Genomic DNA, 57,671 nt, shown 5'->3' with positions numbered 1-57,671 from the left:
CTGGTCTTCTCGCTCATGCCCTGCGCGACCGCCCTTCTGCTCGTCGTTCCCACGAGCGCGCCGGGCGCGCCGAGCGAACCCGCCCGCCGTTTGGACGAGACGAGCGCGCTCGAGCCGGAAGAGGCTCGCGTGCGGTTCGTCGAGATGGCCATCGGGCTCGCCGCGTTCTTCTTCACCATCGGGTTCGTCAGATCGACGGGGCTCGGCCAGTCAACGGGGCCCGCGAACTTCCACCTGGGGGCCGAACCCGCCGTCGCGCTCATGGCGGCCTACGCCGTCGTCGGCATCGCCTTCTCCCTGCGCGGAAGCCTGTCGCTGAAGTTCATCCGGGCATGCTACGCCTTCGCGGGGCTGGGCCTGTCCTTCGCCACCATGACGATGGCCCTGACCGGCGTCGGCGGCGAAGGCGTGCGCACGGTCACCGATATCGCCTACCTCGCCCTGCTCCCGGTTATTTGGTGCGCCATGGTGGCTGGCGTGCGCATCCACGGACGCACTGCGGGCTTCTCCTTCGGCGTGGTGCTGGGGACGATCTCGGCCAGCAGCGCGCTGGGATGGGCTGCCCAGAACCTCATCGCGTTCGTCTACGCGAACCAAAGCGCCTCCACCACGATCTTGCTGGGACTCGGGTTCCTCTGCTTCGCGTACTTCATGTTCGGGTTCCCGGTGACGGCGTACTCCTCGTACCTCATGCGCAAAGAAGATTTGCCCGCCGACATCGAGACGTTCGATCGGCCGAACGTCAAAGCGGGACTGTCCTTCCGCGAGGCCTCGGCACTCGTCGCCGGCGAAACGAAGCTCTCGAAACGCGAGCAGGAGGTGTTCTTCCTGCTCGTCAAAGGGTGGAGCAACGAGCGCATCGCCGAGGATCTGGTGGTGTCGTACCACACGGTGCGCGCTCACGTTCGCAACATCTACGCGAAGCTGGAAGTGCATAACCGCCAGGAAATACTCGAGAAGATCGAAGCGGCGCGCACCGCTTCCCAAGAGGGCGAGCCGTCCCTGCCAAGCTAGCGACACCGCCCCGAAAATACCGGCGCATCCCGCGGCGCCCCGAAAATAGTTCGCTCTGAACTATGCTTCAACCTGGGATAATCCAAAAAGATAGGCAGTTCGGGGCCATGCGTCCCCCTCCCGTCGAGCGTATCGTTCAACCCCGTTGAAACGTTGATCGAACGCGAGAAGGGACGAGTGATGAACGCCTTGCAAACGACGGGGGGCCTCGACGAGGCCGATCCGCACATCGAAGAAGAGTTCGAACGATTCTGGGACGACCTCGCGCAGGACGTCGAAACCGAGAGGGCCGTCTCGGTGGACGATTCTCTCCCGTCCACCGAGACGGGGGACGGGCTCAAGCCCGTCGCGTTCGAAGAGCAGGTTGCCGAAGTCCGCGCCGTCGTGAACGGCAAAGCATCGCACCGCGAGATACTGCGCAAGATCCTCGCGTACTGCATCAAGCTGCGCGAGCTCGGCGACATCGAACGAACGGTGCAGGCCTATCCCGAGTTCGCCTACGCGGCTCAAAACCCCTATCGCCTGATCGCGTACCTCGTGGACGGCGGAGGACTCGAGCAGGTCGACCTCGACGAGTACGGCGACATCGTCACGGACGAGCGAAAGCAAGGGCTCTCGGAAGACGAAGTCGACGATCTCGTGCTCACCTACGGGTTCGCGACGACCGCCGCGGGACGCGTCGTCGCAGACGAGATGGCACCCCGAAAACGCATCGACAAGCTCCTCTCTCATATGCCCGAGCGCTTCGACGCCTACGTCGACCTGCTCGATTTCTGCCGGGAGCCGAAAAGCATGACGGCGATCGACAACCTGTTCGGCGGTCGGGACCTCTCTCACCTGAAGAGCCTGAACACCGGATCGACCGTAGCCATCAAGCCAAGCGCGTTCGTCGACAAGCTGGAACGAGCCGGGGGAATCGTTTGGAAGGATGGGTGGGTTTTGACCGACGAGGGAAAAACCTTCCTTGAAGCGGTACTGGAGGGACGCGGCTAACGCGTCCCGGACGAGAACAGAAGGAGAGGAAAGCACATGGCGTTCAGCACCATATCGCGGCGCAGCTTCGTGAAGGCGGCGACCATCGCGAGCGCAGCCGCCGCCCTGGGAGTCTCGACGGCGAGCAACCTCGTCGAGACCGACGAAGCGTATGCGGAATCGGCGCCCGTTCGAACGAAGGTCCACACGGCGTGCCACGGCTGCATCCAAATCTGCCCGTGCATCGCCCATCTCGAGGACGGCGTGGTCGTGAAGCTGGAGGGCGACCCCGACGCGCCGGTGAACAAGGGAGGGATGTGCCTCAAGGGCATGGGACAGCTCCAAACCATGTACAGCCCGCGCAGGATCCTGCACCCGATGAAGCTGGTGGGCCCGCGCGGAAGCAACCAATGGGAAGCCATTTCCTGGGACGAGGCCATCCAGCTGGCAGCCGAGCAGCTGGCTGCCGCCCACGAAAAGTACGGCCCGTATTCCCTATGGGGCGCAGGCGGCGGGGGAGGCAACTACGCGTCGGCCATCCCGGCGGCCTTCCCGTTCATCTTCGGAGCCACCACCCAGATATCCCCCGGCGCCATCCAATGCTACCTGCCGCGCTCCTGCATGGGCGCCATCATGTGGGGCGGCGACAACCAGTCCATGGCCGACTCGTCGGTCCTCGAGCCCTTCAACGAGTACAGCCCCACCATGGAGCTGCTGGTCATCTGGGGAGCGCAACCGGCGGCTTCGCAGACGGCGCAGTCCGGCCGCGGCATGGCCGACGCGCGGGCCCGCGGCGTGAAAACCATCGTCATCGACCCCAACATGACGGCCGATGCCTCGAAAGCAGACATCTGGCTGCCCATCCGCCCTGGATCGGACACCGCCCTCATCTGCGCATGGATTCGCTACATCATCGAAAACGAGCTGTACGACGAGAACTTCTGCTCGTACTGGACGAACCTGCCGTTTCTCATCAACCCCGAGACGAAGCTTCCCATCAAGGCTGAGGAGGTCTGGCCCGACTACGCGAACCCCGCCATCGACCCGAACGACGTGTTCGAAACCCCGGCGTACGTGTGCTTCGACAAGCTGACGGGAACCGTGCAACCGTTCGCGTACAGCGCCCCCGAAGACGCCGAGGTGCAGCCCGAGCTGTTCGCGGAGGTCGAGGTTCCGCAGCTGGGCGTGACCGCAAAGACGGCATTCCAGCTGTACAAGGAGCAGGTGGAACCCTGGACCATCGAGGCGGCTGCGGAAACGTGCTGGCTCGAAGCCGACAAGATCGAAGCGGCCGTCAAGCTGTACGGCACCACCGAGCACACCGGCATCGTCAACGGCGTGTTCTCCGACATGATGGAGATAGCGGCCCAGGTGCCGCTGGGCCTGATCGGCCTCGACATGATGTGCGGCCACATCAACCAGCCAGGTTGCACGCTCACCGGCAAAGGGGCACGCAGCCTGTCCACCACCCGCAAGACCGGCCCCACCCGCCTGGGCGCCGTATCCTATCAAGCCTCCCACAACCGGTTCGGGCTGGGCTGGACCATCGGCTGGACGAAAACGCAGAACGACAAGTTCCTGAACGGGCAGAAACAGCAGTTCGCCGCGCAGGGCAAAGACCCCGACTACATGCAGTCGCACATGGCCAAATGCCTGATGGATCGCCTGGGAACCGCCGAGCACAAGGGATCGTACTACTGGAACCAGTCCACCATCAGCCTCGTGCGCAAGGCGGTGGAAACAGGAGAGCCGTACCGCCCACGCGTGCTGTACGAGATCTCCGGCAACAAGCTGTGCAACGTGGGCGACCCTATCGCGTGGTACAACGTTCGAAACGAGCTGGACTTCGTGGTGCAGCAATACTCGAACATGACGTCGGAGACCATCGAGATGGTCGACCTGTTCCTGCCCACCACCGAGTGGCTGGAATACAACTCCGGCGACAACTTCGTGGCGCAGTGCAACAAAACCTACCTGCGCCGCGCCGCCACCCACATCGGCGAGACGCTGCACCCCGAAGTGCCGGTCGGCCAGGTGATCAATCGCATGTGCGACATCCTGGGTGGTCGCGACAAGATATTCGATCACGATTTCATGTACGTGGCCGGCGTGTACGACGATTACGACAAGAAGCACCAGCAATGGGCCGAGGCCTTCGGCGCACCCTCGTGGGACGAGCTGCTGGAGAACCAGGATCAGTACTCGCCCGTGACCGTGCCTCCCGAGAAGTACTGGATCTACCACCAGCACGAGATGACGGCCGACGATGGCCTGCCGGTGGGCTTCGGCACCGAATCGCGTAAATGCGAGCCGTACTGCACAACACTGCTCAAGATGGCGCGCACGGGATTCCCGTTCCTCTACCCCTACGAGCACGAGGCCTGCGAAGACTACCCCGCCATGTGCGAATACAAGGAGCAGACGGAGAACCCCCTCACGGACAAGGAGTACCCCTTGGCGTTCACCTCGGGCCGCGTGCATCACTGGCACCATGGGACCATGCGCCACTGCGCCTTCAACCGCGAGCTCCTCCCCTCACCGCACTGCCGCATGAACCCGAAGACCGCCGCCGAGCACGGCATCGAGCACGGCGACTGGGTCAAGCTGTCCTCCCGCCGCGGCTCGACCCACGGCAAGGCCTACGTGACGGAAGGGGTCGCGCCCGGCGTCATCGTGCAGGAGCGCTTCTGGAACCCTGAATGCTTCGATTCGTCGCAGAAGACCATCACCGGCGGCTGGCAGGAATGCAACATCGCCTGCCTCACGCTGGAAACCACGGCTTCGGAGACGTTCGGGTCGGAATCGTACCGTGCCTTCCAGGTGAAGATCGAGAAGTCGGAGAAACCCGAGCGGATCTGGACGGAGCCGGAGGAGTTCCAACCGTTCATGCCCACGCCCGAGATGTACGCGGAACCCCAAACCGTCGAGGAAGAGGTGTTGAAGTAATGGCCCGGACCCTTGTCATCAACCTGGATCGCTGCTCAGGTTGCGAGAGCTGCGTAACCACCTGCAAATACGAGAACGGGCTTCCCCTCGGCGAGTACTACGGCCGCGTGGTGCCGGTGGAATCCGGCACGTTCCCGAACACCGAGCAGTACTGGCTGCCCGTCCAATGCCAGCAGTGCGAGAACCCGCAATGCATCGCCGTCTGCCCGACCGGCGCGGCGTATCGGGACAAGACCACCGGAGTGGTGCTCGTGGACGGCGGGAAATGCATCGGCTGCCAATACTGCGTCTATGCCTGCCCCTGGGGCGTGCGCTCGTTCAGCAAGGAGCACGGCGTCGCACAAAAATGCACGCTCTGCAGCCAGCTGACCGGCGACGGGAGCGACGATCCGGTGTGCGTTCACAACTGCCCCTGCGGCGCGCGCTTCTTCGGCGATACGAACGATCCAGAAAGCCCCGCCTCCCAGGAACTCGCCCGCTACGGCGAGGACTGCATCCACACGCTTTCCGATCCGAAGGACTCCAAACCCACCTGCACCTACATTCTGTCGCCCGGCATCGCGTCGTGGAAGGAAGTGAACTGATGGATCTCTCGATTCAATGGCCCTTGGTCGCCTTCTCGCTCCTGGCGGGCAGCGCAGGGGCGCTGGCGGCCTTCGCCTCGTTCGCCGAGCTGACCGGAAAAGCGCTGCAAGCCCGGTTCGCAGCGCTCTTGTGCGCGCTCGCGCTCATCGTGGTGGGCGGGTGCGCCTCCATCGTGCACCTCGCCTCGCCTCAGAACGTGATGGCCGCAGCAACCAACCTGTTCTCGTTCAGCGGCATCTCGATCGAGCTCATCATGCTCGGCCTGGCCTTCGTCGTCGCGGCGGTCTATGCAGCGCTCGTCAAGCGCGACGCGAGCCCCGTCGCGCGCAAGGTGCTTGCCGGGGCGACGCTCGTCTGCGGCCTGGGCCTGGCGTTCGTCTGCGGGCACGGCTACGTCATCGAAGCGCGCCCGTTCTGGAACACCGAGCTTCTGCCCATCGCGTACCTGGGCTCGGTCTTGCCGGTAGGCGCTTTCGGGTACCTGCTCGTCGGCTCCATCCTGAAGATCGACGTCGACGAGCTTCTCGCGCTCAGGTCCGCAGTCGCCGTTTGCGCCGCGGCCTCCATCGCGAGCATGCTGGCCTACGTCGCCTTCGTCGGGTTCGACGTTGCCGGACGCAATCCGATGGCCCTGTACGGCGGAATCGCGGCATGCGGCGTGGCAGTCGTCGCGGTTTGCACCGTCCTGCTGCGCCGCAGAAACACACCCGGGAGCCTTTTGGCCCTCGCTGCAGTCGGCACGGCGACCGCCCTCGTGGCAGCATGCGCGCTACGCGTGCTCATGTGGGTCGCCAGCGACGCGTTCGCGAACCTGTTCGGGCTCGCCGCCTCCATGGGAGTTCTCGGCTAGCCTCCCCACCATCGCCTATCGAAACGAACAGAAGGGGGCGCGCCGCCTCGCGCGCCCCCGAAAAGGAGCAACCATGGCAACCGCATCCGAAGCCAGCGCGACCCTCGCCCACCGGCGCGACCTGTACCGCGTCCTGGCGAGCATGTACTTCAACGTCCTCACCGAAGCGCAGATCGAGGACCTGGCCGGCCGCGACTACGCGCCGCTTACAGCCGACGAAAACGAGCTGATAGCGAGCGGCTTCAACGACATCCGCCGATACCTGCGCAAACGGCACACCGGCACGCACCAAGAGCTTGCGATGGACTTCACGTCCTGCTTCCTCGGCGCTCGCACGTACGAAGGCCTGACGGCCGCCCCGTACGAATCGCTCTACCTCGATGCAAGCGGGCTGCTGATGGGCCGCGTGCGCCACGACGTGTTCGAAGCCTACAAGCGCGAGCGCGTCGCCCTGCAGAAGGGCATCGACTACGCCGACGACCACGTGTCGTTCGAGTTCGAGTTCATGGCCATCCTCTGCGAACGCACCCTGGCCGCGCTCGAACGAGGCGACGGAACGGAAGCGCGGCGCGTGCTCGCCGTGCAACGATCGTTCGTGACCGAGCACATCAATCGCTGGTTCACGCGCTTCCATCACCTCACGACGAGGTTCATCGAGACGAGGTTCTATCGCGGCGTGCTCAACATAACGCAGGGATTCCTCGACGAAGAACCCGGCCTCATCGACGAGATCGCCGACGCCATCGCGCGAGCCCCGGAACGCGATGCGGCAGCGGCCGCGGAATCGCAGGGAGCGGCATGATCTCCCGCAGAGCGTTGCTGCAAGGCGTCGCGGGCGCCGCGGCGGTGGCGGCGGTCGGAAGCGCGACGGCGTTCGCCCTGCCAGCTGGCGCCTTGAGGCCCCCGGGGGCTCAAGATGACGATCGTTTTTGGGGCGCCTGCATCAGGTGCGACCGTTGTCGCAGCGTCTGTCCCACGAGCGCCATTGGTGTCGCCAAGCTGGAGGAGGGCCTGCTCGCAGCGCGGACGCCCCGCATGGAGTTCCGGCTGGGGTACTGCAATGCCTGCGGCGGGACGTACCGATGCATCGGAGCGTGCCCCACCGGCGCGCTCCAGCCGTTCGACCCCGACTCGGACAAGATCGGCATGGCGGTCATCGACCGGGAGAAATGCGAGACGTTCGGCGTGTCGGCGGCATGCAACGCGGAGTGCGTCTCCGCCTGCCCGACCGAGGCGCTGGCGCTCGACGACGAAGGGAGGCTCGGTATCGACGAGGAAACGTGCTGGGGCTGCGGAGCCTGCGAGTTCGCCTGTCCCTCGAACGCGTACCGAACCTACGACGGGTCGACCAGAAGAGGCATCAGCATCGAGCTTTGGAAGGGACGCGACTCATGAGCGACGGAGGAAAACGCTGGCGGATCAAACCGCGCATCCTGCGCGCGTGCACCGTGGGGGCCGTGCTGGCGCTGGCCCTCGTCGGGCTCGCGCTGCATACCGGTTGGGGAACGCCATCGGCCATGGGCGTCGGGTACGTTGCGGCGGTCTGCCCGCTCGGGGCGCTCGAATCGTTGCTCGGCGCGGGGGCGTTCGCTCCACGCCTTCTGTTGGGCTTGGCTGCGGCGCTCATCGTCGCCCTGCTCGTCGGCCGCGCGTTCTGCTCATGGGTCTGCCCCGTGCCGCCGCTCTCCCGCCTGCTCTCTTCGAAGAAAGCGAAGGGGCGCGAAGCGGCCGCATGCCGCGAAGCCGGACAGCTCGCCCTCGAGCGCCACGAGAACGGCGACGAACCCGCCCGCGCGAAGATCGACTCTCGGCACCTCGTGCTGTGCGGGGCGTTGGGCAGTGCCGCCGTGTTCGGCTTCCCCGTGTTCTGCCTCATATGTCCCGTCGGGTTGACGTTCGCGACGATCGTCGCCCTCGCGCGCCTCGTCGGATTCAACGAGCCCTCATGGAGCCTGCTCGTCTTCCCGGCCATCGTCGCCCTCGAGCTGACCGTGCTGCGCACCTGGTGCGGAAGGTTCTGCCCCATCGGCGCGCTGCTGTCGCTCGTCGCACGCTTCAACCGCACCTTCAAGCCCCGCGTCGACCCCGCGAGATGCCTGCGCACGACATCCGGAGAACGATGCGCCGCATGCTCCACGGCCTGCCCCGAACACATCGATCCGAACGCGAACCGGGGTATCGCCGCCGCGAACGAATGCACGCGGTGCAAACGCTGCGCCGAAGCCTGCCCGCAAGGCGCGATCAGCTTCCCGTTGATCGCGCGGGAAGAGGAGCCCGATTCGAGCACGCCGTAGCCGCCCCGCGCCCTCCGAAGGTCGCGGGGCCCGATGCGCGTGAAAACGCGGAACGCCCCGCGGTGCGGGGCGTTCCGGTCGATGCGCTGCGAGGGCGGCGCGCTAGAAGCTCACGAGGCCGAACGTCTGGGCGACGAACGCCACGAGGATGACCACCACGAGCACCGGCGCGATGTACTTGATGATGACGGTCCAGACCTTCTCCACCTTGAACTCGCTCGAGATCTTCACCTCGTCCACGATGGCCTTCGGCTTGATGATCCAGCCGACGAAGACGCAGGTGAGCAGCGCCACGATGGGCATGATCACCGAGTTCGAGATGAAGTCGAAGAAGTCGAGCAGCGTCGTGCCCGCGCCGAGCGGCTCGATGAACGACAGGCCGTTGTAGCCCAGGTTCACGATGATGCCGGCCACCACGACCACGCCGATGACCGTGCACAGCGCCTTCTTGCGCGACCAGCCCGCACCGTCCTGGATGATGGACGTGCACGTCTCGGTGAGCGAGATGGCGCTGGTCAGCGCGGCGAACAGCACGAGCAGGAAGAACAGGAAGCCCACGACGGTAGCCGCCCCGCCCATGTCGGCGAACACGCCGGGCAGGATGACGAACATGAGCGACGGGCCGGAGTTCGCCGCCACGGCCTCACCCGAGCCCATGGCCACGAACGCGGCCGGCACGATCATGAGGCCGGCGAGGAACGACACGCCGATGTCGAAGCCGCCGATGCGCGCCACGCTCTGCGTGAGGCTCGACTTCTTGTCGAGGTAGGAGCCGTACGTGATCATGATGCCCATGGCCAGCGACAAACTGTAGAACATCTGCCCGAGCGCGCCGATGACCAGCTCCGGCGAGAACTTGCTGAAGTCGGGCATGAGGTAGTACAGCGCGCCGTCGATGGCTCCCGGCATGGTGAGCGTGTACACCGCGATGCCCACGGCCATGACGATGAGCGCCGGCATCATGACGAGGTTCGCCTTCTCGATGCCGCCTTTCACGCCCAGCGACACCACGATGAACACGATGGCCATGAACAGGAGCATCCACAGGAAGCTCTCGGTGTTGCTGGTGATGAAGCCCGTGAAGAAGTCGCCGCCGTCGGCCAGCGCCTCGGGGCCGTTGATCAGGTAGGCCGCCGCGTACTTCGTCACCCAGCCGCCGATGATGCAGTAATACGGCGTGATGATGAAGGGCACGGTGGACGCCAGGATGCCGATGAAGGCGTACTTCTTGCCGAACTGCTTGAACGCGCCGATGGCCGATTGCCCCGTCTTGCGGCCGAGCGCCGTCTCCAGCAACAGCAAGGACACGCCGAAGGTGAACACGAGCACCAGGTAGGTGATCAAGAACGTGCCGCCACCGTACTTGGCGGCGAGGTAGGGAAAGCGCCACATGTTCCCCAGGCCCACGGCCGACGCCGCCGCGGCAAGGATGAACGCCCACTTGCCCGACCACGCCGAGCGCGTGTGCGCGTGTGTTGAAGCCATTCGATTCCTCCGTTGTCGTACTGCTGGTATTCCCCGAACGCCCCGCCCGCGGAACGCGTCCGCGCAGGGCCGGATGCGGGCGCCTCGTCCACGTTGTGCACCTGCGCCGCGATCCAAGGGCACATTATACCGGGAAATGGCAGATCGCCAACAATGTTTTGCCGAAGGGGCTGTTTTGAGAACCGCGGCGCGACCGGCGGGGCCGATTCCGCGGCGGGACCGATGCCTCATCGGCCCCGCCCCATAGCCTCGCACGCAGGTGCGACGGTTCGGCGCGGAGAATCCGGCATTCCATCGAAGTGGAGCCGATATGCGTAAGGTTTTCGGAATGCGAAGCGTTCCATCGAGGAGGCGCCAGGGCGCCGTGCCACTCGCCCGGCGTAACGGGGGCGGGCCCGCCGGAAGACGGCAGGCCCACCGCCCCCGCATCGCCGTCCATGCAGCCCTCGGCCGCGCAGGGGCGCGCGGTGGGGAAAGCGGGCGCGGGCCGTCGGCCATCGGCCGGGCCACCGGCACCGCTCCGAGAGCGATCAGCGGCAGCGCGAACCCCACCGCTGCGCAGACGCAGTAGGCGACGGCGGGGAACGCGTCCGAATTGGAGGGCCGCATCAACGCAGCCGCCTCCGAGGCCACGTCCCCTTGTCTCACTGCCCGCGCGCGCGGCCTACGACCCCTGGCGCTCGATGCGCTTGCGGTAGACGGCCTTGCCGCCCGACACGTACAGCACGTCGTCGGCGCAACGTCCCACGAGGTCCACGTCGTGCGTGATGAGCAGCACGCACGCGCCCGCGTCGGCCAAGCCGCGTAGCAAATCGGCCGTGAGGCGCATGTTGCGCCCGTCCAGGCCGCTGGTGGGCTCGTCGAACACGAGCACCTCGCGCCCGCTCACGGAGGCGACGGCCAGCAGCAGCCGCTGCTTCTGCCCGCCCGACAGCGACAGCGGATGGCGCGCTTCGAGGCCCTCCAAGCCCACCCGCGACAGCGCGGCCTGCGCCTCCTCGCGCCGCGCGGCGGCGCTGCGGCCCACCGAGAACTCGTCGGCCACGGTGGCGGCGTACAGCTGGTAGTCGGCGTCCTGCTGCACGAAGAACGACCGGCGCACGCGCTTGCGCCGCGACAGCGGCTCGCCCGAGAACGCCACCGACCCCGACGCGCCCCGCAGGATGCCCGCGACCGCGCGGCACAGGGTGGACTTCCCCGCGCCGTTCTCGCCCACGATGGCGCAGACGCGTCCCGCCTGCGCGCTGAACGACAGCTCGTCCAAGATGAGCGAGCGCTCGCCGGCCAGGGTCAGGGCCTTCGCGCCGCACGCCGCCCGCGCATCCTCGGCCATGGCGCCGCCGACGACGAGGCGCCGCTCGTCGAACCCGCGCAGCCCGCGCCGGGACAGCTCGCCCTCCGTGAGCGCGAGCGCCTCTTCGCGCGCATAGACGCTGGCAACGCGCCCCTCCTCGAGCACCACGAGCCGATCGAAGAAGTCGCGCACGTAGTGGAAGCGGTGCTCGGACAGCACGATGGTGGTGCCGCGCGCCTTGAGACGGCCCAGCAGCGTGGCCAGGTGAGCGATGCCCTCGGCGTCGAGGTTGGCGGACGGCTCGTCCAGCACCAGCACCTGCGGGCGCATGACGGCGGCCGACGCGATGGCGATGCGCTGCTTCTCGCCGCTGGACAACGGGAAGATGCGCCGGTCGAGCAAGCGCTCGATGCCCAGAAGCGAGCGCATCTCGGCCAAACGCAGCTCCATCTCGTCGCGGGGCATGGGCATGTTCTCCATGCCCAGCACCACCTCGTCGGTGGTGTTCGTGGCGAAGAACTGGCTGCGCGGGTCTTGGAACACGTTGGCCACGTGCGCGCCCAGCTCGTGGACGGGCATGGCAAGCGCGTCGCGGCCGCCGAGGCGATACGACCCGGTCACGTCGCCGCCGAACAGCTGGGGGCACAGGCCGTTCAGCACGCGCGTGAGCGTGGTCTTGCCGCAGCCGCTGGCTCCGGTGAGGACGACGCACTCCCCCGCGCCCACCGACAGGTCGATCCCGTCCAGCTGGCGCGCTCCCTCGGCGGCGTAGGGGTACGAGTACGACAGGCCCGAAAGCTCGATCATGCCCCCACCCCCGATGCCGACAGCGCCGCGGCCGCCGCGCAAGCTGCGGCGAACCCGACGACGACGGCCGCATCGCGTGCCGAAAAGCCCACCGGACGGTAGCTGACCGTCTCGCCGCCGAAGCGCACCCCGCGCACGGTGATCGACGCCGACAGCTCGTCGGAGATGCGCGTCGTGCGGATGACCAGCGGCACCACGATGCACTCCAAGGTTGACGGCAGGTGGGCCAGCGTGTTCGCGATGCCCAGCCCCACCCCGCGGAACTTCTGCGAGCGGCGGATGGCGCGGTACTCCTCGCCGATGGTGGGCAGGAAGCGCAGCAGCACCGCCAGGGCGATGCCCGCCGCCTTCGGCAGATGCAGCGCGCGCAGAGCCGCCAACAGGCTGCCCGTGGGCTGCGCCGCCAGGCCCGCCGCGAACGAGAACGGCACCAGCATGCGCCGCCCCAGCGACCCCATCGACCCCAGCGACAGCCCCAGCGCGTTCGCGGGGTTGTCGGCAAGCATCTGCGCTCCCGCCCACGCCACGCCCAGCAGCACCGCGTAGGCCGCGAGGAGGCTCAGCGTGTAGCGGCCGTTGCCCAGCGCCGCGTTGGCCGTCAGGGCGGCGGCGAACACGCAGGCCAGCCCAACCTCCCCGCGTACGAAGACTACGGCCGCGACGGAGAGGACGATGCAGGCTAGGAAAGAACGCGGATCGGCGCGGAAAGCCTCCGCGCCGATCCGACGGGCGCGCGACCCCGATTGCACGAACATCCGAGACGCTTCCACGGCGCGCCTACACCGCTCCGGCGGGGCGGAAGTGCTTCTTGAGCAGCTTGCATCCCACCGCATAGCCCACGAGCGCGCCCGCCGTAGCCAGCACGACGGCCAGCAGGATGTTCGCAGGGGCGAGCCAGAACGCCTCGATGGCGGAGAGGGCGGCATCGGCCGCGGCCTCGTCCATGCCCATGGTCAGGTAGGTCTGCACCATGCTGTCGCGGAACAGCAGCATGGTGAGCGTGCCGCCCATGGCGTTGGACAGCGTCATGAGCAGCGGCGGCACGAAGCTGCGCACCGTGGAGGCGAAGCCGCCGCGCAGCATGACCAACTCGCTGACGATGCCCGTGATGAGGAACAGGAAGAACACGTACAGGCTGCCGCCGGCCAGCATGTAGCCGCCGTAGATGATGAACGGGATGGCCACCGCTCCGGTTTTGGGGCATTTCGCCATGAGCACGACGAACAGCACGCCCCAGATGATGCCCGCCAAGCCCGGCACCACGAAGTAGATGGCCTGCAGGCTGGCCGCGAAGGGCAGCACAACCACCAGCCCCAGCGCCAGCATGAGCGCGCCCATGAGCACGCAGAACACGAGGTCCTTGAGCCCGATGAACCGGGGTTTCCTTGCCGTCTCCGCTCCGGCGACGGGAGTCGCCGCCGATCGAGCCGCAGGTTGAGCCATGGTAGATCTCCTATCTTCTCGTTGGTTAAAAACGTTTGCCTTGCATAGGTTCCGCCAGACGGGCCGTCGCAGGTCCGCCGAGTCAGCGAGGGGCGCCTCGCTGCGCCGGCCCGTTCCGCCGCTCGCAGATCAGCGGAACACCAGGCTGCGCGCCTCGGTTTGCAGCGACCACAGCCGCGCGTACGCTCCCTCGCGCGCCAGCAGCTCGTCATGGGTGCCCTCTTCCACGATGCGCCCGTCCTGGACGACCGCGACGTCGTCGGCGCCGCGCACGGTTTTCAAGCGATGCGCGATCATGACCACGGTGCGGTCGCGCGATATGCGGTCGAGCGCCTGCTGCACCAGCGCCTCGTTGTCGGCGTCGAGCGAGGCCGTGGGCTCGTCGAGCAGCAGGACGGGCGCGTCCTTCAGCAGCGCGCGGGCCAGCGAGAGCCGCTGGCGCTCGCCGCCGGACAGCGTCGCGCCGCCCTCGCCCACCATCGTGTCGTAGCCGTCGGGAAGCCGTGCGATGAACTCGTGGCACGAGGCGTCCTTGCAGGCGGCCTCCAGCTCCGCCTGTCCGATGTCGCGGCCGAAGCACAGGTTCTCGCGGATGGAGCCGCGGAACAGGTAGGCGTCCTGCATAACCATGGACACGTTCTCCAGCAGGCCGGCCGGTGAAAGCTCGCGCACGTCGTCACCGCGATCGGTGGTCAGCGCGCCGCCCTGCACGTCCCAGAAGCGGGCCATGAGACGCATGAGCGTCGACTTGCCCGAACCCGACGGGCCCACAAGCGCGCTCAGGCCCTTCGGGCGCACGGTCAGGCTCACGCCGCTCACCACCGGCCGGCCCTGCTCGCCTCCGTACGAGAACGACGCGTCCTCGAAGCGGAAGCCCCTCACAACGCCTGCCGGCCGCTCGCCGACCTGCGACGGCGTCTTCATGACCGCGTCGATGCGCTCGCCCGACGCCATCATGTTCTGCAAAGCCGACAGGCTGGTGGCCAGCATCATCATGGGCGTGGCCAGCTTCGTGGCCACGATGGCGCACGCGATGTAGTCCAGCAGGCTCAGCGACCCGGACAGCATGAAGAACATGCCCGCCACCACCACGAGCGGCACGACGAACCGCGTGAGCGACGAGGCCAGCGTAGTCAGGTTGCCGGCCAGCAGCTCGTCTCGCATCGACGCTGCCCGCAGGCCCTCGTAGGCGCGCTCGAGCGAGGTGAAGCCGCTGCCCGTGCGCCGGTAGGCCTTGAGATCCTTCATGCCGTGCAGGTACTCGGAAAGCTCGGTGGCGGCCGCGGCCTTCGCCTCGAGCACCTTCGTGCGGCTCGACCGCTTCGCCCGACCGGCGGCGAACGCCAGCGCCATGCTCGCCGGAAGAAGCGCGAACAGCGCCACGGCCATGCGCCAGTCGAACGCCAGCATGCAAGCCAGGCAGATGAGCAGCAACCCAGCGATGGCCAGCGGATAGGGCAGCCAGTAGCACATGGTGTACTCCACGTTGGCGAAGTCGTCGGCGAACGAGCTGATGAGGTCGCCCGAGCGCTTCGACGAGAAGAACCCGAGCGGCACCGTGCGCAGCTTCTCGACATAGGCGGTCCGCTTGCCGGCGGTGGCGCTGTAGGCCCGCACGTAGGTGAACCAGTACGACACCAGCTCGACGGCGTACTGGACCAAGAGCAGGACGCACGCCGCCACCGCCAGCCCCGCGAGCAGCCCGGCGTCCACCGTGTACGGCGGGTAGAACGCCGCGCCCAGCACGTACACCGACACCAGCACGATGCCCGCCGGAATGCAGTTGACCAGCTCGGCGAAGAACAGCCAGAACGTGGGCGCGACGATCTCCTTCGGATTGCCGAACGTGAACTGGTCGATCATGCGGGCCACACCGCTCTTGCCCGCGCCGCCGCCTTGCCCCGCGGGCGCGCCCTTCGCCTCGGACGCGCGGCTTTCGACGTCACGCATGCGCGGCCTCCTTTCCCTCGGCGGGGGCCACGGCCGCGGCCGCGCCTCCCAGATGCCAGCCCTCGCTCTCGTTCTGGACGCACCACAAATGCGCGTACAAACCGCCCGCGGCCACCAGGTCGTCGTGGACGCCCTGCTCCGCCACGCGTCCCTCGTCCAGCACGACGATGGAATCGGCATGCTTGATGGAGTACAGGCGATGCGCGATCATGAGCACCGTCCGGCCCCGCAGCAGCTCCTCAATGGCCTGGCGAAGCGCCAGCTCGTTCTCGGCGTCGGTGAACGCCATAGCCTCGTCCAGCACCACGATGGGAGCGTCCTTGAGCAGGGCGCGCGCGATGGCGATGCGCTGGGCCTCTCCGCCGGACAGCTTGTGGCCGCCGTCGCCCAGAAGCGTGTCGTAGCCCTGCGGCAGCGCGCTGACGAACTCGTGGCAGCGCGCCGCCCGGGCGGCGCCCTCCACCTGGCCTCGCGTGACGGGCCGCCCCATCGCGATGTTGTCGAACGCGGTGCCGGCGAACACGTGGGTGTCCTGGAACACGAACGCCACCTCGTCCATGAGCGTGGCCGTGGTCAGGTCGCGCACGTCCGCGCCGCCCACCGTGATCGCGCCACCTTCCACATCCCAGAAGCGGGCGAGCAGCTGACCAACTGTCGACTTGCCGCCGCCCGAGGGGCCCACGAGCGCGGTGAAGCGCCCTTCCTCCGCAACGAAGGTCGCATGGTCGAGGGCCATGCGGCGCAACGGGTCGGACGCGGGCTGGTAGGAGAACGTCACGTTCTCGAACCGCACGGCGTGCCCCTCGCGCGGCGCGTCCTTCGGCGGCTCGGGCAAGGGAGCGATGGCGAACACCGCGTCTATCTGGTTGAGCTTCTCGGCCAGGCTGCGCAGATCGCTTCCCAGCTCCACCAGCTCCATCAGCGGGTTGACCACGGCCGGCCCCACGATGAGGAACACGACGAGGGCCGACACGAGCGCGGCGTTGCCCGGATCGCCCACCACAAGCGCGGCGCCTGCCGCCAAGATGAACGTGAGCAGCGATATCGTGATGATCTTGAACGCGCCGAACACGGGCGTGGTGCGCTTGAGATAGGCCACGTAGTGGACGCGAGTCGCCTCGATGAGGCCCGACAGGCGCACCGAGGCCGCCTGCGAGCCGCCGAATATCTTCTCTTCCTCCATGCCGGCCACGTACTCGGCGAAGCCGGCGTCCAGATCGGTTTGGATGCGGTGCAGGTCGGCCCATATCCTCTGGCCGTTCTTGCCGCCGAAGGCGCTGAACTGGACGGCGAAACCCGCGGCGAGGGCCGCGAAGGCCACCACGGCCAACACGGCGTTCGTCGAGAACATGAGCGCGGCCAAGGCGGCCAGCGACAGGCCCGCGCCCACGATGTTGGGGAAGTCGTGGGCGATGATGGACTCCATCTTCTCGATGTTGGAATCCATCATCTTCTGCACCGCTCCGCTGCGCCCGCCGGTGTAGAAGCCCAGCGAGAGCTTCCCCATGTGCTCGAGCACCCGCATGCGCAGATCGTAGAGCGCGCGGAAGGCCGAAGCGTGCGTGATGCTGGATCCCACGGCGCTGGCGACGAGGCCGAACACGATCGAGGCCGCCGACGCCCCCGCCCAGAACAGCACCGACCCTGCCGCGATGCCCTGCCCGGCAAGCACCGAGGCCAGCGATTCCCGCACGATGAACGCCACCGCGAAGAACGGCACCACCGTGGCCAGCGTCCCCAGCGCGTAGCACGTCACGCCGATGAAATAGCGCCCCTTCTTGCAGCGGGCCATCGCGAACGTGCGCGCGATGGTGCCCTGTTTTCCGTTGGCCATGAAACCGCCTTCGCTCGTGCCGAACCGATACCGAAAGTTAACTTGTGGTAACATATCGGAAGACAATCGAAGCGGCAACGGAGCGAAAACGGGGGGACCGCGCCATCGGATTTCCCCATCGCACCCGATGAAACGAAGGATCGCGAAGCCGCGAAGGTCGGAAGCGCGCATCAAAACGAAACGGCTCCGTGCCAAAACGAAACGGATGCCGAAGCATGACCGCCCGCGAACGACAGCGCGTCGCACGCCTCCCGGCCGCCGCGCGTAACCATGAAGGAGGAGGAGTCGAAGCCGTGTACGTCGTGACATCCGTGAACGACCTGTTCGAGAACTACGCCTCCATGGGCGCCGTGGGCGAGCGAACGCCCCGAGGGCAGCGGTTCAGCTTCGACCGAGGCGACGACCTGCGCGGCACCACCGAGTTCCTCGGCGATCCGCGCACGTTCTCGCTCGCCGTCGCCGATTACACGGTGCCGCGCGATTTCGTGAGCCGGACCCGATTCGAGGAACGGTACCTGGGGATCACGTTCAACGATCGGGGGTCGGTTGAGACGTACCGGCGACGCGACGACGCGCGCGTGCTGGACGAAGGGCTGCACTGCTACGTGGAAGCCTCGCCCACCCCCTTCTTCATGCGCATCGCCGCAGGGACGCGCCTGCACTTCACGGCGCTCTACTTCATGGAGCGGTTCTTCGACGAGAACCGCGTGGCGTTGCCGGATGATTTCTGGGCCATGTGCAGCCGCGTGCTCAACGTCGGCGAGCATAGCATTCCCGGCCTGGGCCTCGCCTGCCGCCAGATACAGGCCTCGCAGCTCGAAGGCATGGCGTGGCAAGCGTTCATGCGGGGCCAGGGCCTTGTCGTGGCGGGGCTGATCATCGATTACGTGGAGAGCCGCGTCTCCGACGAACGCGAGCAGCCGGACGAGGCGCTGCGCGACTCGGTGATGCGCGCGAAGGCCGCCCTCAAGGCCGAGTACGCCCATCCGCCCACCGTGGAGGCGCTCGCGCGACGCGTGGGCACGAACAAGAACCGGCTGCAAGCGGGCTTCGCGCGCCTGGAGGGCAAGACGGTGTCGGAGTACCTGCGCGGCGTGCGCATGGGCCGCGCCCTCGACCTGCTGGCCGAGACCGACCTGCCCGTGGAAGCCGTCGCCCAGCACGTGGGCTATCAGGGCAAGGCGAACTTCTATCGCGCCTTCCGCGATGCCTACGGCTACGCCCCCGCCGAGGTGCGCACGTTTCTGCACGAGCGCTGAGGGTACGCATATCGCGCACGTTTTGCCGCAACGCGCCGGAATCCCCGCTCCAAGCTCCACCCGCCCCGTCAGCCGGCACGGCATCCGCCCGGCACGGCGCCCGCGCCCTGCCCCGCGCGAGCCTCCATCCCGAACAGGCTTCTCATCCGAGGGAGGTTCTCGTCGCTTACGGGCAGGTCGCACCCGATGCGGCCGTCCTCCACGTGGAGCACGCGGGTGCAGCAGGCGCACGCGAGCTCGAAGTCGTGCGTGACCACGAACACGGCGCGGCCCCCGGACGCCAGATCGCGCACGGTCGCGGCCACCCGGCGCATGCTCTGGCCGTCCAGGCCGCTCGTGGGCTCGTCGAAGAACACGAGCTGCGAGCCGCGCACGAGCGCCGCGCCGATGGTGACGCGCTGCTTCTGCCCGCCCGAAAGCGAGGCGGGATGGCGCTGGCCGAGCCCCGCAAGGCCCAGGCGCTCCAGGGCCTCCGCGGCGCGGGCGTCCGCATCGGCCACGTCCTCGGCGCCGAGGCGCAGCTCGTCGACCACGCTTTCGGCGAACAGCTGGTAGTCGGCGTCCTGCATGACGAAGCTCGAGAGCGCGCGCAGCTTGCGGGCGCTCCGCGCCGCGCCGCCCACGCGCACCGTGCCCGCGCCGGGCTTGCGCAGGCCGCACAGCACGCTGGCGAGCGTGCTCTTGCCCGCCCCGTTGCGCCCGACGATGGCCACCACCTCGCCCGCGCGCGCCGCGAAGTCCACGCCGCGCAGCACGGGCGCACCGCGACGGTACGAGAACGCCACGCCTGCAGCCTCGATCAGCGGCGCGTCGCCGCCGTCACCCGCCGACCCGTCTTCCGCGCGCCCCTTGCGCCCGCCCACGGCCGCCGCCCGCTCGGGATACACGCTGCGCAGGCCCAGGCGCGCGGCATCCTCGTCGCCCAAGGAGCGCAGCTCGTCGCCCGACAGCTCGAGGGAGGCCCTGCCCTGCTCCATCACCACGACGCGATCCGCCAGATCGCGCAGGTAGCTCAGCCGATGCTCCGAAACCAACACGGTGGCCCCCTGCTCCTTCAACCGGCCCAGCAAGCGCGCCAACTGGGCAGCCGCTTCGGGATCGAGGTTGGCCGAGGGCTCGTCCAGCACGTAGAGGCGCGGGCGGAAGGCGCGGGCGGAAGCCAGGGCCACCCGCTGCTTCTCGCCGCTGGACAGCCCGAAGATGCTGCGGTCCAGCAAGCCGGCCACGTCCAGCTCGCAGGCAGTGCGCGCCACGCGATCCAGCAGCTCCTCGCGAGGCATGCCCAGGTTCTCGCAGGTGAACGCCACTTCCGACGTGGCGTCAGTCGTGAAGAACTGGCTGCGGGGATCCTGGAACACGCTGCCCACGCGCGCGACGATCTCGTCAGCGCTCAACGCGGCCGTATCGCGCCCGTCGAGGCGCACCTCGCCCGCCAGCTCCCCTTCGAAGAACCGGGGCGCCAGCCCGTTCACAAGGCGCGTTGCCGTGGTCTTGCCGCAGCCCGACCGGCCGCACAGCACCACGAACTCGCCCGGAGCGACCGCCAGGTCGAACCCGCGCAGGCTGGGCTCGACCGCCGATGCGTAGCGGAACTCCACGTTGCGGATGTCGATCATATGCGGACCTCCCACACCGCCACATTGCCCAAAGCGCTCTGGTCGATTGCCACGATGGCCACCGCGAACAGGGAGAACAGAGCGATGGCCACCCCGTCGCGCGCCCGCAGGCGCACGTCGCGCACGCAGCTTCTAACCCCTTCGTGCTCGATCCCGCGCGACACGGCCGCCGCGGCCAGCTCGTCGGCCACCTTCACGCAGCGCATGAGCAGCGGCACCATGACGTACTCCAGCAGCGCGACGGGACGGCGCACGATGCCCGCCACGGAGCAGTCGATGCCGCGCATGCGCATCGTGTCGCGGATGCAGCCGAACTCCAGGCCCAGCGTGGGCAGGTAGCGCATGGTCACCGCAAGCGGGATGGTGACGGCGCGCGGGGCGCGCATGCGCTCGAGCGCCGCGATCAGCTCGCCGGTGCGCGTGGAGCCGACGAACCAGCACGCCAGCAGGAACACGGGCACGAACTTGAGCAGCGTGAAGCCCAGCACCACCACGATGGCCGACAGCCCCGGCACGTGGAGCAGCCCGGTGAGGGCGATGACCGCGTTCAGCGCGAGGTAACCCGCGACGAACCGGACCGCCATGCGCGCGCCGCCGCCCGTCGACGCCAGCACGGCCGCGGCCGCCAGCAGCGCGAGCACGGTCACCTCGCCGCCGGAGACGAGGCACAGCGTGCTCGTTCCCACCACCAGCGCCAGCTTGACGCGCGGATCCAGCGAGGCCGTCCCCCGAGGCGGCCGGTCGAGGCGCGCCCTGACCTCGTCGACGCGCGGGACGGCATTGCCCGCGGGAGCCGCCGCGCTGCGCGGGGCAGCCTCCCCAACGCCTCCCGGCGCCGCGCAGAGCGCCTCCGCCGCGTCCGACACGGCTACGCGCCCACCAAGCCGGCGCGGACGAAGTGCTTCTTGAGGACCCTGCGTCCCAGCAGGCCGCCGAGCAGCGCCACGCCGAAGGCGAGCGCCACCGTCACCAGCAGCATGGGGTCGGAGATGACGGCGTTCAGCGTGTCGCGGTAAGCGTCGGGAATGCCGTTCTTGATCATGACCTCGTTGAACATGCCGCGCAAAAGCACGATGGAACCGCTGTATCCGAACGCCTGACCGGCCACCGTGAGCGCGTAGCCCGCCACCATGCGCCGAGCGTCGCGCGGACGGCTTCCCAGGATGGCGAAGTCGGCCACCGCAGCGGCGATCACCATGCACAGCACTATGAACCAGAAGCAGCCCACCAGGAGCAGCAGCAAGCCGTACACGACGGCCGACACGGTGAACACGCCGCGCTTGGGCACTTTCGCCAGCATGAGCATGTACACGATGCCGTTGGGGATGGCCACGATGATGGGATAGAACGCGTTCGTGACCGGCGACATGCCGCACAGCATGCTGATGACCAGGCAGATGGCGAACGCCACCGCTCCCAGCACGCCGACGAGCACCAGATCCTTCACGGTGAGCTTGCCGTCCGCGGCAGCGGACGATGGGGTTGAGCCCATGGAAACCTCCTCGATTCGATGCGAAACCTCGTAGGTTCCCATTAAAAAGTTAGTCGAAGGTTACTGCTGCCATAATCCGGTGGGATTTCGCTCGAATCCGGTCGATCGGCCGCATCGGGCGCACGACGCGGCCGATGCGGCCCCGCGCGGCCGCGGCCGCGTCCCTTGCCGCCCCGACGACTCGCCGCGCGCCCGCGCCTCAGCGGCGCCCCGCCGACCGCGCGAGGGCGCTCGGAAGCACGCCGTAGCGCTTGCGGAACGCCGCCGAGAAGTGGCCCAGGTTGCCGTAGCCCACCGCACAGGCGGCCTCGGACACCGTCGACTCCCCTCCGGCCAACAGCAAGCGCGCCGTCTCCAGGCGGCGCTCCACCACGTAGGCGTGCAGGGACATGCCGAACGCCTCCTTGAAGCCGCGCGACAGCTTCGTTTCGCTGACCAGCACCTCCCGCGCAAGCTCGGGGTAGGTGGGCGGATCCGCCAGACGCGCGTCGAGAATGCGCCGCGCCTGCTCCACGGCGGCGCGATCGGTGCGCGAGAGACGCGCGGAAGGCGTCGGGCGGTCGAGCACCGACTCGGCAAGCAGCGCGGCCAGCAGCTCCAGCAGCTTGCCTTCGGCGTGCATACGCGCAAGCGGGCCCGAATACGGGCAGTTCGTCATCTCGTGCAGCGCCAGAAGCGAAGCCGGCGTCAACGGCGCCGCGGTCCCCGCGCGCAGGGCGCGCTCCACCCGGGCACGATCGGCGTCGTCGAGCGCCGAGAGCGCCAGGCGGTCGAGCGCCGCGCGGGACAGCTTGACCGCGACGAAATCGTAGGGCACCTTCCTGCGATAGCACACGCGCTCCACGCCCTTCGCGGCCGCAGTGGCCAGCGCCTCGCCGCCGGCCAGCTCGAACGAGCGCGCCTCGCCCTCGCCGAAGCGTTCCCAGCCAACGCCCTGCCCCCTGCAGAAGTACAGATCGACGCTCGTCGGATCCGCAGGGCCCGACCCGTGCAGCGAGCGGTCGAACACGTAGCGGTGCTCGGAGACGCAGATGCCGTCGCGCGCGGCCACGGTTCGCATCGTCCCCTCCCCCAGCTCCTCGGGCACGGTGAACGCGTAGCCGTCCACGCAGCCGGAAGAAGCGGTCGCCCGCGCATCGTTGACCGAGCGCTCGGCGCACCCGAGACCGCCGTCGCCATCCCTGTTCACCATCGGCGCACCGACCCCTTTTCCACCTCAATTGTTAGCTATGGATTACTTATTATAGCGCATCGAAGCGGTTGACCGCCGACTACCTGCGCGCCGTGAGGCCGCCGTTCGCCACGTTCGCTGCCGCGCCCTGGCCGCAGCCTGCGGCGGCGCCTCGAGACGACCCCGGCAACGCCGACCCGGATGTTTCACGTGAAACATCCGTTCGTGAGTACAAATGTTTCACGTGAAACATTCGCGATCTCGAATCCCACGCGTCGAATCACGGACGACGGGATGCGGGGCCTCGGATTCCCAGGCCGCAGGAAGCGGCCCCCGGGAGCAGCCGGACGGTTGAAGGAATTGTCGCTTTTTCACCATCGCATCCCAGATCCCCGGCTCGGCGGGCACCGGAACCGCAGGCTCCCCCTTCGCCAACCTCGGCGACGATCTCTCGTACGCCGAGGCCAAGGCCCTGCCGCTCAAGGAGGCCGTCGTCGATCCCGACAACCTGCGTGAGGCGTACTTCGCCGGCGGGTGCTTCTGGGGCGTCGACGCGTACTTCTCGCTCGTTCCCGGCGTAGCCGACACCACGGCAGGCTACGCCAACGGCACGACCGAACAGCCCTCCTACGAAACGGTGAGCAGCGGAACCACCGGGTTCGCCGAGACGGTGCGCGTGCGCTACGATTCTAACGCCGTGAGCCTGCAAACGCTCGTCGAGCACTACTTCGGCCTCGTCGACCCGCTCAGCGCGAACCGCCAAGGCAACGATTCCGGGAGCCAGTACCGCACCGGCATCTACTACGTCGATGACGACGACCTCCCGACGCTCGACGAGGCGATGGGCCGCGAGGAGGAGCGGGCCGGCCAGCCTCTCGCCGTGGAGCTCGAACCGCTGACCTCCTTCTACGAGGCGGAGGACTACCACCAGGACCACCTCGACAAGAACCCGATCGGCTCCTGCCATGTCGACTTCTCGGACCTGCGCGCCTTCGCGCAGAGCGGCGAGTCCCCCGACCCGGCCGCCTGACGCAAGCGCGACGGCAGCCGTCGCGGCACGAGCCGCCGCATCAACGCACGGCGCTCGCCACGTTACGGGCGGGATGCGCACCGAGCACCGTTCGTTAGCAGTCGGAACCCGCGCGCGGCGCACGGGAGCGCGGCATCGCATCATAGGATCCGTTGTGCCGTCAACAAGAGAGGATCCGCCATGAACCATCCCGCTTACCTATCCCGCCGCACGTTCTTGGCGGGAAGCGCCGTGCTCGCCGCCACGGCCGGGCTCGGCCTGTTCGGCTGCTCGACCGCCGGTACGGACGCGGCTGCGCCGAACGCCGCGTCGAACGCGGACGAACCCGTGAACGCCTACTACGAGAACGCCGCCATCTACACCGTCGACGGCCAGGACCGCATGGCCGAGGCCCTGGCCGTCCGCGATGGCAAGATCGTGTTCGTCGGCTCGTCGTCCGACGGGCAGCGCTACAAGGACGCCGCGCAGAACGTGGTGGATCTCCAGGGCAGCTTCGTGCTGCCGGGCCTCATCGAGGGCCACATCCATTCGGGGTCGCCCGACTTCTTCGACTTCAGCCTCATCGGCCTCTCGACCGCCGACGAGGAGCTGGCCGCCATCAAGGAGTACGTCGACGCGCACCCCGAGAAGGACACGTACCTCGGCTACGGCTACATGGCCAGCCAGTATCCCGGCGAAGAGCTGGAACGGGGGCCCAAGAAGGAGCGCCTCGACGAGATCAGCCCCGACAAGCCGCTGCTCGTGTACTCGTTCGACGGCCACGGCGCGTGGTTGAACTCGAAGGCGTTCGAGTACCTCGGCATCACGCCCGACACGCCCTCCACCCCCGGCGGCGCGATCTACCTGAACGACGACGGCAGCCTGTGGGGCACGCTGGCCGACTCCGCCATGTCGCTGACCTCGACGTACCCCATGAACCAGGAGAACGTGGCCGACGGGCTGGCCGCGTTCCTGCAAGGCCTCAACGCGTTGGGCTACACGTCCATCTTCTCGCCGCCCGGCAACGGCTTCTTCCCCGTGCCCTACGAGGGCTACCAGGCGCTCGCCGACCGCGACGAGCTCACCATGCGCGTGCGCGGCGCGGGCATCGTCACCAGCTGGCAGACCGACGAGGACCTGGCCAAGCTCGAGGAGCTGAAGAAGAAGTACGACAGCGACGCGCTCAGGGTGATCGCCGGCAAGATATTCGCCGACGGCGTGATGGACAACGAGTCGGCCCTGCTGTCCGAGCCCTACGCCGACGACCCGTCCAGCTACGGCGAGACCGGCTGGGAGCAGGAGCCGCTCAACCAGGCCGTCGCGGCCATCAACCGCGCGGGGCTGCTCGCGCACATCCACGCCATCGGCGACGAGGCCGTGACGATGGGGCTCGACGCCATCGAGTACGCCGAGCAGAACGTGCCGAACGACGACGAGCGCAACGCCATCACCCACCTGCAGCTGGTGAAGGAGGACGACGTCCCGCGCTTCGCCGAGCTGGAGGTGACGGCCGTGGTCGACCCCTACTGGCACTTCAAGGAGCCGCAGTACTGGGAGTCGAAGGAAAGCCCGGCGCTCGGCGAACGCGCCGAGAAGATGTACCCGATGAAGTCGTTCGCGGACGCGGGCGCGACGCTCGTCTCCGCTTCCGACTTCCCGGTGACCTCGAACCCCAACCCCTTCTACGCGATGCAGTTCGGCGTGACGCGCAACCTCGTGGACGGCGAGCCCTACGGCGTGCCCGACATCACCGACATGGACGACCCCGCCTACCTGCTGTGGCCCGAGGAGCGCGTGGACATCAAGCAGATGATCCGCAGCTTCACCGCCGACGCCGCCTGGGCGCTGTCGCTCGACGGCGAGACGGGCAGCCTCGAGGAGGGCAAGGCGGCCGACTTCATCGTGGTGGACCAGAACGTCCTCGACGCGAAGCCGCTCGACATCAAGAACACGAAGGTGCTCCAAACCTACCTCCGCGGCGAACGCGTCTACGACGCCGCAACGGCCGAACAGTAGGGGCGCGCCCCTCTGCTGCTCCTTCCGCGCCCGCACCCTGCGCCCGCACCCTCCAAATCTGCGGTTTTGGCGAGGGGGCGGGCGCGGCGCTTGGGGCTTATGCGCCGATTAGGCTATCATGGTGCGCAGACCAAACGAGAAGGAGAACCATCCATGTGCGGTATCTGCGGATTCACCGGGGCGACCGAAGCCGATCTGCCCGCTTTGAAGGCGATGTGCGACATCATGGCGCACCGCGGCCCCGACGGCGAAGGCCAGTACCTCGCCGACGGCGTGGCGCTGGGGCATCGCCGCCTGTCGCTCATCGACCTCGCGAACGGCAACCAGCCCATGGTGCGCGCCACGGGCGCGCATGACTCCGTCGTCACCTCCCCCGCCGTCGAGGGGTCCGCACCCGGATCGTTCACCGTCGGCGACTACGCCATCGTGTTCAACGGCGAGATCTACAACTACCGCGACCTGCGCGCCGAGCTGGCCGCCGAAGGCTGGACGTTCAAGACCGAGTCCGATACCGAAACGCTGCTCGTGTCGTACCTGGCGTGGGGCAAGCTGCTGCTCGACAAGGTGCGCGGCATGTTCGCGTTCGCCATTTGGGACAAGCAGAACCGCGAGCTGTTCTGCGCGCGCGACTTCTTCGGCATCAAGCCGTTCTACTACACCGTGCAGAACGGCGAGGCCGGCCCGCAGTTCATCTTCGCCTCCGAGATCAAGTGCATCCTCGAGCATCCCGCCTACGAGCGCGAGCTCAACGAGGAGGCCCTCGAGCAGTACCTGTGCTTCCAGTTCTCGGCGCTGCCCGAGACGTTCTTCAAGGGCATCTACAAGCTGGAGCCCGCGCACTGCATGACCGTGCGCGCCGACGGCAGCATCGAGACCGAGCGCTACTGGCGCCCCACCTACGACTTCGACGAGAGCCGCAGCCGCGAGGACACCGTGGAGGCCATCGACGCCGCCATGCGCGAGAGCGTGCGCTACCACAACGTGGCCGACGTGGAGGTGGGCTCGTTCTTGTCCTCGGGCATCGACTCCAGCTACATGGCCGCGTGCCTGGCGAAGGAGAACCCCGACATCAAGACGTTCACCGTGGGCTTCGCCGAGTACGAGGGCGAGCGCGACGAGATCACCTGGGCGCGCGAGCTGGCCGACGAGCTGCGCATCGAGAACAACTCCAAGCACATCGGCGAGGAGGAGTACTGGGCGAGCCTGCCCCGCGTGCAGTGGCACATGGACGAGCCGTCCGCCGACCCGAGCGCCGTGGCACTGTACTTCGTCGACCAGGAGGCCGCCAAGAAGGTGAAGGCCGTGCTGTCCGGCGAGGGCGCCGACGAGTTCTTCGGCGGCTACCGCATCTATCAGACGCCCTTCGCCAACGCGAAGCTGTCCTGGGCGCCGAAGGGCCTGCTGCGCGGCGCGTCGAAGATGGCGCGCGGCCTGGGCGTGCGCGGCGCGAACTACCTGGAACGCGCCTCGGAGACGGTGGAGGACTGGTACTACACGAACGCGAACGGCGTGGCGTTCTCGCCCGACGAGCGCGCACGGCTGCTGCGCCGCCCCGTGGAGGCGTGCACCCCGCAGGAGCTGACCGCGCCCGTGTACGCCGAGGTGGCCGGCCTCGACGAGACGACGCGCATGCAGTACGCCGACCTGTTCTTCTGGCTCGTGGGCGACATCCTGCTGAAGACCGACAAGATGTCGATGGCCCATTCGCTGGAAAGCCGCGTGCCGTTCCTCGACAAAGAGGTGTTCAACGTCTCGCGCACCATACCCACCCCGCTCAAAGCCGACGACGAGCGGACGAAGATCGCCCTGCGCGAGGCCGCCGAGCGCGCCATCCCGAAGGACTGGGCGCAGAAGGAGAAGCTGGGCTTCCCCGTGCCCGTGGTGGGCTGGCTGCGTCAGGATCGCTACTACGCCCAGATCAAGGAGTGGTTCACCGGGCCCGAGGCGCAGCGGTTCTTCAACGTGGACGAGCTGGTGAAGCTGCTCGACGACCACAAGAGCGGCGCCGCCGACAACACCCGCAAGATCTGGATCGTCTACATGTTCCTCATGTGGTACCGCATCTACTTCGTCGACCGCACCGTCCCCGAAAAACCCGCAGCGTAGCGAAGGCCCCCGATCGGGGGCCCTTCTCGTTTAGGCGAGCTTCGACGAATCGACGGCGACGAGGTGGCCGTGCTCGTCCTCGAAGACGCACAGGCCGCCGTCGCGGCTCTCGTAGAGATTGCGGAAGCGCGCGAAGCGGCGCTTCTTGGCGAGCTTCGGCTGAGGCTTGGCCTGCGGTTCCGGCTGCAGCGCGGGTTCGGGCTCGGGGGTTTGCTCCGACTGCGGCGCGGGTTCGGGGGCGGCCGCGACGGGCTGCAGGGGCTCGGTGGGATCGTCGGACGTCACGGGCGCTTCCGAGGCCGCGGGCTCGTCGATCTCGGCGGCGGCCGCCTCCAGCTCGTCCACCGCCTCTTCCAGCTGGGTCGCAGCCGCGATCAGCTCGTCGATCGTCAGCGGCTTGTCGGGCTCGGGCTCCGGCGCCGGCGCGGGTGCCTGCACCGGTGCGGGCGCGGGTTCGCCCGCCGTCGCCGCGTGCGCGGCCTCGGCGAAGTCGTCCTCGTCGGGATCGTTCTTCGCCACGAGATCGCATTCCACCTGCACCTCGGCAGCCTGGAAGTCGATCTCGCTCGGTTCGTCCGCACGGGGTTCCGGCTCGGCCGGCGAGGGCACCGCCACGGGCGGCAGGGCGCGCTTCTCCACCTGCTCGACCCGCTCCTCGATGGCCGCTTCGGCCAGCCCGCCCTCGAGCACCTCGATGCCCGACGCCATGACCCGCGCCGGCGCCGGCGCGGGTTCGATGCCCAGGCGGGTGTACAGCGAGCGGTTCGACTGGGCGATGGACACGAGCTCGCGCGCCAACGCGACCCGGTCGGCCTCCTCGACGCCCTCCTGCAGGAGCTTGCCTATTTCGAGCACGCGCGTCCACGAGATGGCGTCCATATCCTCTTTGAGGGATACGATCTTGTCCGCCTCGCGCGCCACGCGCTTTTCCGTTGATTTGCCAAACATGATATGCCGCCTTCAGGTTACCGAGCGCTCATTGTAGCACGTCAGTATATGACTCGCCAGAATACGAGCCCCTGAGCTGGGGCGTTTTCTCCCGCAACCCGGCGATCGCAGGCCTCGAGGACTTCACCTACCCAGTCGGCGTCGCGCTGGCCCTTGCCCACCATCACGAGCGTGCCCACAATGGTGCGAACCATGGAGTGCAGAAACGCGTTGCCCACCACCTTGATGGACATGAGGTTCTCGCCCATCACCGTCTCGGGATGGAACGATATCTCGCGCACGTTGCGATGCGTCGGCTTGCCTTCGGCCGACGCCGCCATGCAGAAGCTCTTGAAGTCGTGCTCGCCCAGGAGATGCTGCGCGCCGGCCTCCATGGCCGTCAGGTCGAGGCCGCCGGGCACGAACCACGAGAAGTCCTTCATGAAGATGGGGCTCGTGGAGTCCACGCACAGATGGTAGTGGTACTCGCGCGCCTGCGCGTCGAAGCGCGCCGAGAAGCCCAGCTTCTTCGGCTCCACTTCGCGCACGGTGACGGCGTCGTGCGTGAGCGCGTTGAGCGAGCGCCGCAGACTGGGCAGCGACCGTCCGGCGATATCGAGGTCGTTCACGTCGAAGCTGACCACCTGGCCGAGGGCGTGCACGCCCGCATCGGTGCGGCCGGCGCACGTCGTTTCGATGTCGCGCCTGAACAGCAGGCGCAGCGCGTCCTCGAGGTCGCCCTGCACGGTGGTCTGCCCCGGCTGGCGGGCGAATCCGCTGAACGGCGCGCCGTTGTACGACAGCGTCAGCGCCAGGGTGTGGTCGCGCACGGGTTTTTCGACAGCGTTCGCGGCTGCCGCTTCGCGCTCGCGCGCGGTGGTGGGTGTGATGGTTTCCGTATTCATAGGCGACATGATAAACGAACCCGGCCCCGCTGCGAAGCGGGGGTCATATCCGCTTGCCAAATTGTTGAATAGGCCACGCACCTTCCCCTTTTTGACGCGGGGTCCGATCTGCGGGCCATCGGGCGCGTACCGCGCCGATTCGCGACGCATGCAGCGTGCGATCGGCGCGGCTCAAGACAACGCCGCGTCCTTACGAAGCCCTCCACACCTGGGAGCCGAAGAGGTCCTGGATCTCCGAGCGCATGACGGGGCTGCGGGAGTCCACCGACACGGGCAGCTCGGCGCGGTACTTGTGGCCGTCGTTCTGCTGCACGAACAGCACCACGCCGTCGCGTCCCGGGTACGACTTCAAGATGCGGTTGAGGCGCAGCGACTTCGACTGGTCGAAGTCGGACATCGGAACCCGCAGCTCGAGGTGCGATGGACGGGCGTCCGCCTCGTTGAGCTCGATGACCTCCACCTCGAACGCCATGATCTGGTTGCCGCGGTCGTTGGCCTCGAACTTGCCCTTCACCTTCACGATGGCGTCTTCCTGAATGGCCTCGGCGTTCTCGTCGTACTTGAAGCAGATGCACTCCACGTGGCCCGTCGTGTCCTCGAGGGTGAACGTGGCCATCTTCGTGCCGCGCTTCGTCAGCTTCGTCACCACGTTCGAGATCATGCCCACGAACACCGCGGACTTGATCTCCTTCGTGCGCTCGGCCAAGTCTCCGATGGAGAACTTCGTCATGCGCGCGATGGTGCCCTCGTACGGGCGCAGCGGGTGGTCCGAGACGTAGATCTTCATGATCTCCTTCTCGAACGACAGCAGCTGGCGCTTCGGCCACTCCACGCCGTCCGGCTCCGGGATCTCCTCCTCGAAGCCCGAATCAGGATCGTCGCCGAACAGGTCGAACATCGACACCTGCCCGCGCTCGCGGTCCTTCTGGCGCTTCGTCGCGCTTTCGAGCAGCGGCGTCTCGTCGACGAAGTACATGAGCTGCTTGCGCGTGTAACCCGTCGAGTCGAACGCCCCGCCCTTGATGAGCGCTTCGAGCGTCTTGCGGTTGTAGCACTTCGCATCGAGGCGGTTCACGAAGTCGTGCAGCGACGTGAACGGGCCGTTGGCCTCGCGCTCCTCGATGATGGCCTCGGCCACGTTCGCGCCGACGCCGCGCACGCCCACGAGGCCGAAGCGCACGCCCTCGTCGGTGGGCGTGAACTCGGCGTTGGACGAGTTGATGTCCGGCGGCAGCACGGGGATGCCCGAGTGGTTGCAGCTGGCGATGTAGCGGATCAGGCGGTCGGTGTTGCCCATGTAGGACGACAGCACGGCGGCCATGAAGTCGTTCGGGTAATGCGCCTTCAGGTACGCCGTGCGCATAACCAGGATGGCGTAGGCGGCCGAGTGCGATTTGTTGAACGCGTACTTCGCGAACTTCTCAGCGTCTTCCCAGATCTGCTTCGCGATCTCGAGCGAGTAGCCGTTCTCCACCGCGCCGTCGTTCCAGTCGGCCTGGAGCTGGCGCATGATGTCGAGCTTCTTCTTGCCCATGGCCTTGCGCAGCTTGTCGGCCTTGCCCGCCGAGAAGCCGCTCATCTCCATGGAGATCTGCATGATCTGCTCTTGGTAGACCATGGTGCCGTAGGTCTCCTCCAAAAGCGGGCGCAGGCGGTCGTCGTAGTAGTGGACGGGCGTCTTGCCCTGCGCCACCTTCACGTAGTCGTCGACCATGCCGGACTCCAACGGGCCCGGGCGGTTGAGGGCGATCGAGGCGACGACGTCGGAGAAGCGCGTCGGGGGGAGCCGTGCGAACAGGCTGACGTACAGCGCGCCCTCCACCTGGAACAGGCCGTCCATGTTGCCGGACTGCATGAGCTTGAAGGCGCCCTCGTCGTCGATGGGGATGTCCTCGGGGATCACCTTCGTGCCGAAGCGCTGCTCGATGTTGCGGCACGCGATGGTGAGCACGTCGAGCGTGCGCAGGCCGAGGAAGTCCATTTTCAGCAGGCCCAGCTCGGGCGTGTAGTGGCCGTCGTACTGGGTGATGATGCCGCCGCCCTTGGTGTCGCGCTTCATGGGCACGTGGTCGCTCATGGGGTCGCGGCAGATGATGGTGGCACACGCGTGCACGCCCTCGCCGCGCACGTGGCCCTCGATGGACAGCGCGGCGTCGATGACGGCCTTCACGTCCTCCTCGGTCTCGTACGCCTTCTTGAGGTCGGGGTTCGTGGCCAGCGCCTTGTCGATGGTGATGCCCAGCTCGTCGCCGATCATCTTCGTGATCTTGTCGCCGGTGCTGTACGGGTAGTCCAGCACGCGCGCGGCGTCGCGCACGGCGTTCTTGGCCTGCAGGGTGCCGAACGTGATGACCTGGGACACGTGGTCCTCGCCGTACACGTCCTTGATGTGGTTGATCACTTCTTCTCGGCGGCCCTGCTCGAAGTCGACGTCGATATCGGGCATCTCCACGCGCTCGGGCGACAGGAAGCGCTCGAACAGCAGGCCGTTCGACAGCGGGTCGAGGGCGGTGATGTCCATGGCGTACGCCACGATGGCGCCTGCGGCCGAGCCACGGCCCGGCCCGACGCCGATACCCTGGCTGCGCGCCCACTCGATGTACTCCTGCACGATGAGGAAGTACGCCGGGAAGCCCTGCTGGATGATGATGCCCATCTCGTAGTCGGCGCGCTCCTGCGCCTCCTGCGGCACCGGGTCGCCGTAGTGCTTGACCAGGCCCTCCTGGACGCGCCTGCGGAAGTAGCTCTCCTCGGTCTCGCCTTCGGGCAGCGGGAAGCGCGGCAGGATGGAGTCGCGCTCGAGCACCACGTTCACCTTCTCGGCCACTTCCACGGTGTTGTCGCAGGCCTCGGGGAAGTCCTTGAGGGCCTCGCGCATCTCCTCCTCGGTCTTCATGTAGAACTGGTCGTTCTCGAAGCGCATGCGGTTGGCGTCGTTGAACGCCGCGCCCGTGCCGATGCACAGCATGTAGTCCTGGGCGCGCGCGTCCTCGCGCGTGAGGTAGTGGAAGTCGTTCGTGGCGATGGTCTTGAGGCCGGCGGCCTTGGCCACGTCGGTCAGCATGTGGTTGAGCTCGGTCTGCGTGAACCCGGCGTCGGTGCGGATGCCCTGGTTCTGCAGCTCGATGTAGAAGTCGCCCGGCTCGAAGCAGCTCGCGAACTTCTTGGCCCACTCCACCGCCTCGTCCACCTGGCGGTTGTCGAGCAGCTTCGGGATGATGCCGGCGATGCACGCCGACGAGCCGATGATGCCCTTGCCGTACTTCTGCAGCATGCTGAACGTGGTGCGCGGCTTGTAGTAGAAGTTGTCGACGTGCGACTCGCTGACGAGCCTCACGAGGTTGTGGTAGCCCTCGTTCGTCTTGGCCAGCAGGAGGAGGTGGTAGAGCTTGGGCTTCGTGTCCTTGCGCAGCTCCTCGTCGGTGGTGAAGTACACCTCGCAGCCGTAGATGGGCTTGACGCGCTTGCCCGTCTCCTCCTCCACCTTGTCGCACATCTCGCACAGCTGCGGCACGCCCGACATCACGCCGTGGTCCGAGATGGCCACCGCGGGCATGTCGAGGTCGGCGGCCCGCTTCACCATGTCGTAGATGTGCGTGTGGCCGTCGAGCAGGGAATATTCGGTGTGGTTGTGCAGGTGGACGAATGCCATATCTTGTGCCTCTTGTCAGTCATGGATGCGCGTCGTTGTGTCGATGACATTCTACCAGCATCGGCGCTTTCGATGATCGAACAAACGATGGTTTTTGCAAGATCGTCACCCGGCACCACTGGAGGTTGAGCGCCGTCCCCATCGCCAGAGCTCCCGATGCTGGAGGGCGGCCCTGCGCAAATAAACGCTACCCGAAAAGATACCGTCTGACGCCCTTCCAAAGCGCACCTTTGAGGAGGGGAACGATACGCTCCTCATCAACAGCCGATGCCGTGCGGTATTCGCTCAAGCGGAAACCATTTTTCAGCACCAGAAAAGACCCGCACCCTGCCGATATCGCTTTTTCTGGACAGCCGTATATGCAGTTGAGGCACATAACGCAGTCGTCCCTAAACCGTGGTAGCCCCTCGACCATGTCAATGTTTTTTCGAGGGCACGTTTGAGCGCACAGACCGCACGAGACGCAGGTGTCGGAAACGGCCAGTTTCTCGCTAAACCGTATCCTGCCCCAATAGCCTTTCTCCCAATCTCCAATTTTCGAAAAAAGCCTATCGGTCAGAGGAGGGTCTATTCGAAGGACGACCCCCTTCGAGATATCGCGAGCAATCTCATCGCATCGCGAGGGAAGCTTTTCAAGCAGCGCTTTAGCTGCCGGTTCAGGAGTGCACACGATAACGTTGCAGGGCATGACGATCATCGATTCGTAGACGACGGCGTACCCTTTTCGCTCAAGCTCCCGACGGATTCCCAAGCGACATGCGCGATTGGGCGCAACGTCACCGCCTCCCGAAACGGGGACAAGCGCAACCTTCTGCTCTTTCGCACCTTCCAGGTGATCGACGTACTCGTATATCGGCAGCGGGGCGTTAAACGTGTACAGCGGATACATGAGGATCAGCACGTCCTCGTCGATCGCAGGCGTACCGCTTATCGGACCCCGCAACTCTTCGACCCGCACGCCGATGTCGAGTTTTTCAAGCGAGTCTTTCAGGGCACGGGCGCTTTGGGCAGTGCAGCCCGTTCCCGAAAAGAAGACGATGTTTGCAGAGGCAATCATGGCTTCATTGTAGCAGCTGGCAACGATAAGTCGATTGAGGGGGGGTGCCTGCGCATGCAAGGAAGAAGAGGACACGCCATCAACCGTCTGCCGCCGGATGGCGAACGGCTGCCGCGGACGTGCCGACCTGGCACCGAGAAGGAAGGTCGCCTGCAGACCCCGCTCCAACTACGGGAGGCAACCTCACCCAGCGGCGAGGTGGTCCGCCATGCGGCCGGCGATGAGCGCCAGGTCCTCGGGCGAGCGGGCGCACCCCTCCTCGACCCACTGCTCGAGCATGCTCGACATGCCGCCGGCCATGAACCGGTAGCCGTACTCCAAGCCCGTGCCCTTCCCCGCATCGCCCAGCATGTCGGCGCGGAACCCCGGCCAGAAGCAGCGCGACACGAGGTGCATGAGGTCGTTGCGCTCGAGGAGGGCGAGCAGCCCGGCGCGCTCGCGCCAGAACGAGAAGAACGCCTGCGCGAGATCGGAAAAGCTCCTTCCCTCGTCCAGCGCGTCCATCGCGCGCGCGGAGAACTCGGCGCCGAGGCCGCGCATGAGCCCCTCCATAACGGCGTCGACCGAATCGAAGTGCCGGTAGAACGTGCGCCGCGAGTACCCCGAGCGCGCCGCGAGCATGGTCACCGTGACCTGCCGGTACGGCACCTCGCCCAGCAGCTCGACCAAGGCCGCCGTCATCTCGGCCCGCGACCGGGCCTTCTGTGGGTTTTCCGTCGACACGGGCGTCACACCTTCCCTCGCATTGCGGCACTTGGGCCGGATTCGTTGACCGAGAACAGCCCCGTCACTATAGTCCGAAGCCGGAAAGGTTACAAGTGTGACATCGAAAGGAAGATGCGACGTGAAGGCAATCGTGTACACGAAGTTCGGGGAACCCGAGGTGCTGCAGGAGCAGGAGGTGGCGCGCCCCGTCCCCGGCGACGGGCAGGTGCTCGTCGAGGTTCGGGCGTCATCCCTCAACGTGACCGAGACCAAGCAGTTCGCGCAGCAGATCGAGCAGGGAACGCTCTCCCCCGTCATGAAGGCGATGGGGAAGTTCGCCCTCGGCATCGTCGGCGAGGTCCCGGGCAACGACGTCGCGGGCGTGGTGGTGGAGGTCGGCGCCGGCGCGACCCGGTTCAAGAAGGGCGACGAGGTGTTCGGCTTTCCCGTCCGCGACCGCGGGGCCTGGGCGGAATACGTGTGCGCCGACGAGGGGATGCTGGAGCTCAAGCCCGCGGGCGCGTCCTTCGAGGAGGCGGCCTGCTTGCCCGTCGCCGGAAGCGTCGCGCTGGCGGCCGTCAGGAAGGCGGGCGTGCGCGCGGGGCAGAGCGTGCTGGTGCACGGGGCCTCGGGAGGCGTCGGGCACCTCGCGCTGCAGATAGCGAAGGCTCACGGGGCGTCCGTCACGGCGGTCTGCGGCACCCGCAACGTCGAGTTGGCCTACGAGCTGGGCGCCGACCGGGTCGTCGACTACCGCAAGGACGACGTCGCCCAGGCGGGCGACGGGTACGACGCCGTGATCGCCGTGAACGGCTACTGCCCCCTGCCGACGATCAAGGGCCTCCTCGTCGACGGAGGCACCTCCGTGTTCGTCGGCGGAGAAGGGCGCGCCATCGTGGACGGCCTGCTGGGGCCGATCCTCTCGATCGGGAGCGGAAGGCGCCTGACCTCGGTCGTCTACGCGTCGATCAGGGGGCAGGGACTGGACTGGCTGGCGAGGACGCTGGACGGCGGGCAGGTGCGCCCCGTGCTCGACGGCGTCTTCCCCCTGGGCGAGGCCCCGCAGGCCATCAGGAAGGTCGTCGCCGAGCACGCGCGCGGCAAGACGGCCCTCGTCGCGGCCTTCGGCGCCTAGGAGACGCCCGCGAGCACGCCGCCGTACATGCGGTAGCCGACCAGCTTCGACTCGCAGTAGACGCTCTCGATGTTGAGCGCCTGCTTCGCGCGGTCGATGAGGCCCTTGACGGCCTGCTCGTCACCGTGGGTGCTGTCGAAGACGAGCGTGTCGTTCTGGACGACCGTGCCGTCCTCGAGCGCGTAGCCGCCTTCGGCCTCGTACACGGTGTAGCCCGAGCCCGCCTCCACGAACAGCGGCACGAGGAGGTCCTTCGCCTCGGCCATGGTCAGCTCCTGCGCGCCCGTGTCCTTGTCGGTGAGGCCGAAGTACAGGCAGTACACCACTTCCTGCCGATCAGTCACCCCGTTGACGAGCGACGGCGCCTCCGCCGCGCCCTCGGCGGCGCAGCCCGCGCACAGCGCGCCGGCCAGCGCCGCGCCGCACAGGCACGCGCCCAGCTTCTTCCACGATCTCCGCTCCATGCGAGCCCCCTTCTTCTCAAGCTCGCACCATTGTAGGCCGCATCCGGCCCTCGACGCGCCCCGCCCCGCCGCCGAAATCGCGCGCAAACCGCCCGATTTCGCACGGGAAACGCCGCCCACGCTGAAACGGCTTTGCCGCGCGCCTAGGCAGCCCGGCGCTCCGCCTCCTGCGGCCGATCGTCCGCGAACGGGCCGCGGCAGGGGACCTCGACCCGACGGAGCATGCGCACGGCGGACACGAGCACGGGCACGTACAACACGAGGAACACCAGGTACACGACGACCGACGCGAGCCCCGCAGTCGGATCGGCGTTCACGTACTGCGTCGAAACGGTGCCGGCGAACAGGGCCTCGGCCACCATGGCGAACAGGTCGTTCAAGCCGTGCACGAGCACGACGGTCCAGATGTTCCGCGTCTTGACGAACACCGCGGCCATCAGCAGCCCCACGATGCCGGTCTGCAGGGTTTTGAGCACCGCCTGAGCGAGGCCCAGGGCATCGCTCACCTGGCCGCCGATGACGAACGGCATGACGTGCACGACGCCGAACAGCAGCGACGAGACGACGGCAGCGCCCAGGACGCCGGCACGCGTGCGCCCCATGCGCGCGAGCAGGGCGCCCAGCACGATGCCGCGGAACAGCCCCTCCTCGAACATGCCGACGAAAAAGCAGAGCACGAACGCCGACGCGAGCTGCCAGGGCCAATTCGGAACCAACGGGCTCCCGCTTGCCAAGGCGGTCGCCACAGCCAACGCGCCGGCGGCCAGCGCCAGCGCCAGCAGGTATGCCGACTTCCGAAACGCGAAGGCCATGCCCTCGGACGAGGGCTCGATGGCGCCGAGACCGGCGACGATGCCCAACACGGCGAACATGACGACGGACAACCCGACCCGTACGGGCACCATGCCCGCCAAGGTCGCGTCGGAGGGCACGAGCCAGATGCCCGCCAACCCTGCGACGAGGGCGAGCACGGCCACGAGCAGCGGATGCGATCTCATATAGGCGCGAATCGGAGCCATAAGCGTCCTTTCGGAACGACGGAGAGCAACGGCTTTTGACATGAGCAAAGTATACTCGCGCAGCCGAACGATTCCCTGTCGGCACGGGAGCGCGTCGTCAACGTCCTGCGTCGCCGGCCCCGACGACGACCCCGCGAAGGCGGCCCGCCCTGCAGAAGCGGCGTTTCGCGATTGACGCGAGCAACGCGAATGATTACGCTCTTGCACGGGGTTACCAAGCGTTGGGAATGAAGGATCATGGACGAACCGGAACGCAGCGACAAATCGTTCCTCGGCACCGAGCCGCTGGGGCGGCTCATGGTGCGCCTCGCCGTGCCCACCATCGTGGCGCAGGTCATCAACCTGCTGTACAACATCGTCGACCGCGTCTTCATCGGGCATATCGCGGGCGTGGGGACCGACGCGCTCACCGGCGTGGGCGTGGCCTTTCCGCTCATCATGCTGGTCAGCGCGTTCTCGGCCTTCGCGGGCGCGGGCGGCGCACCGCTGGCGTCCATCGCGCTCGGCCGCAGGGACGTGCAGCACGCGGAGCGCATCCTGCAGAACACCGTCGTGCTGCTGGCCCTGTTCGCCGTGGCGCTGCTCGTCGTCATCTACCCGCTGCGCGACCCGTTGCTGCTCATGTTCGGCGCGAGCGAGGCCACGCTTCCCTACGCCTCGTCCTACCTGGGCATCTACCTGACCGGCACGTTCTTCGTGATGGCGTACCTAGGCCTCAACCCCTTCGTGCTGGCGCAGGGCAACTCCAAGCGCGCGCTCGTGGCCATGGCGTCGGGCGCCGTGCTCAACATCGTGCTGGACCCGGTGTTCATCTTCGTGCTGGGCTGGGGCGTGCAGGGCGCGGCCGCGGCCAGCGTCATCGCCCAGGGCGTGAGCGCCGTCGTCACCGTGGCGTACTTCCGCAGCGCCGGCAGCGCCCTGCGCCTGAGCGCGCGGCTGGCGCGCCCGAGCGCCGCCATCGTGAAGAAGATCCTCGCGCTCGGCGGCGCGCCGTTCTTCATGCAGGCCACCGAGAGCCTCATCATCATCGTGCTCAACTCCACGCTGCAAGCCTACGGCGGCGATCTGCACGTGGCTGCCCTCACCATCCTGCAAAGCATGATGCAGCTGCTGTTCGTCCCCGTCCAGGGGCTCACGCAGGGCGTGCAGCCCATCATCAGCTACAGCTACGGGGCGCAGCTGTTCGACCGCGTGAAACGCGCCTGCAAGCGGCTGATCGGGGCGTCGTTCGCCTTCGAGGGCACCTGCGCGCTGCTCGTCATCCTGTTCCCCGCCGCGGTGGCGGGCGTCTTCACGAGCGACGCCCGGCTCGTGGGGCTCGTGGGCGACGTGGCGCCCGTCTTCTTCGCGGGCATGACGCTGTTCGGCATCCAGATGGCCGTCCAGTCCATCTTCATGGGGCTGGGGCAGAGCGTGCTCGCCCTCGTCGTGGCGTGCGTCCGCAAGATCGTGCTGCTCGTCCCGCTCGCGCTCGTGCTGCCGCATTTCCTGGGCGCCATGGGCGTCTACCTGGCCGAGCCCGTCTCCGACGTGCTGTCCGTCACGCTGTGCGCCACCCTGCTGCTGCTCAACTTCAAGAGGCTGCTCAGCGCGTCCGCACTCGAGCAGGTCGGCTGAAGCGCGGCGCGCTAGCAGCGGCCGAACAGCTTGCCGAGGCCGCGATGCGGCTTCTCGGCCTTCCGCGCGTCGTCGCGGTCCGCCGCCAGCTCGTGCACGTCCACCTCACCCGAGGCGATGCGCAGCAGCAGCTTCGCGTCGCTCATCGAGTCCGATTCGCGCCGAGGTTCCGATCGCTTCGCCATACGCGGCACCGCCTTCCAACGAGAGCTTGTACTTGTTCGACACGAGGCGGTACCCGTCGCTCTCCGCCATGCGCTGCATTGAGGGGTTGTGGCTTTCGAGGTACAGCGCGTCCACGTTGAGCAGCGTCGCCAGCGACATCCAGATATCGAGCATCTGGCCCATGTAGCCGTGCCCCCGATGCGCGGCCGGCGTGTAGCAGCTCACGATGGTGGCGCTGCGCTCGCCCGCGCCGCACGCCTCGCCCGCCGAGCCGAGCGTGGGCAGCCGGTCGTTCATCTCGAGGCCCGACACCGACGCCACCTCGGCGCGGTCCTCGATGATGCCGAACAGGATGCGCGTGCCGAGGTTCCGCTCGAGGTACGCCTCCGTGGCCCGCCGGAACGCCCCGGCGTCGAAGGAGGGGTCCATGCCCCAGTACTCGAGCGACTGGGCGCACCGCAGATCGCTGATCAGGCCGATGTCCTCGCGGCGCGCGAAGCGAAACGACGAGTTGATCCGGCGCGCCTCCTGCAGCTGGCGGCACGTGCCCGCGCACGCCAGCTCCATCGGGCGGGCGAGCGCCGCATCGACGACGGCCGTCATGCCTGGCCGCCCTCGTCGCCGCACCCTCGACGCCCGCGGCGGTCGCGTCCGCGCGGGCCGAACGCGCCGCCGAGCCCGAACGGGAAGTCCTGCGGGCCGCCGCGCCCCGCGGGGCCGTCGGCGTTGCCGCGCATGAAGGAGAGCACCTCGTCGCGATGGCGGCGCGCCCGTTCGAGCGACTCGCGGCCGTCCTCGCCCATCGACTCCTCGAGCGCGGCGATCAGCCGATCGAGGTAGGCGGCCATCTGCTCCTGCTCCTCGTCGGTGAGGCACGAGAACACCCCCGTCGGCGCGGCCTCCACCTGGTCGGCGTCGCGCCCTTTCTGGGTCAGCGTGACGAGCATGACGCGCTTGTCCTCCTCGGAGGGGTGGCGCTCCACGTAGCCGCCCTTCTCCAGCTTCGCCAGCATCTCGTTGAGCGACGAGACGCGGATGCCCAGCACGTGCGACAGGTCCTTCGTGCTGATATCGTCCTTGAGCTTGAGCATCGCGAGGATCCTGCCCTGCCCGCAGGAGGGGTCCACCACGGGGCCGGCCTCCGCGCGGACGCGGTGGCGCTGGCGTTGCAGCAGCCATTGCACCACCGTGAGCTTTTCGTACAGTTCCATGCTTCTATTCATAGCGTGCGTCCTTTCTCTGCGCGCCGTTAGTTCAACCGGTACCGTTTGAAAGATAAACCGGTACCGGCAGAAAGTCAACACCCTTTCAACAGGTACCGGTTGAAACACGCGGTCCCCACAAGCGCCTCCCCCCTACGTCCCGGCCGCCCCTTCCTACCGCACGGCAACGTTTCGCCCGCCGCTTCCTGACGCCCGAGACCGTTTTCTCACGTCTCGCCTACACCCTCCCAACGCGCCGTTTGCAGGAAAACGATTCGATGAGGGGGCGAATTATACTGCACGGCACCTACCCGCACGTACGCAAGGACACTCTATGAACATGACCACCCGATCCCATCCGGCGGCGCACGCCCGACGACTGCTCGTCGCGCTCGTCATCGCGCTGTCGGCCCTGGCCCTCGTGCTGCTGGCTCCTCCCCCCGCCCACGCGGAGGGATCGAAAGAGCTGGTCGCGCACGGCGGCTACCGTCCCTACACCGAACGATACAACGCCTCGACCGCCGGCGAGAGCCGGCTCACCGAGCTGTACGTGTACGTGAAGGAAGGGGAAACCGTCTCGTTCGGCACGAGCGTCAAAGACGCCGTGGCCCGGTTCACCAACGAGAAGATGGGCACGGATCTCTCCGACGCCGAACTGGCCGCGCTCAACCAGTGCGACATCGTCGTCTGCGACCCCGACTGGGTGCAGGAGCAGAAGGACAGCGCCGGCACCGGCAACTCGCACGCCTACCCCTACTTCCAAGGCGCGCGCGACACGCGCGTCACCACCTACGACGTGAACGGCGCCGCCACCGCCGACAGCGGGACCGCCGGCTACATCGGCAGCGTCGCGCGCGAGACGGGCGGCCCCACCGGCCCCGACGGCGACGGCTACGCGCCCCTCACGTTCACCGCGCAGAAGAGCGGCGTCTACCTGTTCAAGTTCTACTCGCAGTCGCTGTCCAGCCGCAACCCGCAGCCCTACCTCACCACCGACGACCGGGCCTTCACGTCGGCCGCGCAGGCCGGCGGCAGCGTCGCGGCCTGGGACATCACCGTGTCGAACGGCGACGGCGCGCAGAACGGCCGCGTGTTCACGCAGAAGCTGTTCCTCAACATGGGCAACAACTTCGACAAGGCGGGCATCCTCAAGTCGCACATGTTCGCCGTCACCGACGACAACTACCACTACGAGATCGACTTCAACGGCATGGACCCGTTCGGCTTCGTGTTCTTCGCCAACAACCGCGGCCTGCTCGACGGCTCGCTCGACGACCGCGCGGCCACGCGCTCGCTGTACCACTCGGTGCGCTCGCAGAACAACGCGCTGTCCGACCTGGCCGAGCACGGCGTCATCCTCAACAACGCGCCCACGAACGACCTCGACCGCACCTACAAGCTGTTCTTCAACAACCCCACCGACCCCGAGGTGCTGGCCGCGCTCGGTATCGCCACGCCCGACGGCGAGAACGCCATCAGCAACTTCACGTTCACCGGCAACCCCAGCCCCAACCCCGCCGCGCCCGAGCTCAAGGCGAACGAGGGCTTCGTGGGCGAGGGCGGCACGTTCTCGTTCGACGTGGGCGACGTGGCGGCCACCTCGTACGAGATCACGCTGAGCTTCGGCGACAACAACACCGTGACGCTGTCGAACACGCTCGTGAAGAACGGCACGAACACCATCGCCTGGGACGGCCTCGACGCGAACGGCGTCAAGGTGCCCGCCGGCACGTACGACCTGAACAACGTCGCCATCAAGCTGAAGGGCGGCGAGGTGCACTTCCCGCTGCTCGACGTGGAGAACAACTACGACGGCGTGAAGATCCACCGCCTGGGAGCCGACGGCACGCCCGTGGACTCCACCGTGTACTACAACAACAGCTCCTCGAACGCCGGCGACGTCACGCCGCCGTGGAGCATGTCGAACTGGGCCGTGGCCGACACGCAGGACCACAGCGTGACGGGCGTGGACACGTCCTCCCAGGGCGCGATGGCCTATCAGAACCGCGCGGGCGACCAGACGGCGCTCGACATCTGGGCCTACCACGACACCCCCATCGTGCTGCAGAACTTCCAGTTCAAGCTCATGGACGTGCCCACGAAGCTCACCGTGCACAAGACGTGGGACCACGGCGCGAACCATGCCGCCCCGCTGCCCTCCTCCATCGACGTGGAGCTCTTGGCCGACGGCACGGTCATCGACACGCAGACGCTCACCGCGCCGACGGTCGGCGGCGAAGACGGCGGTACCTACACCTGGACCGGCCTCGACCCGAACAAGAGCTACACCGTCCGCGAGGCCAACGTGCCCGAGGGCTACCAACCCTCCGAGGCCATCGCCGGCGACAACGACGAAGGCTGGTCCATCGAGCTGACGAACACCTACACCGGCAACGTGACCACCGTCGAGGTGGAGAAGCAGTGGAGCGGCACGCAGCCCCCCGCCGAGCTCCCCATCTCCGTCGTCGGGCGCGACGCCGCCGACAACGTGCAGTTCCGCCAGGACTTCGTGCTGAACGCCGGCAACAACTGGAAGGCCACCATCGACAACCTCACGCCCGACCAGCAGGCGCTGTGGTTCTCCATCGAGGAGACGCTGCCCGACGGCTACCGCCAGATCGGCGACGCGAACAAGCTCACGCCGAACGGCGACGGCACGTCCACCCTCTCGTTCACCATCACGAACCAGAAGGTGATCGACCTCACCGTCACGAAGGCGTGGGACGATGACGACAACAGCCAGGGCATCCGCCCGACCACCGTGGAGATGCAGCTGCTCAAGGACGGCCAGCCCTTCGGCGACCCGGTGATCCTCAGCGAGGAGAACAACTGGTCCTACACGTGGAAGGACCTCGTCGACGACGGTTCCTATTCCGCGTTCAAGGTGTACGAATCGTCCGACCTGGGCGAGTACACCTCCTCGGCCGACTCCCCCGACAACGCGGCCGACTTCACCGACGGCATGGCGACCGTCACGAACACCCTGCCGCCCACCATGTCGTTCACGGCGATGAAGCTGTGGGTGGGCACCCCGCTCGGAAGCACGCCCGCCAGCATCGACGTGCAGCTGTACCAGAACGGCGAACCCTACGGCGACCCCGTCGCCCTGAACGGCACCGGCGGCTGGCAGCACACCTGGTTCGGCCTGCCCACGACCGACGCCAACGGCGACGAGGTAACGTACTACGCGCTCGAGACCGCCGTGCCGCCCGACTACGAGGCGAACATCACGAACAACGAGCACGAAGCGGTCATCACGAACACCTACACGGGCGGCGTGGCCTCCATCGTCGTGCAGAAGGAGTGGACGGGCACGCAGACGCCGGCCAGCATCGACGTGCGCGTAACCGGCACGAACGCTGCCGGCCAGCAGCAGTACGACTCGGGCGCGGTGACCCTCACCGCCGAGGGCGGCTGGCGTGCCGAGCTGCCCATCGCCGTCGGCATGCGCACCCTGACCTTCGACGTGTCCGAAGTCGTGCCCGAGGGCTACCGCCAGCTCGACTCGACGAGCAGCCTGTCCGAGGACGGCAAGACCCTCACGTTCACCCTCACGAACGAGAAGCTCATGGATCTCAAGGTGACGAAGGCCTGGGTCGACGGGGGCGACGCGTCGGGACAGCGCCCGGCAAGCGTGCAGATGCAGCTGCTCAAGGACGGCGCGCCCTTCGGCGACCTGGTCACCGTGGGCCCCGACACGAACTGGTCGTACCAGTGGAACGGCCTGGCCGACGACGGCAGCGTCTACACCGTGTACGAGACCACCGACCTGCCCGGCTACACCTCGGATGCGTCGTCCGCCGGCAGCGCCGTGGGCTTCGAGAACGGCGAGGCCGTGATCACGAACGCCCTGATACCCACCACCTCGTTCACCGTCGCGAAGGAGTGGGTCAACGATTCCGACACCCCGCTGCCCGGCAGCGTGGACGTGCAGCTGTACCAGAACGGCGAGGCCTACGGCAGCGCCGTCACCCTCACCGAGGCCGGCGGCTGGCGCCACACCTGGACGGGCCTGCCCTCCCAGGGCATGACCTACACGGTCGACGAGGTGACCATGCCGCCGCAGTACACCTCCACCACCATGACCGACGAGAACGGCGCCACCATCACGAACACGTACACGGGCGGCGTGGCGCACGTGCTGGTGAAGAAGGACTGGCTCGGCGGGCAGGCGCCCGCAAGCCTCGACGTGCGCGTGACCGGCACGAACGCCGACGGCGAGCAGAAGTACGACTCGGGCACGGTGACGCTCTCCCCCGACAACGGCTGGAGCGCCGACCTGCCCATCGACGTGGGGATGCGCAACCTCTCGTTCGAGCTGTCCGAAGTGCTGCCCGACGGCTACCGGCAGATCGGCACGAGCACCACGCTGTCCGACGACGGCACCGTGCTCACGTTCTCGCTGCAGAACCAGAAGGTGACCAGCCTGACCGCCACCAAGGCGTGGGAGGACAACGACAACAGCCGCGGCTCCCGCCCGTCCAGCGTCAGCTTCCAGCTGCTCAAGGACGGCGTGCCCTACGGCCCGCACGTCATCGTCGACGCGAGCGGCGCCTGGTCGCACACCTGGACCGACCTGCCCGACGACGGGTCGGTGTACACGGTGTACGAGCCCGACGCCCTGCCGAAGTACGACTCCGACGCGCCCTCCATCGACGACGCAATCGGGTTCCCGGGCGGCAGCGCCACCATCACCAACCGCATCGTCGTGCCCACCACCTCGTTCTCGGTCGAGAAGACGTGGGTGAACGACTCCGACACCCCGCTGCCCGGCAGCGTGGAAGTGCAGCTGTTCCAGAACGGCCGCGCCTGGGGCGACCCGGTCACGTTGACCGAGGCCGACGGGTGGCGCCACACCTGGACCGACCTGCCCGACGACGACACGACCTACACCGCCGAGGAGGTTGCCGTGCCTCCCGGATACGCCTCGTCCGTCACCACCGAGGACGGCGTGAGCACCATCACGAACACGTACACCGGCGGCGTGGCGCACATCGTGGTGAAGAAGGCCTGGACCGGCACCGCGACGCTCCCGACAAGCCTCGACGTGCGCGTGACCGGCACCGACAAGGACGGCCAGCAGCGCTACGACTCGGGCACGGTGACCCTCACCGCCGAAGGCGGCTGGCAGACCGAGCTGCCCATCGACGTGGGGATGCGCAACCTCGCGTTCACGGCCACCGAGACGGTGCCCGAAGGCTTCGAGCTGGTCAGCACCGAGAGCGCGCTGTCGGAAGACGGCACGACGCTCACCCTGACGTTGACCAACAAAGCCGACGAGCCGCCCGTCGAGCCGCCCGTCACCCCGGTCGAGCCGAACCCGCCCACCACGCCGGGCACCCCGCAGACGCCCGGCACGCCCGCGACGCCGGGCACGCCCGCCACGCCCACGAGCATCGGCGGCTCCCCCGTCGCCACCGGCGACGCGCTGGGCGGCGCGCTGGCGGCCCTGACCGCGCTCGCGGCCGCCGCAGCCGGCACGCTGGCGGTAACCGTCCGCCGCCGCAAGGCGCGCCGCAACTAGCGCGCCCCGCCCCAGCGCACGAGCACGCAAGAGCCCCGGCGATTCGCCGGGGCTCTTCGTTCTTCCCCGATCCGGCAACCCGCCGCCCCGCACGAAGCCGACAAGAAGCCGCCGTCGGGGATGGGGCTCACGCCTTCGTCTCCAACAGGCCGATCAGCTCCTCCTTGTTGGACGTTCCCGTCTTCTGGTAGATGTGCGTCACGTGGGTCTTTATGGTGCTGCGCGAGATGTGCAGGAGCTCCGCGATGTACGACGAGTTGTGGCCCGTCGCCCAGAACCCCAAGATCTCCGTCTCGCGCGGCGTGAGACCGCAGGCTTCCGCCACGTGCAGGACCTTGCGCCCCATCGGCGTCTCCTCCGCGCCGTCGAGCGCCTCTACGCTCAGCACGAGCAGCCCGTTGAGGCCGACCAGCAGAAGCGACGCCGCGATGAGGGCGCACAGCACCAGCTGGCCGGCGAGGGCCGCGCCGAAGGGCCACACTTCCGCCGTCACCTGGCCCGCGAACTGGCCCACCTGGTTGGCCGCCCACAGCGACGCGACGAGGGCGACCGAGGGCAGCCTGCGGCTGCGCGAGCGCTCGACCATCGCAAGCCACGCCACGAAGAACGCGAGGTTGCCGGCGCAGGCCGACAGGAACACCGCGGCATCCATGAGCAGTCCCGACGAGCCGTTGGACAGCGCCACGGACAGCGCGCTCACGGCGATGGCGGCGGAGAACACCTTCACCACGTCGATACTGCGCACGAAGTGGACGACGCACAGGACGACGACGCACGAGCCGGACAGGTTCAACGCCAGATGCACCCACGAGGCGGAGGGGGCCACGAGCGTCTGCCGCGCGGCGACGGCGCCCAGAAGCCCGAACCCGAACGAGACGAGGCACACGATGGTCATGAGCCGCGGCGAGCAATCGCGCACGATGCCGGCGCACAGGCTGCGCACGGTGACGATCCGCTCGTTCGTCGTGAAGAAGCGCGCCCCGCGGTGCGGACGCAGCGTGAGCAGGCCGGCGAACGGCAACGCGATGCTGCATGCCGCTTGGGCAACCGAAGGCATGATGCTGATCAGGCAGAACAGCGCCGTTCCGACCATGCCCGTCACGGCGAAGCCCAGCGTTGCCGAGCGCGCGCCCTGCGTGGCGAAGTACTCCTGCCAGGCCAGCGACAGCCAGACCGCGCAGGCGGCCAGGCATGCGTCGCCAACCCACACGAGCGGCGGCGGGAAGAACGCGCGGAACGCCTGGTGGGTGAGCGCGGCGCCGAGCGCGCCCAGGCAGGCGAAGGCGATGCCCAGATCGCGGCGACGGGACAGCGGGCGGATGACGGGGGCGAGCAGCACCGCGGCCACGATGAACAGGATCAGCGCCAGCGAGAAGAACGCCAGCTCCCAGAATTGCTGCGGCGAGGACGCCTCCGCGCTCAAGAACCGGCCCGAGCCGATGACGAGCACCCAGCACTGCACGAACGCGTATCCCGCGAAGCGGGAAAACGGCTTCGGCAGGCTCTCGCGAAACGATATGCTCGTCGGCGCGTTCACGTGATCCGGCAGCTCCCCTGTCCCCGCCTCCCCCGACGCGGTCCTCGCCTCCTCGATGCCCATGATTATACCCCAGTATCCCTTCTTCCGTCGCACATCCCCGCGCCGCGCCGTCACCGATCGCCCCGAACGTCGGAAGGCCCGGCGATCCTCGCGGATTCCCGGGCCTTCGTCGCACCCGGGGCCGCGCACGCGGCCCCGGCAGGAGGGGGCTACACGATCTCGCCGGCAGCGATGCGCTCTCCCAGCAGGCACCCTTCGGTCAGGCAGAACCCCAGGCTCATGCCCGAAAGCGGCGTCGCGTACTGCACGATGAAGCGGTTGCCGGCGTTGTTGCCGGCCGCGAACAGCCCGGGGATGGGGTTGAGCGTGCTGTCCAGCACGTGGTGCTGGTCGTCCACGTCCAAGCCGGTGGTCTGGGTGATGCCGGGCGCGAGCGTGGCGTTGTCGGACACGATGGCGTAGAACGGGCCGGTGGAGCACTTGTTGGCGGCGAGGATGCGCGGATCTTTCCCGAAATCCTCGTCGAGCCCCGCTTCGGCGAAGCCCTGGTAGCGCTTGATCTCCTCGAGGGCCGCAGCCTGCTGCTCTTCGTCCCACACGCCCACGATCTTCACGAGCTGTTCGATGGTGTCGGCGCAATAGGTCTTGCTGCTCGCAACGCCGGCCTCGCTGCCGCCGCCAGACTGGGGCTCGTCGCTGGGCTGGTAGGAGGCCATGAGGTCGATGGTGGCCTGCCAGTCCTTGGCGTGGCGATAGTCGACGGCGCCATGGCACGGAGGCATGGCGTACACCAGATCCTGCCAGTTCGCATCCTGGACGACCACGACCGCCCCGCGCGGCTGGCGCGGGATCAGGTAGGCCGCGCCCTCGGTTCCGCCCGCGCACTCGTCGCAGAACCGGCGGCCGTTCTGGTTCAGCGTGAGCGAGCCCGGGCCCCACGGGCAGTTCGCGCCGCCCATGCCCGTGTTCATGCCCGCGTGCGGCCCCACCTCGATGTGCCCGCCGGCCCACACGCCCATGGAGATGGCCGAGCCGTCGCGGTCGAGCATCATCGGCGTGCACACGGCCAGCTCGATATCGCCCATGCTCTCCGCCAGATGGCGGTACTCGTCGTTGATATCGCGCAGCATGTCCACGTTGCCCGCGAAATCGCCGCCGGTGAGCACGACGCCCTTCGTTCCGGTATAGCGCTTGTACGCACCGTCGGCGAGGCTCTTGACGACGACCGACGTCACCCGGCCCGCGTCGTCCTTCTCGAGGTACTCGGCGTGATGCTCGAACGCCCAGACGGCTCCGTCGGCCTGGGACTCGCGGCATTGCTGGGCCATGATGTCGGCCCACGCCCACGACGTGGTGGGCATATCGGGGTTGCGGAAGATGACCGTGCCGGTGAAGTACCGGTAGCCGGAGGGATCGATCACCATCGACTCGTCGGGAGGGCACGATCCCACATGGGCGTTCTGCGCCATCCACTCGGGCCCCATCTCCTCGATCACCTCGTCGAGCAAACGACCCGAATGGTCTGCGTAATCGCCGATGAGACGCTGGTTGCTGCGCCCCGCGTTGCGTCGGAACACCTCTTGCATGAACTCGGTCTTGTCAACCTGTTGGGCGCCGTTGTCGATGGCCCACTGGCAGTTCACCGTGCCCACCTCGCCGCCGCAGTAGATATGGTTGTCCTCCGGCTGGCTTTCGATGACCGCCACGCTCAAGCCGTTGCGCGCGGCGGAACGGGCCGTCCACGTACCGGACTGCCCGCCGCCCACGATCACCAGGTCGTAGGTGCCCGCATCCTCGATCTCTCCCTCGTCCACCGGTTCCGGAGCGGTGCGCCACGCGGCACCCGCCTCGGACTGCCACCGGTTCGCGGCGGACGCCGAGGTCCCCGACGACGCCTCGGCCGCCTCCGAGCGCTGCTGCGGCGAGCATCCCGCCAGCCCCATGACCGCGGCGCTCGCCGCCGCGACGGTGGCGCCGCCCAAAAACGATCGCCTCGATATGCCCGTCCTGCTCGAACCCTTCCCCATCGGCTCTTCCGCCGCATTGCGTTCCTTGCCCATTGCTCCTCCTCCTTCGATGTCAGCCGCCTGCGCCGGGCAGTCCCGGCGCAGGCGGCATCCGAATCAGCTGCACCGAGCACTCTGGACGCCCACCCGGCCGGCGGCATCCTCGCGATGGGAGGATAGTTCTCGGGAAGGAAATCTCCCCCTTTTGGTCTACGGGGTCTGATCAGGAATAACATCGGTTCTTGGAAAAGCGCGCAAAAAAAGCCCCGGTGGATCACCGGGGCTTTTTCATGAACAGCGGCGTACGGCCGTCGCGTTGCCGGCGGCTGCAAGCCGCATCTCGTCGAGCGCGTTCGAGCCTTACGCCGCCTGGGCGGCCTTCAGCTGAACGTTGCACCACGCCTTGTCGGCAGCGAGCGTCGTCTTGCGGGCTTCCTCCTCGGAAATCCCGGCAAGCTTCTCCTCGATGGCGGCCAGCTGCTCGCGCACCTGCTCGACATCGATCGCGGACACCGGCAGGGCGCGGTCGGCCAGGATGATGACCTTGTCGTCCGTCACCTCGACGTAGCCGCCCTGCAGGGCGTAGCGCGCCACATCTCCGTCAGCGGTCGCCTTCACGCGCGCCTCGCCATCGGCAAGCACGGACACGAGCGGCGCATGGCCCTTCAGGAAGCCCATCTCGCCTTCGACGCCGGGCACGACGACGAGCTCGGCCTCTTCCGAGACCAGCTTCGCCACCGGCGTCACGATGTCGCACATGAACCCAGCCATTATGAAGCCTTCTTCATCTCTTCATACGCAGCGTAGACGTCCTCGATGGAGCCCTTCATGCGGAAGCACTGCTCGGGGATCTCGTCGCACTCGCCGTCGAGAATGGCGGCGAAGGAGCGGATCGTGTCCTCAAGCTTGACGTACTTGCCCGGCAGGCCCGTGAACTGCTCGGCCACGTGGAAGCATTGGCCGAAGAACTGCTGCGCCTTGCGGGCACGGTTCACGATCTTCTTCTGGTCCTCGGACAGTTCGTCCATGCCGAGGATGGCGATGATGTCCTGCAGGTCCTTGTAGTTCTGCAGCAGCTCCTGGATGCCCACGGCCACGCGATAGTGCTCGTCGCCGACGATCTGCGGGTCGAGCGCGCGGGAGGTGGACTCCAGCGGGTCGACGGCCGGGTAGATGCCCAGCTCGGAGATCGAACGGGACAGAACCGTCTTCGCGTCGAGGTGCGTGAACGTCGTGGCCGGCGCGGGGTCGGTCAAGTCGTCGGCGGGCACGTACACGGCCTGCACCGACGTGATGGAGCCGGTGGTCGTCGACGTGATGCGCTCCTGCAGGTCGCCCATCTCGGTGGCCAGCGTCGGCTGGTAACCCACGGCAGACGGCATACGGCCGAGCAGAGCGGACACCTCGGAGCCGGCCTGCGTGAAGCGGAAGATGTTGTCCACGAACAGCAGCACGTCCTGGCCCTGATCGCGGAAGTACTCCGCCTCGGTGAGGCCCGCCAGGCCGACGCGCAGACGCGCTCCCGGAGGCTCGTTCATCTGACCGTACACGAGGCAGGTCTTGTTGATAACGCCCGAGTCGCTCATCTCGAGGTAGAGGTCGGTACCCTCGCGGGTACGCTCGCCCACGCCCGTGAACACCGACGTGCCGCCGTGCTCCTGGGCCAGGTTGTTGATGAGCTCCTGGATGATAACGGTCTTGCCCACGCCGGCGCCGCCGAACAGGCCCGTCTTGCCGCCCTTGACGAAGGGTTCGACGAGGTCGATGGCCTTGATGCCGGTCTCGAAGATCTCGGTCGTCGTGGACAGCTCGTCGTAGTCCGGGGCCGGTCGGTGGATGGGCATGTAGCCCTGCACCTCGGGCATCGGCTTCTCATCGATGGGCTCGCCGATGACGTTCCAGATGCGGCCCAGGGTCTCGGGACCCACGGGCATCATGATCGGATGGCCCGTATCCACCACATCGAGGCCGCGGACGAGACCGTCCGTCGAGCTCATGGACACCGAGCGGACCAGGTTGCCCGGCAGGTGCGTCGCAACCTCGAGCACGAGGTGCAAGTCGCCCGCCAGGGTTTTCGCATCAACCGTCAGCGCGTTGTAAATCGCCGGCAGCTGATCAGGGGGGAACTCGACGTCGACAACGGGACCGACGATACGCACGATGCGTCCGACAGCGCCTTTGCTGGCCTCGATCTCCTCCTTCGTAAGTAATTGTTCAGCCATTTAATCCTCCAAAGCCGCTGCGCCACCGACGATCTCGGAAATCTCCGTCGTGATAGCGCCCTGGCGTACGCGGTTATACAGTCTAGTCAACGTTTCGATCACTTCGGTAGCGTTGTCCGTAGCCGACATCATGGCGTTGCGGCGCGCGCCCTGCTCGGCGGCTGCCGAGTCGATGAGCGCATGGTACAGCGTCGTACGCACATACGCCGGCAGCAAGCGGTCGAGAACGGCCTCGGCACTCGGCTCGAAGATCACGTCGCCCTCAAGCCTCGCATCGCCCTCGGACAGCTGCACGCCGTCGGCGGCAAGCTCGGCCTCGAGCGCAGTGGTGTCGACAGGCAGCACGAGCTCCTCGCGCAGCACCTGCTCGGCAGCGTTCTTCATGTGGTTGTACACGACGACCACTTCGTCGATCGTGCCGTTCTCGTACCCGTCGATGGCATACGCCGCAACGGAAGCGGCCTCCTCCATCGTCGGATCCGCAGAGAGATCCGCGAACGCGAGCTTCGGCTCCACATTTCGGTAGGTGAAGTACCCGACGGCCTTCTTACCGCAGGCAACGATCTCGACGGACGCGCCTGCGGCCTGCTTTTCCTTCATGAGACGCTCGACGTGCCTGAGCACGTTGCTGTTGAAACCGCCGGCAAGACCGCGGTCCGACACGACCACGACGAACAGCACGTTCTTCACTTCGTCGTGCGTGCGCAACAGTGCGTTTTCGGAGCCACCTACACGCTTGGCAACGTTGGCCAACATTTCAACCATGGAATCGGCATACGGGGTCGCAGCCGTCACGCGCTCTCCAGCGCGACGGACTTTGGCACCCGCCACCATCTGCATGGTACGCGTAATCTGCTTCGTCGAAGAGACGGAGCCGATACGCCTTTCTATGTCGTGAAGGTTGGGCATAGTCTACCTGCCTTAGGAAACCGAAGGCGAGAACTGCAGCTTGAAAGCTTCAATCGCAGCGTTCAGGTCGGTTTCGATGGTGTCGGTAAACTTCTGCGCCTTCTCGAGCGCTTCGACGATCTCCGGCTTGGAAGCGTGGATGAAGTCGAGGAACTCGCCGCGGAAGCGGACGACGTCGGGCACGGGGATGTCGTCGAGGTAGCCATGCGCACCAGCGTAGATGGACATAGCCTGATCCATGACGGGCATCGGCACGTAACGACCCTGCTTCAACAGCTCGGTCATATGGGCACCGCGGTTCAGCTGATCCTGCGTGGACTTGTCCAGGTCGCTGCCGAACTGCGTGAACGCCTGCAGCTCGCGATAGGACGCGAGGTCGAGGCGCAGCGTGCCGGCAACCTGCTTCATAGCCTTGACCTGCGCGGAGCCGCCGACGCGCGACACCGAGATGCCGACGTTGACCGCGGGGCGCTGGCCCTGGAAGAACAGGTCGGTGGACAGGAAGATCTGACCGTCCGTGATGGAGATGACGTTGGTCGGGATGTAGGCGGACACGTCGCCGGCCTGCGTCTCGATCATGGGCAGCGCCGTGAGCGAGCCCGCACCGTACTCGTCGGACATCTTGACCGCGCGCTCCAGCAAGCGGGAGTGCAGGTAGAAGATGTCGCCCGGGTAGGCTTCGCGTCCCGGCGGGCGGCGCAGCGTCAGCGACATCTGGCGGTAGGCCACGGCCTGCTTGGACAAGTCGTCGTAGATGCACAGCACGTGACGGCCCGGGTTCTCGGCCGTGGCCGGCTGGCCGTCCTCGCCGTTGTACATGAAGTACTCGCCGATTGCGGCACCCGCCATCGGGGCGATGTACTGCAGCGGCGCGGAGTCGGACGCGGAGGCGTTCACGATGATCGTGTACTCCATCGCGCCATGCTTCTCCAGCGTCTCCACCAGGCCGGCAACCGTGGATGCCTTCTGGCCGATGGCGACGTAGATGCAGATCATGTCCTTGCCCTTTTGGTTGATGATGGCATCAACCGCGATGGACGTCTTGCCGGTCTGGCGGTCGCCGATGATCAGCTCGCGCTGGCCGCGACCGATGGGGATCATCGAGTCGATGGCCAGGATGCCGGTTTGCATCGGCTCCTCGACGGGCTGGCGCTGGATGACGCCGGGAGCCTTGAACTCCACCGGGCGCATGCCGTCGGCCTTGATGGGGCCCTTGCCGTCGATCGGCAGGCCGAGCGGGTTCACCACGCGGCCGAGCATCTCTTTGCCCGAGGGGATCTCCACGATACGACCGGTCGTCTTGACCTGATCGTTTTCCTTGATTGCGGTGACGTCACCAAGCAACACGGCGCCGACTTCGTCCTCTTCGAGGTTCTGGGCCATACCGTAGACGGTCTGGCCGTTGGAACCCACGAACTCGAGGAGCTCGCCCGCCATGGCGTCTTTGAGACCGTCGACGCGCGCAATGCCGTCGCCGATCTGGATGACGGTTCCGACTTCGCGAGACTCGACGCTCGTATTGAGGGCATCAAGCTGCTTGCGCAGTGCATCGTCAATAGACTGTGCGGTGATTTCAGTCACTAGCATTCACCTCCATCTGTTGATAGTTTGAGCACGTTGCGAGCGCTTTCCAACTGCGACAGGACGCTGGCGTCGATTCGCTTGCCGTTGGCGCTCATCAATATGCCGCCGAGCAGGGACGGGTCGATGTGCTCGCGCAACACGACGTTCGTTCCCAGGTCGGCCTCAGCTTTCTTCGTAATGACCTCGCGCAGATGATCGTCCAGGTCGACGACGGTCGTGACGTCGACGACGGTGACGTTCAGCTTCTGTTCGAGCTGTTCTCCATAGCTGGCCCATACGCGCGACAGCAACGCGAAGTCCCCGCGCTCGGCCATGACGGCCAGAACGTCGACGAGGACGGGGTTGCATGATGCGAACAGGTTGCGCACCAGCTGACCCCTCTGCTCGGGCGTATAGGAGCTGTCCTCCAAGGCGTCGGAGAGATCCATGTTCGAACGTGCGATGCGCATGATGCGCTCGGCCTGGTCGCGGACCTCGAGCACGGCGTCCTGACCGCCTGCTTCGTATGCGCCGTCCAACAGAACGGACGCATACGTCGCGACCTTCTCTTTGAGAATTTGGCGGTTAGTTGGCATTGAAACTGCCCGCCTCGTTCACGTAGCGCTCGATGATCTTGCGGTGCTCGGCGTCGTCGAGATCCTCGCCGATCAGGCGAGACGCAACGGCGACGGACAGGTCGGCAACCGAGCCCTGGAGCTCGGAGATGGCGGCCTTCTTCTCCGCTTCGATGGCGTTGTGCGCCTTGTCGATCATCGCGGTGGCCTCGGACTGCGCCTTGTCGGTGATGTCGGCCTTCACGGCCTCGCCCGTCTTCTTCGCATCGGCGACGATCTGGGCGGCCTGGGTCTTGGCATCCTCCAACTGGCGTTTGTATTCCTCAAGCACGCGCTCGCTTTCGACGCGAGCCTGCTCGGACTTCTCAAGGGAATCCTTGATGGTCATCTCGCGCTTCTCCAGCATGGCCTCGAACTTCGGCCAACCGAACTTGGCCAGAACGATCCAAAGCAGGATGAAGATCACGAGCATGGGGATGAACTCCGCCATGTCGGGCAGGATGGCGCTCAGGCCGCCCGATGACTCTTCTTCAGCCGCGAACGCGAGCGCAGGGAAAGCAAACGTCATGCCGGCGCCGGCAAGCGCGGCAAGCCCGATGCGGGCCGATGTTTCTTTCGCTTTAGCTTTCACGTACGTTACCTCCTTGTAAGCCTTATACGGCACGGTATCCGAATGAGGCTTGTTACACGATGAAGGTAAGCACGAAGCCGATGAGGCCCAGAGCCTCGGCGAGAGCGGCACCGATGATGAAGTTCGTGAACAGACGACCCTGCAGTTCGGGCTGGCGAGCGGTCGCAACGCAGCAGCCGTAGCAGGCGATGCCGATGCCCAGGCCAGGGCCGATGGTCGACAGGCCGTAGCCCACGAGCTTCAAAGCCGCAAGAGCGAGTGTAATTTCCACAGTTTCCTCCTTTTACCGTTCTCGGGCTTTTCCCGAGAACCATGGACACCTTCTATGTCAACCAGCCGTGGAATAGCCGGCTAAACACCTAACGTTTCCCGCGCTTGGGCGCGAGGGGCCTCGATCGCGACCTAGTGGTCGGACGTGGCCAGGCCGATGTACACCGCGCTGAGGATGGTGAACACGTAGGCCTGCAGGAACGCCACCAGAACTTCCAGCGCGTACATCGCGAACAGGAACAGCATCCACGCGATGGAGACGCCGCCGACGGCAACGCCCGCGCCCTGGATGGCGGAACCGATGAACACGCTGGTGAGCAGCGCGAAAATGCCGAGGACCATGTGGCCGGCGAACATGTTGCCGTAGAGTCGAACGGCCAGCGTGAGCACGCGCAGCACGGTGGAGAACAGCTCGAGGAACCACACGATGGGAACCATCGGCAGCGGCAGGCCGGCCGGAGCGAACGACTTGAGGTAGCCGCCGAGGCCCTTCGCCTTGATGCCCCAGAAGATGAAGTAGATGAACGAGATGGCCGAGAGCGCCCAGGTGATGCTGATGGACCCCGTGGGGGTCTTGCAGCCCGGGATGAGGCCCACGAAGTTGCTGATCAGGATGAAGAAGAACAGCGTGGCCAGGAACGGCAGGTGCTTCTTGTAGCCGTGGCCGATGGCGCTTTCGCCCATGTCCTTCTTCACGAACTCGTAGCCGTACTCCACCATGTTGGTGAACTTGTTCGTGGGGATGATCGTGAGGCGCTTGCTGGCCGCGAGCACGACGACAAGCGTGATGAGGAAGCAGATGAGCATCCACAGCACGTACTGCGTCATGCCGAACGACCCCGACCCGAACACGAAGGCGGAATCGAAAGAATGCTGCAGGTGGGGTACCTGTTCCGCTAGGGATTCAAGAGGATTCACGTGTCTTTACCTTTCCATCTTACTTCCGCACGAGATTGCTGACGCCGAACCCGATAGCCGCGACGGAAAGAGCCACGACCTCGGCAAGAACAAAGGGCAGGACGAATTCGCGCGCAAGCAGCGCGCAGGCGATAGCCGTAACGAAAAGCACAGCGACGGAGAGCAGCACACCCAAAAGAAGGGCACCGGCGTGCCCCAGGTTGCTGGTATCGGTCACTCGTCTCGTCATGCGCAAACCGGCGAACAGCGGAGCGAACCCCGCGATGCCTGCAAGCGCCCCCAGTACAATAGCTAGTGCCATGTCCCACTTTCTTCTTGACCGTCGAGCGCACACGCGCGCATCCATACCAAGCCACGACGTATGATAACGGAACTTCACGTTTGTCCAACGTCGAGGTTACAAAAAGTTACAAAAATAGGGTGAGTGGAGGAATAAACCGGTCAAAAAACTGCATAAAGCTCGCGTGAACGGTGAGCGAAACCGTATAAAAGGCGGGCGGAGCGCGGGCGGGCGGCCGCGGA

At 67.0% G+C, this 57,671-nt stretch carries 46 protein-coding genes (1 of these 46 running past the window's edge); 15 read left to right on the top strand and 31 right to left on the bottom strand.

Annotation, left to right across the window (positions count from 1 at the left end; translation table 11 throughout):
* The 8 genes from GS424_RS05315 to GS424_RS05280 all read left to right on the top strand — a co-directional run.
* A protein-coding gene (locus GS424_RS05315; RefSeq protein ID WP_160943104.1) for a response regulator transcription factor crosses the window boundary here: on the top strand, window positions 1–1,014 show its 3' portion. The gene continues 498 nt to the left of window position 1, outside the view; 1,014 of the gene's 1,512 nt are visible here — the last part of the coding sequence; its start codon lies beyond the left edge, outside the window; the stop codon is at window positions 1,012–1,014.
* A gap of 180 nt (window positions 1,015–1,194) precedes the next feature.
* The gene (locus GS424_RS05310; RefSeq protein ID WP_160943105.1) at window positions 1,195–2,007 is read left to right on the top strand and encodes a hypothetical protein; all 813 of its coding nucleotides are present in this window, start codon (window positions 1,195–1,197) and stop codon (window positions 2,005–2,007) included.
* 36 nt (window positions 2,008–2,043) lie between these two features.
* Entirely contained in the window at window positions 2,044–4,932 is a 2,889-nt protein-coding gene (locus GS424_RS05305) for a molybdopterin-containing oxidoreductase family protein (protein WP_160943106.1), read from the top strand.
* The gene (locus GS424_RS05300; RefSeq protein ID WP_160943107.1) at window positions 4,932–5,516 is read left to right on the top strand and encodes a 4Fe-4S dicluster domain-containing protein; all 585 of its coding nucleotides are present in this window, start codon (window positions 4,932–4,934) and stop codon (window positions 5,514–5,516) included. Before GS424_RS05305 ends, GS424_RS05300 begins: the two co-directional genes overlap by 1 nt.
* On the top strand, window positions 5,516–6,367 hold the full coding sequence (locus tag GS424_RS05295; protein WP_160943108.1) for a DmsC/YnfH family molybdoenzyme membrane anchor subunit: 852 nt from the start codon (window positions 5,516–5,518) through the stop codon (window positions 6,365–6,367). Before GS424_RS05300 ends, GS424_RS05295 begins: the two co-directional genes overlap by 1 nt.
* A 73-nt stretch (window positions 6,368–6,440) precedes the next feature.
* The gene (locus tag GS424_RS05290) at window positions 6,441–7,169 is read left to right on the top strand and encodes a TorD/DmsD family molecular chaperone (protein WP_160943109.1); all 729 of its coding nucleotides are present in this window, start codon (window positions 6,441–6,443) and stop codon (window positions 7,167–7,169) included.
* Window positions 7,166–7,762 (top strand): 4Fe-4S dicluster domain-containing protein, encoded by a 597-nt coding sequence (locus GS424_RS05285; protein WP_160943110.1) that lies wholly within the window; start codon window positions 7,166–7,168, stop codon window positions 7,760–7,762. The genes GS424_RS05290 and GS424_RS05285 overlap by 4 nt, the downstream gene beginning before the upstream one ends.
* Complete coding sequence (locus tag GS424_RS05280; protein ID WP_160943111.1) at window positions 7,759–8,661, top strand: 4Fe-4S binding protein; 903 nt, start codon at window positions 7,759–7,761, stop codon at window positions 8,659–8,661. Before GS424_RS05285 ends, GS424_RS05280 begins: the two co-directional genes overlap by 4 nt.
* Before the next feature lie 102 nt (window positions 8,662–8,763).
* Here the strand turns inward: GS424_RS05280 and GS424_RS05275 are convergent, their stop codons facing one another.
* From GS424_RS05275 to GS424_RS05250, 6 genes are all read right to left on the bottom strand, one after another.
* The gene (locus GS424_RS05275; RefSeq protein WP_160943112.1) at window positions 8,764–10,146 is read right to left on the bottom strand and encodes a sodium-dependent transporter; all 1,383 of its coding nucleotides are present in this window, start codon (window positions 10,144–10,146) and stop codon (window positions 8,764–8,766) included.
* A gap of 664 nt (window positions 10,147–10,810) precedes the next feature.
* Window positions 10,811–12,247 carry an ABC transporter ATP-binding protein gene (locus tag GS424_RS05270; protein WP_160943113.1) on the bottom strand — a complete coding sequence of 479 codons (1,437 nt, stop codon included), beginning with the start codon at window positions 12,245–12,247 and terminating at the stop codon, window positions 10,811–10,813.
* Window positions 12,244–13,002, bottom strand: coding sequence for an energy-coupling factor transporter transmembrane component T family protein (locus GS424_RS05265; protein ID WP_160943114.1), 759 nt, complete (start codon window positions 13,000–13,002; stop codon window positions 12,244–12,246). The genes GS424_RS05270 and GS424_RS05265 overlap by 4 nt, the downstream gene beginning before the upstream one ends.
* A 22-nt stretch (window positions 13,003–13,024) precedes the next feature.
* Window positions 13,025–13,690: an MptD family putative ECF transporter S component gene (locus GS424_RS05260; protein ID WP_160943115.1), complete on the bottom strand. Its 666-nt coding sequence runs from the start codon at window positions 13,688–13,690 to the stop codon at window positions 13,025–13,027.
* A gap of 129 nt (window positions 13,691–13,819) precedes the next feature.
* Window positions 13,820–15,640, bottom strand: a complete 1,821-nt coding sequence (locus GS424_RS05255) for an ABC transporter ATP-binding protein (protein ID WP_160943116.1) — start codon at window positions 15,638–15,640, stop codon at window positions 13,820–13,822.
* A complete protein-coding gene (locus tag GS424_RS05250; RefSeq protein ID WP_160943117.1) occupies window positions 15,633–17,474 on the bottom strand; it encodes an ABC transporter ATP-binding protein in 1,842 nt (613 codons plus the stop codon). Before GS424_RS05250 ends, GS424_RS05255 begins: the two co-directional genes overlap by 8 nt.
* Before the next feature lie 293 nt (window positions 17,475–17,767).
* Between GS424_RS05250 and GS424_RS05245 the strand changes: the two genes are divergently transcribed.
* Complete coding sequence (locus GS424_RS05245; RefSeq protein WP_160943118.1) at window positions 17,768–18,733, top strand: helix-turn-helix transcriptional regulator; 966 nt, start codon at window positions 17,768–17,770, stop codon at window positions 18,731–18,733.
* Between the two features lie 68 nt (window positions 18,734–18,801).
* On the opposite strand, the gene GS424_RS05240 is transcribed toward GS424_RS05245, so the two are convergent.
* The 4 genes from GS424_RS05240 to GS424_RS05225 all read right to left on the bottom strand — a co-directional run bounded on the left by GS424_RS05240 (window position 18,802) and on the right by GS424_RS05225 (window position 23,033).
* Complete coding sequence (locus GS424_RS05240; protein WP_160943119.1) at window positions 18,802–20,349, bottom strand: ABC transporter ATP-binding protein; 1,548 nt, start codon at window positions 20,347–20,349, stop codon at window positions 18,802–18,804.
* On the bottom strand, window positions 20,346–21,215 hold the full coding sequence (locus GS424_RS05235) for an energy-coupling factor transporter transmembrane component T (protein WP_160943120.1): 870 nt from the start codon (window positions 21,213–21,215) through the stop codon (window positions 20,346–20,348). The genes GS424_RS05240 and GS424_RS05235 overlap by 4 nt, the downstream gene beginning before the upstream one ends.
* Before the next feature lie 2 nt (window positions 21,216–21,217).
* Window positions 21,218–21,841: an MptD family putative ECF transporter S component gene (locus tag GS424_RS05230; protein WP_160943121.1), complete on the bottom strand. Its 624-nt coding sequence runs from the start codon at window positions 21,839–21,841 to the stop codon at window positions 21,218–21,220.
* 199 nt (window positions 21,842–22,040) lie between these two features.
* On the bottom strand, window positions 22,041–23,033 hold the full coding sequence (locus GS424_RS05225; RefSeq protein ID WP_160943122.1) for a helix-turn-helix transcriptional regulator: 993 nt from the start codon (window positions 23,031–23,033) through the stop codon (window positions 22,041–22,043).
* A gap of 355 nt (window positions 23,034–23,388) precedes the next feature.
* Here GS424_RS05225 and msrA point away from each other — a divergent pair, with 355 nt between their 5' ends.
* The 3 genes from msrA to asnB all read left to right on the top strand — a co-directional run bounded on the left by msrA (window position 23,389) and on the right by asnB (window position 28,143).
* The gene (gene msrA / locus GS424_RS05220) at window positions 23,389–24,042 is read left to right on the top strand and encodes a peptide-methionine (S)-S-oxide reductase MsrA (RefSeq protein ID WP_160943158.1); all 654 of its coding nucleotides are present in this window, start codon (window positions 23,389–23,391) and stop codon (window positions 24,040–24,042) included.
* 180 nt (window positions 24,043–24,222) lie between these two features.
* Complete coding sequence (locus tag GS424_RS05215) at window positions 24,223–26,037, top strand: amidohydrolase family protein (RefSeq protein WP_160943123.1); 1,815 nt, start codon at window positions 24,223–24,225, stop codon at window positions 26,035–26,037.
* Window positions 26,038–26,190: 153 nt separating this feature from the next.
* The gene (asnB, locus tag GS424_RS05210) at window positions 26,191–28,143 is read left to right on the top strand and encodes an asparagine synthase (glutamine-hydrolyzing) (protein ID WP_160943124.1); all 1,953 of its coding nucleotides are present in this window, start codon (window positions 26,191–26,193) and stop codon (window positions 28,141–28,143) included.
* A 30-nt stretch (window positions 28,144–28,173) separates the two neighbouring features.
* Here asnB and GS424_RS05205 read toward each other — a convergent pair whose 3' ends face one another.
* The 5 genes from GS424_RS05205 to GS424_RS05185 all read right to left on the bottom strand — a co-directional run bounded on the left by GS424_RS05205 (window position 28,174) and on the right by GS424_RS05185 (window position 35,407).
* Window positions 28,174–29,091, bottom strand: a complete 918-nt coding sequence (locus GS424_RS05205) for a hypothetical protein (protein ID WP_160943125.1) — start codon at window positions 29,089–29,091, stop codon at window positions 28,174–28,176.
* 41 nt (window positions 29,092–29,132) lie between these two features.
* On the bottom strand, window positions 29,133–29,975 hold the full coding sequence (truA, locus tag GS424_RS05200; RefSeq protein WP_160943126.1) for a tRNA pseudouridine(38-40) synthase TruA: 843 nt from the start codon (window positions 29,973–29,975) through the stop codon (window positions 29,133–29,135).
* A gap of 190 nt (window positions 29,976–30,165) precedes the next feature.
* Window positions 30,166–33,627: a DNA polymerase III subunit alpha gene (gene dnaE / locus GS424_RS05195; RefSeq protein ID WP_160943127.1), complete on the bottom strand. Its 3,462-nt coding sequence runs from the start codon at window positions 33,625–33,627 to the stop codon at window positions 30,166–30,168.
* 187 nt (window positions 33,628–33,814) lie between these two features.
* Window positions 33,815–34,852, bottom strand: coding sequence for an EFR1 family ferrodoxin (locus tag GS424_RS05190; protein ID WP_160943128.1), 1,038 nt, complete (start codon window positions 34,850–34,852; stop codon window positions 33,815–33,817).
* Between the two features lie 15 nt (window positions 34,853–34,867).
* Window positions 34,868–35,407 carry a TetR/AcrR family transcriptional regulator gene (locus GS424_RS05185; protein WP_160943129.1) on the bottom strand — a complete coding sequence of 180 codons (540 nt, stop codon included), beginning with the start codon at window positions 35,405–35,407 and terminating at the stop codon, window positions 34,868–34,870.
* Window positions 35,408–35,528: 121 nt separating this feature from the next.
* On the opposite strand from GS424_RS05185, the gene GS424_RS05180 reads away from it, so the two are divergent.
* Entirely contained in the window at window positions 35,529–36,524 is a 996-nt protein-coding gene (locus GS424_RS05180; protein WP_160943130.1) for an NAD(P)-dependent alcohol dehydrogenase, read from the top strand.
* On the opposite strand, the gene GS424_RS05175 is transcribed toward GS424_RS05180, so the two are convergent.
* Window positions 36,521–36,988 (bottom strand): DUF3574 domain-containing protein, encoded by a 468-nt coding sequence (locus GS424_RS05175; RefSeq protein WP_160943131.1) that lies wholly within the window; start codon window positions 36,986–36,988, stop codon window positions 36,521–36,523. The two genes, GS424_RS05180 and GS424_RS05175, sit on opposite strands and share 4 nt — an antisense overlap.
* Before the next feature lie 143 nt (window positions 36,989–37,131).
* A complete protein-coding gene (locus GS424_RS05170) occupies window positions 37,132–38,007 on the bottom strand; it encodes a CPBP family intramembrane glutamic endopeptidase (protein ID WP_160943132.1) in 876 nt (291 codons plus the stop codon).
* A 237-nt stretch (window positions 38,008–38,244) separates the two neighbouring features.
* Here GS424_RS05170 and GS424_RS05165 point away from each other — a divergent pair, with 237 nt between their 5' ends.
* On the top strand, window positions 38,245–39,624 hold the full coding sequence (locus tag GS424_RS05165; protein WP_160943133.1) for an MATE family efflux transporter: 1,380 nt from the start codon (window positions 38,245–38,247) through the stop codon (window positions 39,622–39,624).
* A gap of 11 nt (window positions 39,625–39,635) precedes the next feature.
* Here the strand turns inward: GS424_RS05165 and GS424_RS18050 are convergent, their stop codons facing one another.
* Genes GS424_RS18050 through GS424_RS05155 form a run of 3 tightly spaced genes read right to left on the bottom strand, consistent with a single transcriptional unit; the run spans window position 39,636 to window position 41,000 of the window.
* Window positions 39,636–39,770: a hypothetical protein gene (locus tag GS424_RS18050; RefSeq protein WP_255466617.1), complete on the bottom strand. Its 135-nt coding sequence runs from the start codon at window positions 39,768–39,770 to the stop codon at window positions 39,636–39,638.
* Entirely contained in the window at window positions 39,730–40,392 is a 663-nt protein-coding gene (locus GS424_RS05160; RefSeq protein ID WP_160943134.1) for a GNAT family N-acetyltransferase, read from the bottom strand. The genes GS424_RS18050 and GS424_RS05160 overlap by 41 nt, the downstream gene beginning before the upstream one ends.
* Complete coding sequence (locus GS424_RS05155) at window positions 40,389–41,000, bottom strand: MarR family winged helix-turn-helix transcriptional regulator (RefSeq protein ID WP_160943135.1); 612 nt, start codon at window positions 40,998–41,000, stop codon at window positions 40,389–40,391. The genes GS424_RS05160 and GS424_RS05155 overlap by 4 nt, the downstream gene beginning before the upstream one ends.
* A 325-nt stretch (window positions 41,001–41,325) precedes the next feature.
* On the opposite strand from GS424_RS05155, the gene GS424_RS18045 reads away from it, so the two are divergent.
* Window positions 41,326–46,515, top strand: coding sequence for a Cna B-type domain-containing protein (locus tag GS424_RS18045; protein WP_160943136.1), 5,190 nt, complete (start codon window positions 41,326–41,328; stop codon window positions 46,513–46,515).
* A 127-nt stretch (window positions 46,516–46,642) separates the two neighbouring features.
* On the opposite strand, the gene GS424_RS05145 is transcribed toward GS424_RS18045, so the two are convergent.
* The 11 genes from GS424_RS05145 to GS424_RS05095 form a co-directional block, all read right to left on the bottom strand.
* A complete protein-coding gene (locus GS424_RS05145) occupies window positions 46,643–48,115 on the bottom strand; it encodes a helix-turn-helix transcriptional regulator (protein ID WP_160943137.1) in 1,473 nt (490 codons plus the stop codon).
* Between the two features lie 149 nt (window positions 48,116–48,264).
* Window positions 48,265–50,115, bottom strand: coding sequence for an FAD-dependent oxidoreductase (locus GS424_RS05140; protein ID WP_160943159.1), 1,851 nt, complete (start codon window positions 50,113–50,115; stop codon window positions 48,265–48,267).
* Window positions 50,116–50,421: 306 nt separating this feature from the next.
* Window positions 50,422–50,832 (bottom strand): ATP synthase F1 subunit epsilon, encoded by a 411-nt coding sequence (gene atpC, locus GS424_RS05135; protein WP_154334241.1) that lies wholly within the window; start codon window positions 50,830–50,832, stop codon window positions 50,422–50,424.
* Window positions 50,832–52,283, bottom strand: coding sequence for a F0F1 ATP synthase subunit beta (atpD, locus tag GS424_RS05130; RefSeq protein WP_160943138.1), 1,452 nt, complete (start codon window positions 52,281–52,283; stop codon window positions 50,832–50,834). Before atpD ends, atpC begins: the two co-directional genes overlap by 1 nt.
* Complete coding sequence (gene atpG, locus GS424_RS05125) at window positions 52,284–53,192, bottom strand: ATP synthase F1 subunit gamma (RefSeq protein WP_154334243.1); 909 nt, start codon at window positions 53,190–53,192, stop codon at window positions 52,284–52,286.
* 12 nt (window positions 53,193–53,204) lie between these two features.
* Window positions 53,205–54,779, bottom strand: coding sequence for a F0F1 ATP synthase subunit alpha (gene atpA / locus GS424_RS05120; RefSeq protein WP_186939311.1), 1,575 nt, complete (start codon window positions 54,777–54,779; stop codon window positions 53,205–53,207).
* Window positions 54,773–55,351, bottom strand: coding sequence for an ATP synthase F1 subunit delta (gene atpH, locus GS424_RS05115; RefSeq protein ID WP_154334245.1), 579 nt, complete (start codon window positions 55,349–55,351; stop codon window positions 54,773–54,775). Before atpH ends, atpA begins: the two co-directional genes overlap by 7 nt.
* Window positions 55,341–55,961 (bottom strand): F0F1 ATP synthase subunit B, encoded by a 621-nt coding sequence (atpF, locus tag GS424_RS05110; RefSeq protein ID WP_160943139.1) that lies wholly within the window; start codon window positions 55,959–55,961, stop codon window positions 55,341–55,343. Before atpF ends, atpH begins: the two co-directional genes overlap by 11 nt.
* A 52-nt stretch (window positions 55,962–56,013) precedes the next feature.
* Complete coding sequence (atpE, locus tag GS424_RS05105; protein WP_009304825.1) at window positions 56,014–56,232, bottom strand: ATP synthase F0 subunit C; 219 nt, start codon at window positions 56,230–56,232, stop codon at window positions 56,014–56,016.
* 131 nt (window positions 56,233–56,363) lie between these two features.
* On the bottom strand, window positions 56,364–57,149 hold the full coding sequence (atpB, locus tag GS424_RS05100; protein WP_160943140.1) for a F0F1 ATP synthase subunit A: 786 nt from the start codon (window positions 57,147–57,149) through the stop codon (window positions 56,364–56,366).
* 19 nt (window positions 57,150–57,168) lie between these two features.
* Window positions 57,169–57,450, bottom strand: a complete 282-nt coding sequence (locus GS424_RS05095) for a hypothetical protein (protein ID WP_154334246.1) — start codon at window positions 57,448–57,450, stop codon at window positions 57,169–57,171.
* Window positions 57,451–57,671: the final 221 nt, after the last annotated feature.

Origin of the sequence: Eggerthella guodeyinii, from assembly GCF_009834925.2 — a bacterium.
Lineage (GTDB): Bacteria > Actinomycetota > Coriobacteriia > Coriobacteriales > Eggerthellaceae > Eggerthella > Eggerthella guodeyinii.
Note: the sequence above shows the minus strand (reverse complement) of the source record. Positions and strands in the feature narration are given on the sequence as shown.

Coding starts and splice junctions, on each gene's coding strand:
- asnB (WP_160943124.1), top strand. CDS start 26,191: ATGTGCGGTATCTGCGGATTCACCGGGGCGACCGAAGCCGATCTGCCC.
- GS424_RS18050 (WP_255466617.1), bottom strand. CDS start 39,770: ATGAGCGACGCGAAGCTGCTGCTGCGCATCGCCTCGGGTGAGGTGGAC.
- GS424_RS18045 (WP_160943136.1), top strand. CDS start 41,326: ATGAACATGACCACCCGATCCCATCCGGCGGCGCACGCCCGACGACTG.
- GS424_RS05275 (WP_160943112.1), bottom strand. CDS start 10,146: ATGGCTTCAACACACGCGCACACGCGCTCGGCGTGGTCGGGCAAGTGG.
- GS424_RS05155 (WP_160943135.1), bottom strand. CDS start 41,000: ATGGAACTGTACGAAAAGCTCACGGTGGTGCAATGGCTGCTGCAACGC.
- GS424_RS05170 (WP_160943132.1), bottom strand. CDS start 38,007: ATGGCTCCGATTCGCGCCTATATGAGATCGCATCCGCTGCTCGTGGCC.
- GS424_RS05225 (WP_160943122.1), bottom strand. CDS start 23,033: ATGGTGAACAGGGATGGCGACGGCGGTCTCGGGTGCGCCGAGCGCTCG.
- GS424_RS05260 (WP_160943115.1), bottom strand. CDS start 13,690: ATGGCTCAACCTGCGGCTCGATCGGCGGCGACTCCCGTCGCCGGAGCG.
- atpC (WP_154334241.1), bottom strand. CDS start 50,832: ATGGCTGGGTTCATGTGCGACATCGTGACGCCGGTGGCGAAGCTGGTC.
- GS424_RS05250 (WP_160943117.1), bottom strand. CDS start 17,474: ATGGCCAACGGAAAACAGGGCACCATCGCGCGCACGTTCGCGATGGCC.
- GS424_RS05230 (WP_160943121.1), bottom strand. CDS start 21,841: ATGGGCTCAACCCCATCGTCCGCTGCCGCGGACGGCAAGCTCACCGTG.
- GS424_RS05240 (WP_160943119.1), bottom strand. CDS start 20,349: ATGATCGACATCCGCAACGTGGAGTTCCGCTACGCATCGGCGGTCGAG.
- GS424_RS05285 (WP_160943110.1), top strand. CDS start 7,166: ATGATCTCCCGCAGAGCGTTGCTGCAAGGCGTCGCGGGCGCCGCGGCG.
- GS424_RS05255 (WP_160943116.1), bottom strand. CDS start 15,640: ATGCGTGACGTCGAAAGCCGCGCGTCCGAGGCGAAGGGCGCGCCCGCG.
- GS424_RS05215 (WP_160943123.1), top strand. CDS start 24,223: ATGAACCATCCCGCTTACCTATCCCGCCGCACGTTCTTGGCGGGAAGC.
- GS424_RS05265 (WP_160943114.1), bottom strand. CDS start 13,002: ATGTTCGTGCAATCGGGGTCGCGCGCCCGTCGGATCGGCGCGGAGGCT.
- dnaE (WP_160943127.1), bottom strand. CDS start 33,627: ATGGCATTCGTCCACCTGCACAACCACACCGAATATTCCCTGCTCGAC.
- atpG (WP_154334243.1), bottom strand. CDS start 53,192: ATGCCCAACCTTCACGACATAGAAAGGCGTATCGGCTCCGTCTCTTCG.
- truA (WP_160943126.1), bottom strand. CDS start 29,975: ATGAATACGGAAACCATCACACCCACCACCGCGCGCGAGCGCGAAGCG.
- GS424_RS05165 (WP_160943133.1), top strand. CDS start 38,245: ATGGACGAACCGGAACGCAGCGACAAATCGTTCCTCGGCACCGAGCCG.
- GS424_RS05160 (WP_160943134.1), bottom strand. CDS start 40,392: ATGACGGCCGTCGTCGATGCGGCGCTCGCCCGCCCGATGGAGCTGGCG.
- GS424_RS05290 (WP_160943109.1), top strand. CDS start 6,441: ATGGCAACCGCATCCGAAGCCAGCGCGACCCTCGCCCACCGGCGCGAC.
- GS424_RS05305 (WP_160943106.1), top strand. CDS start 2,044: ATGGCGTTCAGCACCATATCGCGGCGCAGCTTCGTGAAGGCGGCGACC.
- GS424_RS05140 (WP_160943159.1), bottom strand. CDS start 50,115: ATGGGCAAGGAACGCAATGCGGCGGAAGAGCCGATGGGGAAGGGTTCG.
- GS424_RS05280 (WP_160943111.1), top strand. CDS start 7,759: ATGAGCGACGGAGGAAAACGCTGGCGGATCAAACCGCGCATCCTGCGC.
- GS424_RS05310 (WP_160943105.1), top strand. CDS start 1,195: ATGAACGCCTTGCAAACGACGGGGGGCCTCGACGAGGCCGATCCGCAC.
- GS424_RS05205 (WP_160943125.1), bottom strand. CDS start 29,091: ATGTTTGGCAAATCAACGGAAAAGCGCGTGGCGCGCGAGGCGGACAAG.
- GS424_RS05300 (WP_160943107.1), top strand. CDS start 4,932: ATGGCCCGGACCCTTGTCATCAACCTGGATCGCTGCTCAGGTTGCGAG.
- GS424_RS05270 (WP_160943113.1), bottom strand. CDS start 12,247: ATGATCGAGCTTTCGGGCCTGTCGTACTCGTACCCCTACGCCGCCGAG.
- atpD (WP_160943138.1), bottom strand. CDS start 52,283: ATGGCTGAACAATTACTTACGAAGGAGGAGATCGAGGCCAGCAAAGGC.
- GS424_RS05095 (WP_154334246.1), bottom strand. CDS start 57,450: ATGGCACTAGCTATTGTACTGGGGGCGCTTGCAGGCATCGCGGGGTTC.
- atpH (WP_154334245.1), bottom strand. CDS start 55,351: ATGCCAACTAACCGCCAAATTCTCAAAGAGAAGGTCGCGACGTATGCG.
- GS424_RS05295 (WP_160943108.1), top strand. CDS start 5,516: ATGGATCTCTCGATTCAATGGCCCTTGGTCGCCTTCTCGCTCCTGGCG.
- GS424_RS05175 (WP_160943131.1), bottom strand. CDS start 36,988: ATGGAGCGGAGATCGTGGAAGAAGCTGGGCGCGTGCCTGTGCGGCGCG.
- atpA (WP_186939311.1), bottom strand. CDS start 54,779: ATGCTAGTGACTGAAATCACCGCACAGTCTATTGACGATGCACTGCGC.
- GS424_RS05145 (WP_160943137.1), bottom strand. CDS start 48,115: ATGGGCATCGAGGAGGCGAGGACCGCGTCGGGGGAGGCGGGGACAGGG.